At 41.0% G+C, this 57,671-nt stretch carries 55 protein-coding genes (1 of these 55 running past the window's edge); 20 read left to right on the forward strand and 35 right to left on the reverse strand.

Annotated elements, in window-relative coordinates; translation table 11 throughout:
• Positions 1–3,373, reverse strand: a 3,373-nt coding sequence (locus tag E4S40_RS04510) for a DUF7507 domain-containing protein (protein WP_135071629.1), incomplete at its 3' end; no start/stop codon positions are given.
• Between the two features lie 425 nt (positions 3,374–3,798).
• On the opposite strand from E4S40_RS04510, the gene E4S40_RS04515 reads away from it, so the two are divergent.
• Together E4S40_RS04515 and E4S40_RS04520 are read left to right on the forward strand one after the other, a co-directional pair.
• The gene (locus E4S40_RS04515; RefSeq protein WP_135071631.1) at positions 3,799–5,217 is read left to right on the forward strand and encodes an aldehyde dehydrogenase family protein; all 1,419 of its coding nucleotides are present in this window, start codon (positions 3,799–3,801) and stop codon (positions 5,215–5,217) included.
• Position 5,218: 1 nt separating this feature from the next.
• The gene (locus E4S40_RS04520; RefSeq protein WP_135071633.1) at positions 5,219–6,103 is read left to right on the forward strand and encodes an alpha/beta hydrolase; all 885 of its coding nucleotides are present in this window, start codon (positions 5,219–5,221) and stop codon (positions 6,101–6,103) included.
• Positions 6,104–6,143: 40 nt separating this feature from the next.
• On the opposite strand, the gene E4S40_RS04525 is transcribed toward E4S40_RS04520, so the two are convergent.
• Positions 6,144–6,377: a hypothetical protein gene (locus tag E4S40_RS04525; protein ID WP_135071634.1), complete on the reverse strand. Its 234-nt coding sequence runs from the start codon at positions 6,375–6,377 to the stop codon at positions 6,144–6,146.
• Entirely contained in the window at positions 6,352–6,954 is a 603-nt protein-coding gene (locus tag E4S40_RS04530; RefSeq protein ID WP_135071636.1) for an RNA polymerase sigma factor, read from the reverse strand. The genes E4S40_RS04525 and E4S40_RS04530 overlap by 26 nt, the downstream gene beginning before the upstream one ends.
• A 334-nt stretch (positions 6,955–7,288) precedes the next feature.
• Between E4S40_RS04530 and E4S40_RS04535 the strand changes: the two genes are divergently transcribed.
• Both E4S40_RS04535 and E4S40_RS04540 read left to right on the forward strand, forming a co-directional pair.
• Entirely contained in the window at positions 7,289–7,642 is a 354-nt protein-coding gene (locus tag E4S40_RS04535; RefSeq protein WP_135071638.1) for a DUF3127 domain-containing protein, read from the forward strand.
• A 16-nt stretch (positions 7,643–7,658) separates the two neighbouring features.
• Positions 7,659–8,120, forward strand: coding sequence for a hypothetical protein (locus E4S40_RS04540; RefSeq protein WP_135071640.1), 462 nt, complete (start codon positions 7,659–7,661; stop codon positions 8,118–8,120).
• On the opposite strand, the gene E4S40_RS17140 is transcribed toward E4S40_RS04540, so the two are convergent.
• Genes E4S40_RS17140 through E4S40_RS04555 form a run of 4 tightly spaced genes read right to left on the reverse strand, consistent with a single transcriptional unit; the run spans position 8,110 to position 11,762 of the window.
• Positions 8,110–8,265, reverse strand: a complete 156-nt coding sequence (locus E4S40_RS17140) for a hypothetical protein (protein ID WP_202615335.1) — start codon at positions 8,263–8,265, stop codon at positions 8,110–8,112. The genes E4S40_RS04540 and E4S40_RS17140 overlap by 11 nt on opposite strands.
• Before the next feature lie 27 nt (positions 8,266–8,292).
• Positions 8,293–8,808: a 5-(carboxyamino)imidazole ribonucleotide mutase gene (purE, locus tag E4S40_RS04545; RefSeq protein WP_135071642.1), complete on the reverse strand. Its 516-nt coding sequence runs from the start codon at positions 8,806–8,808 to the stop codon at positions 8,293–8,295.
• Entirely contained in the window at positions 8,805–9,938 is a 1,134-nt protein-coding gene (locus E4S40_RS04550) for a 5-(carboxyamino)imidazole ribonucleotide synthase (RefSeq protein WP_135071644.1), read from the reverse strand. The genes purE and E4S40_RS04550 overlap by 4 nt, the downstream gene beginning before the upstream one ends.
• A 45-nt stretch (positions 9,939–9,983) precedes the next feature.
• A complete protein-coding gene (locus E4S40_RS04555) occupies positions 9,984–11,762 on the reverse strand; it encodes a MutS-related protein (protein WP_135071646.1) in 1,779 nt (592 codons plus the stop codon).
• A gap of 76 nt (positions 11,763–11,838) precedes the next feature.
• Here E4S40_RS04555 and E4S40_RS17065 point away from each other — a divergent pair, with 76 nt between their 5' ends.
• The 3 genes from E4S40_RS17065 to E4S40_RS04565 are packed head-to-tail and all read left to right on the forward strand — an operon-like array spanning position 11,839 to position 13,612.
• Positions 11,839–12,021: a hypothetical protein gene (locus E4S40_RS17065; RefSeq protein WP_161971771.1), complete on the forward strand. Its 183-nt coding sequence runs from the start codon at positions 11,839–11,841 to the stop codon at positions 12,019–12,021.
• A gap of 25 nt (positions 12,022–12,046) precedes the next feature.
• The gene (locus E4S40_RS04560) at positions 12,047–12,877 is read left to right on the forward strand and encodes a hypothetical protein (protein ID WP_135071648.1); all 831 of its coding nucleotides are present in this window, start codon (positions 12,047–12,049) and stop codon (positions 12,875–12,877) included.
• Positions 12,878–12,934: 57 nt separating this feature from the next.
• Positions 12,935–13,612 carry a nitroreductase family protein gene (locus E4S40_RS04565; protein ID WP_135071650.1) on the forward strand — a complete coding sequence of 226 codons (678 nt, stop codon included), beginning with the start codon at positions 12,935–12,937 and terminating at the stop codon, positions 13,610–13,612.
• A 92-nt stretch (positions 13,613–13,704) separates the two neighbouring features.
• On the opposite strand, the gene E4S40_RS04570 is transcribed toward E4S40_RS04565, so the two are convergent.
• Entirely contained in the window at positions 13,705–15,261 is a 1,557-nt protein-coding gene (locus E4S40_RS04570; protein ID WP_135071652.1) for an arylsulfatase, read from the reverse strand.
• Positions 15,262–15,401: 140 nt separating this feature from the next.
• Here E4S40_RS04570 and E4S40_RS04575 point away from each other — a divergent pair, with 140 nt between their 5' ends.
• Entirely contained in the window at positions 15,402–16,790 is a 1,389-nt protein-coding gene (locus tag E4S40_RS04575) for a glycoside hydrolase family 30 protein (RefSeq protein ID WP_135071654.1), read from the forward strand.
• Positions 16,791–16,832: 42 nt separating this feature from the next.
• Here the strand turns inward: E4S40_RS04575 and E4S40_RS04580 are convergent, their stop codons facing one another.
• Genes E4S40_RS04580 through E4S40_RS04590 form a run of 3 tightly spaced genes read right to left on the reverse strand, consistent with a single transcriptional unit; the run spans position 16,833 to position 19,471 of the window.
• A complete protein-coding gene (locus E4S40_RS04580; RefSeq protein ID WP_135071656.1) occupies positions 16,833–17,660 on the reverse strand; it encodes a mechanosensitive ion channel family protein in 828 nt (275 codons plus the stop codon).
• A 33-nt stretch (positions 17,661–17,693) separates the two neighbouring features.
• Positions 17,694–18,398 carry a methyltransferase domain-containing protein gene (locus E4S40_RS04585; RefSeq protein WP_135071658.1) on the reverse strand — a complete coding sequence of 235 codons (705 nt, stop codon included), beginning with the start codon at positions 18,396–18,398 and terminating at the stop codon, positions 17,694–17,696.
• Entirely contained in the window at positions 18,395–19,471 is a 1,077-nt protein-coding gene (locus tag E4S40_RS04590; protein WP_135071660.1) for a type III polyketide synthase, read from the reverse strand. Before E4S40_RS04590 ends, E4S40_RS04585 begins: the two co-directional genes overlap by 4 nt.
• A gap of 78 nt (positions 19,472–19,549) precedes the next feature.
• Between E4S40_RS04590 and E4S40_RS04595 the strand changes: the two genes are divergently transcribed.
• Positions 19,550–20,449 (forward strand): UbiA family prenyltransferase, encoded by a 900-nt coding sequence (locus E4S40_RS04595; RefSeq protein WP_135071662.1) that lies wholly within the window; start codon positions 19,550–19,552, stop codon positions 20,447–20,449.
• Here the strand turns inward: E4S40_RS04595 and E4S40_RS04600 are convergent.
• Complete coding sequence (locus E4S40_RS04600) at positions 20,446–21,561, reverse strand: NAD(P)/FAD-dependent oxidoreductase (RefSeq protein ID WP_135071664.1); 1,116 nt, start codon at positions 21,559–21,561, stop codon at positions 20,446–20,448. The genes E4S40_RS04595 and E4S40_RS04600 overlap by 4 nt on opposite strands.
• A 107-nt stretch (positions 21,562–21,668) precedes the next feature.
• Between E4S40_RS04600 and E4S40_RS04605 the strand changes: the two genes are divergently transcribed.
• Both E4S40_RS04605 and E4S40_RS04610 read left to right on the forward strand, forming a co-directional pair.
• Positions 21,669–24,197: a zinc-dependent metalloprotease gene (locus E4S40_RS04605; protein WP_135071666.1), complete on the forward strand. Its 2,529-nt coding sequence runs from the start codon at positions 21,669–21,671 to the stop codon at positions 24,195–24,197.
• Between the two features lie 88 nt (positions 24,198–24,285).
• Complete coding sequence (locus tag E4S40_RS04610) at positions 24,286–24,696, forward strand: Fur family transcriptional regulator (protein ID WP_135071668.1); 411 nt, start codon at positions 24,286–24,288, stop codon at positions 24,694–24,696.
• Here E4S40_RS04610 and E4S40_RS04615 read toward each other — a convergent pair.
• Positions 24,693–24,920, reverse strand: coding sequence for a hypothetical protein (locus E4S40_RS04615; protein ID WP_135071670.1), 228 nt, complete (start codon positions 24,918–24,920; stop codon positions 24,693–24,695). The two genes, E4S40_RS04610 and E4S40_RS04615, sit on opposite strands and share 4 nt — an antisense overlap.
• A 150-nt stretch (positions 24,921–25,070) precedes the next feature.
• Here E4S40_RS04615 and E4S40_RS04620 point away from each other — a divergent pair, with 150 nt between their 5' ends.
• A complete protein-coding gene (locus E4S40_RS04620) occupies positions 25,071–25,541 on the forward strand; it encodes a YcxB family protein (RefSeq protein WP_135071672.1) in 471 nt (156 codons plus the stop codon).
• Between the two features lie 56 nt (positions 25,542–25,597).
• Here E4S40_RS04620 and E4S40_RS04625 read toward each other — a convergent pair whose 3' ends face one another.
• Positions 25,598–26,098, reverse strand: coding sequence for a fasciclin domain-containing protein (locus tag E4S40_RS04625; RefSeq protein ID WP_135071674.1), 501 nt, complete (start codon positions 26,096–26,098; stop codon positions 25,598–25,600).
• A gap of 119 nt (positions 26,099–26,217) precedes the next feature.
• On the opposite strand from E4S40_RS04625, the gene rlmH reads away from it, so the two are divergent.
• Both rlmH and E4S40_RS04635 read left to right on the forward strand, forming a co-directional pair.
• Positions 26,218–26,691, forward strand: coding sequence for a 23S rRNA (pseudouridine(1915)-N(3))-methyltransferase RlmH (rlmH, locus tag E4S40_RS04630; protein ID WP_135071676.1), 474 nt, complete (start codon positions 26,218–26,220; stop codon positions 26,689–26,691).
• Positions 26,692–26,888: 197 nt separating this feature from the next.
• Positions 26,889–27,725 carry a hypothetical protein gene (locus E4S40_RS04635; protein WP_135071678.1) on the forward strand — a complete coding sequence of 279 codons (837 nt, stop codon included), beginning with the start codon at positions 26,889–26,891 and terminating at the stop codon, positions 27,723–27,725.
• A gap of 243 nt (positions 27,726–27,968) precedes the next feature.
• Here E4S40_RS04635 and E4S40_RS04640 read toward each other — a convergent pair whose 3' ends face one another.
• Genes E4S40_RS04640 through E4S40_RS04650 form a run of 3 tightly spaced genes read right to left on the reverse strand, consistent with a single transcriptional unit; the run spans position 27,969 to position 30,852 of the window.
• On the reverse strand, positions 27,969–28,481 hold the full coding sequence (locus E4S40_RS04640; protein WP_135071680.1) for an FKBP-type peptidyl-prolyl cis-trans isomerase: 513 nt from the start codon (positions 28,479–28,481) through the stop codon (positions 27,969–27,971).
• Between the two features lie 5 nt (positions 28,482–28,486).
• Complete coding sequence (locus E4S40_RS04645; protein WP_161971772.1) at positions 28,487–30,181, reverse strand: capsule assembly Wzi family protein; 1,695 nt, start codon at positions 30,179–30,181, stop codon at positions 28,487–28,489.
• Positions 30,182–30,189: 8 nt separating this feature from the next.
• Positions 30,190–30,852: a hypothetical protein gene (locus E4S40_RS04650; RefSeq protein WP_135071682.1), complete on the reverse strand. Its 663-nt coding sequence runs from the start codon at positions 30,850–30,852 to the stop codon at positions 30,190–30,192.
• 129 nt (positions 30,853–30,981) lie between these two features.
• Here E4S40_RS04650 and wecB point away from each other — a divergent pair, with 129 nt between their 5' ends.
• Entirely contained in the window at positions 30,982–32,076 is a 1,095-nt protein-coding gene (gene wecB / locus E4S40_RS04655) for a non-hydrolyzing UDP-N-acetylglucosamine 2-epimerase (RefSeq protein ID WP_135071684.1), read from the forward strand.
• Positions 32,076–32,561: a cupin domain-containing protein gene (locus E4S40_RS04660; protein WP_135071685.1), complete on the forward strand. Its 486-nt coding sequence runs from the start codon at positions 32,076–32,078 to the stop codon at positions 32,559–32,561. The genes wecB and E4S40_RS04660 overlap by 1 nt, the downstream gene beginning before the upstream one ends.
• Before the next feature lie 4 nt (positions 32,562–32,565).
• On the opposite strand, the gene E4S40_RS04665 is transcribed toward E4S40_RS04660, so the two are convergent.
• The 5 genes from E4S40_RS04665 to E4S40_RS04685 form a co-directional block, all read right to left on the reverse strand.
• Positions 32,566–33,456 carry a cation diffusion facilitator family transporter gene (locus E4S40_RS04665; protein ID WP_135071687.1) on the reverse strand — a complete coding sequence of 297 codons (891 nt, stop codon included), beginning with the start codon at positions 33,454–33,456 and terminating at the stop codon, positions 32,566–32,568.
• Between the two features lie 154 nt (positions 33,457–33,610).
• Positions 33,611–36,514: a TonB-dependent receptor gene (locus E4S40_RS04670; RefSeq protein ID WP_135071689.1), complete on the reverse strand. Its 2,904-nt coding sequence runs from the start codon at positions 36,512–36,514 to the stop codon at positions 33,611–33,613.
• A 61-nt stretch (positions 36,515–36,575) separates the two neighbouring features.
• Positions 36,576–37,811, reverse strand: coding sequence for a hypothetical protein (locus tag E4S40_RS04675; RefSeq protein WP_237563132.1), 1,236 nt, complete (start codon positions 37,809–37,811; stop codon positions 36,576–36,578).
• A gap of 185 nt (positions 37,812–37,996) precedes the next feature.
• Positions 37,997–38,968 carry an AAA family ATPase gene (locus tag E4S40_RS04680; RefSeq protein ID WP_135071693.1) on the reverse strand — a complete coding sequence of 324 codons (972 nt, stop codon included), beginning with the start codon at positions 38,966–38,968 and terminating at the stop codon, positions 37,997–37,999.
• A 359-nt stretch (positions 38,969–39,327) separates the two neighbouring features.
• On the reverse strand, positions 39,328–39,480 hold the full coding sequence (locus E4S40_RS04685) for a hypothetical protein (RefSeq protein WP_394345395.1): 153 nt from the start codon (positions 39,478–39,480) through the stop codon (positions 39,328–39,330).
• 204 nt (positions 39,481–39,684) lie between these two features.
• On the opposite strand from E4S40_RS04685, the gene E4S40_RS04690 reads away from it, so the two are divergent.
• Positions 39,685–39,969, forward strand: a complete 285-nt coding sequence (locus tag E4S40_RS04690; protein ID WP_202615336.1) for a hypothetical protein — start codon at positions 39,685–39,687, stop codon at positions 39,967–39,969.
• A gap of 151 nt (positions 39,970–40,120) precedes the next feature.
• Here the strand turns inward: E4S40_RS04690 and E4S40_RS04695 are convergent, their stop codons facing one another.
• The 6 genes from E4S40_RS04695 to E4S40_RS17145 all read right to left on the reverse strand — a co-directional run bounded on the left by E4S40_RS04695 (position 40,121) and on the right by E4S40_RS17145 (position 43,822).
• A complete protein-coding gene (locus E4S40_RS04695) occupies positions 40,121–40,504 on the reverse strand; it encodes a hypothetical protein (protein WP_135071695.1) in 384 nt (127 codons plus the stop codon).
• A 199-nt stretch (positions 40,505–40,703) separates the two neighbouring features.
• A complete protein-coding gene (locus tag E4S40_RS04700; protein WP_135071697.1) occupies positions 40,704–41,078 on the reverse strand; it encodes a hypothetical protein in 375 nt (124 codons plus the stop codon).
• Positions 41,075–41,404, reverse strand: coding sequence for a hypothetical protein (locus E4S40_RS04705; RefSeq protein WP_135071699.1), 330 nt, complete (start codon positions 41,402–41,404; stop codon positions 41,075–41,077). Before E4S40_RS04705 ends, E4S40_RS04700 begins: the two co-directional genes overlap by 4 nt.
• A gap of 191 nt (positions 41,405–41,595) precedes the next feature.
• Positions 41,596–42,609 carry a hypothetical protein gene (locus E4S40_RS04710; protein WP_135071701.1) on the reverse strand — a complete coding sequence of 338 codons (1,014 nt, stop codon included), beginning with the start codon at positions 42,607–42,609 and terminating at the stop codon, positions 41,596–41,598.
• Between the two features lie 430 nt (positions 42,610–43,039).
• Positions 43,040–43,636, reverse strand: coding sequence for a pseudouridine synthase (locus tag E4S40_RS04715; protein WP_394345396.1), 597 nt, complete (start codon positions 43,634–43,636; stop codon positions 43,040–43,042).
• 9 nt (positions 43,637–43,645) lie between these two features.
• Positions 43,646–43,822: a hypothetical protein gene (locus E4S40_RS17145; protein WP_202615337.1), complete on the reverse strand. Its 177-nt coding sequence runs from the start codon at positions 43,820–43,822 to the stop codon at positions 43,646–43,648.
• A 567-nt stretch (positions 43,823–44,389) separates the two neighbouring features.
• On the opposite strand from E4S40_RS17145, the gene E4S40_RS04720 reads away from it, so the two are divergent.
• Entirely contained in the window at positions 44,390–45,517 is a 1,128-nt protein-coding gene (locus E4S40_RS04720; RefSeq protein ID WP_135071705.1) for an amidohydrolase, read from the forward strand.
• Positions 45,518–45,599: 82 nt separating this feature from the next.
• Here the strand turns inward: E4S40_RS04720 and E4S40_RS04725 are convergent, their stop codons facing one another.
• Positions 45,600–47,945 carry a M1 family metallopeptidase gene (locus E4S40_RS04725; protein WP_394345397.1) on the reverse strand — a complete coding sequence of 782 codons (2,346 nt, stop codon included), beginning with the start codon at positions 47,943–47,945 and terminating at the stop codon, positions 45,600–45,602.
• A 7-nt stretch (positions 47,946–47,952) separates the two neighbouring features.
• Positions 47,953–48,534, reverse strand: a complete 582-nt coding sequence (locus tag E4S40_RS04730; RefSeq protein ID WP_135071709.1) for a HupE/UreJ family protein — start codon at positions 48,532–48,534, stop codon at positions 47,953–47,955.
• 81 nt (positions 48,535–48,615) lie between these two features.
• On the opposite strand from E4S40_RS04730, the gene E4S40_RS04735 reads away from it, so the two are divergent.
• Positions 48,616–49,113: a DUF6702 family protein gene (locus E4S40_RS04735; protein WP_135071711.1), complete on the forward strand. Its 498-nt coding sequence runs from the start codon at positions 48,616–48,618 to the stop codon at positions 49,111–49,113.
• Between the two features lie 50 nt (positions 49,114–49,163).
• Here E4S40_RS04735 and E4S40_RS04740 read toward each other — a convergent pair whose 3' ends face one another.
• The 3 genes from E4S40_RS04740 to E4S40_RS04750 form a co-directional block, all read right to left on the reverse strand.
• Positions 49,164–50,654, reverse strand: coding sequence for a RagB/SusD family nutrient uptake outer membrane protein (locus tag E4S40_RS04740; protein ID WP_135071713.1), 1,491 nt, complete (start codon positions 50,652–50,654; stop codon positions 49,164–49,166).
• Between the two features lie 12 nt (positions 50,655–50,666).
• Positions 50,667–53,804, reverse strand: a complete 3,138-nt coding sequence (locus E4S40_RS04745) for a SusC/RagA family TonB-linked outer membrane protein (RefSeq protein WP_135071715.1) — start codon at positions 53,802–53,804, stop codon at positions 50,667–50,669.
• Positions 53,805–54,288: 484 nt separating this feature from the next.
• Entirely contained in the window at positions 54,289–54,837 is a 549-nt protein-coding gene (locus E4S40_RS04750; RefSeq protein ID WP_135071717.1) for a 2'-5' RNA ligase family protein, read from the reverse strand.
• 103 nt (positions 54,838–54,940) lie between these two features.
• Between E4S40_RS04750 and E4S40_RS04755 the strand changes: the two genes are divergently transcribed.
• A complete protein-coding gene (locus tag E4S40_RS04755) occupies positions 54,941–55,855 on the forward strand; it encodes a universal stress protein (RefSeq protein ID WP_135071719.1) in 915 nt (304 codons plus the stop codon).
• Here E4S40_RS04755 and E4S40_RS04760 read toward each other — a convergent pair.
• A complete protein-coding gene (locus E4S40_RS04760; RefSeq protein WP_135071721.1) occupies positions 55,852–56,769 on the reverse strand; it encodes a class I SAM-dependent methyltransferase in 918 nt (305 codons plus the stop codon). The two genes, E4S40_RS04755 and E4S40_RS04760, sit on opposite strands and share 4 nt — an antisense overlap.
• A 3-nt stretch (positions 56,770–56,772) precedes the next feature.
• On the reverse strand, positions 56,773–57,671 hold the 3' portion of the coding sequence (locus tag E4S40_RS04765; protein ID WP_135071723.1) for an exopolysaccharide biosynthesis polyprenyl glycosylphosphotransferase. The gene runs 472 nt beyond the window's last position; only the last 899 of its 1,371 coding nucleotides appear in the window; the start codon falls outside the window, past its right edge — the gene reads right to left on this strand; its stop codon occupies positions 56,773–56,775.

The following is a 57,671-nucleotide window of genomic DNA, read 5'->3' on the forward strand; positions in this document are numbered from 1 at the left end:
TTACATCCGTTCCAGTTAATGGATCAATTACTGTGACATTGGTTAAAGTGACGTTACCGTCATTTGTAACCACAATCTCGTAATCGATAACCTCATCGGCATTATTCAATATACCATCGCCTGCATCGTCTACAGCAACCGCTGTCTTGGTGATGCTTAATACAGGGTCATATACAAGATCAACCGCTTCACTGTCTTCTACCGGACCTGCCTGATCGGAATCCGCTGTAGCCGTGTTGTCAATGTCTCCATCGCCACCGCCACGGGTATCCAAGTCTTCCTGCGTGATCGCATAGGAAATGCTTTCCGTATGGCTCGCTCCAGGAGCAAGGTCTCCAATATTTACATCAGTACCCGTCAACGGATCCACAATCATAACATTAGTCAATGTCACATTGCCGTCGTTGGTCACCTCAATCTCGTAGTCAATAATATCTCCAGCCTCGTTCAATACTCCGTCTCCGGCCGCATCAACGCCAACCGCTGTCTTGGTGATGCTCAATACAGGATTCTGTGTCAACGGCACCTCCTCACTCGCTGTCTCTTCCCCGGTCTGGTCAGAATCCGCTGTAGCCGTGTTGTCAATGTCACCATCTCCACCGCCATTGGTATCCAAATCGTTTTGCGTAATCGCATAGGATGTGCTTTCCGTATGGCTAGCTCCAGGTGCAAGGTCTCCAATATTTACATCAGTACCTGTCAACGGATCCACAATCGTAACATTAGTCAACGTCACATTGCCGTCGTTGGTCACCTCAATCTCGTAGTCAATAAGATCTCCAGCCTCATTTAATACACCGTCTCCGGCTTCATCAATGCCAACCGCTGTCTTGGTGATGCTCAATACAGGAGTCTGTGTCAATGGCACCTCCTCACTCGCTGCCTCTTCCCCGGTCTGATCAGAATCAGCAGTGGCCGTGTTATAAATGAAGCCTGCCGGATCTCCGTTACCGTTATTGTCCAGATCATCCTGCGTGATTGCATAGCTTACGTTCACCGTCTCGCTGGCATTAGGAGCAAGGCTCACAATCGTGGTTAGAAGTCCTCCCGTAAGCGGATCGTTTACCGTCACGTTGGTCAATGTCACATTGCCGTCGTTGGTCACCTCAATCTCGTAGTCAATAAGATCTCCAGCCGCGTTCAACACACCATCGCCGGCTTCATCAACACCTACTGCTGTCTTGGTGATGTTCATTTGAGGAGCATATACAAGATCAACCGACTCACTGTCCTCTACCGGGCCTGCCTGATCGGAATCCGCTGTAGCCGTGTTGTCAATGTCGCCATCGCCGCCGCCACGGGTATTCAAGTCTTCCTGCGTGATCGCATAGGAAGTACTTTCCGTATGAGTCGCTCCAGGAGCAAGGTCCCCGATATTTTTATTGGTTCCCGTCAAAGGATCCACAATCGTCACATTGGTCAAGGTCACGTTGCCCGTGTTGGTCACCACAATCTCATACTCAATAAGATCTCCAGCTTCATCCAACAAACCATTTCCGGCCTCATCTACACCTACCACCTGCTTGTCGATGGAAAGAGATGGATTTTGTTGAATAGGCGTGCTTGCATTTGCAGTGACAGGACCAGGAACTTGATCAGAACTGAAATTAACTACATTAACTAGATTATCACCCAAGTTCATATCAGACTGGGAAACGGTATAGCTGAATAGGTAAGTCCAAGTTTCTCCGGGATTCAAAATACCATCTCCATTATCCCCTGAATCAAGAGTTAAGATTACTCCAACAGCATCACCTGGGGCGAAATCCCTTCCCACCACATTAGTGAGATTCAAATTTCCAGTGTTTTCTATTGTAATAGTGTAATCAATGGTTTGACTTGCTGCAGTCACAGGATTTGGACCGCCAGTTTGGTTCTTTGTTGCAACCATTCTGGCAACTTGTGTAAAGTTTTCAGTGTGAGAATCAGAATCATTTACTTCAACTCCTCCTCCTGTAGCAGTTACTGTCGCTGTATTGGTAAAAAAACCAGCCTCGATGTCGGCTTGGGTCAAAGTGTAAACTCCTGTATAGGATGTTGAGTTGATTTCACCTGGAGCCAAATCAAAGGATGTACCTGTCAAAACCGCATCCTGATCGTCTAAATCTACTCCAGTCAATGGGACATCTCCATCATTTGTAATAACGAAACTATAATTAATTCGGTCACCTGCGCTATTCAACCCATCTCCATTTGTATCTTCAAGTACACCTATTTTGACTAAGTTAATAGAAGGCACCTCTGCTGTAAGTGTTACCGGCACAAGCTTGATACAATTAAACTCATCTATTATTTGAGCTATGTACAATCCTGCCCCGAGACCTGTTCTTGTGTATGTTGTGATACTTGGGTCATCTTCCCAAGAAATAGTCTTATCTCCCGTGCCACCTTGTACATTAGAAATGGTGATAGATCCATTATTTAATACACCAGTAGGGTTGGTAAAAGCAACATCATAAGTAATCTCCCCAGGCTTGTTGAACGTAGTTTCAAAAAAGTTAGAAATATTCGCCGCATCAGTTACTTCCAATCTAGCAGTATAAGGTCCAGTTCCTGTAAAGGACACGGTTGGATTTTCTTCTGAAGATGATGAAGGCGTTGCATTTGGACTGAAGGTCCATGAATAAGTATATGGAGTAGTTCCTCCATTGGTATTGTTGAAAAAGGATGCTGTTGTAACATCATCAACCGTACAAGCTGCATAGGTGAACTGAACAGCTAAAGGCGCACTCACAACGGTATCCCCACCAAATTGACATTGTGCAGAAGGGTAATCATTACACTCATAATCTAATGAAAGATCTTGGGTGGCTGAGGTAGTCCATGCCAATAAGGGATTTAAAAATTGAACCTCCACCCCACAAGTCCACTGAAAAGGAATTCCTATGGTAATTACTTGTGGTTCTGCCTTCGCAGCAGGAATTTCACCGAAATAATAATTGAGGAAGATTGAATCTGCTTCTCCTGTTTGAGGATTAGTAAAGACTACATCCGCGAATAATCGACCATTATTGGTCGATGATCCAGAATTCGTTTCATAGAGGAATGATACATAAGCAGTTTGCGTAACCCCTGCCGTACATGTTGCAAATTGATCCGCCAACCGATTCCCATATTCATCACTCAAAAACACCTCCAGGATGTCATAATTTCCAGATGAACATGGGATGTTACAGGTTCTCAAGTCTAATAATTCAGGCTGATTCCCTAATTCTAGTACACTGATTTGCCCCTGAACGGTGGAAATGGAAAAGAAGGCTAAAAAAAACAAAAGCCATACGGCCTTCTGCTTTCTAAATATTTCCCGAAGAACCAAAAAAAATGTTCGCCCATTTGTGAGAGGCTTTTGCTGATAATTGGATGAACTCTCCATATCGTTAAGATTTAAATTTCTCTTTGGTAATTGTGTCGCTATACTCTCCTGATTTATGGTGATATGGATCTCGATTTAGGCTATTCAGATCACCCCCTTATGCTTACTATCTTGTTCGTTTTAGTCAAAAACCATGGTTTTTGCAAAACCAAGACATTTTTATGCAGTAAATGTACACTTTTTTGCAGTTTATCCAAACTTTTTGAAGCTTTATTTTTATATGAAATGCATTTTTTTATTTATGAAAGTATTTTTTATTGGTATTTTTTGCGGTTTTGTTTAATGTTTGAGAAATCTGGTTAAGCAGGTATGAATTACCTGTTATACCTGTTTTTGTAGAGGAGGATATTGGCCCAATTCAAAAAAATTCACTGAGGCTTTTCGGCTACTTTTTCTATCTTTCTTTTTGATAGAAAAATCAAAGCATGGAAATCTCAGAATTCACCGAAATCCAACTTAGCCTAGCCTTATTACAAAAGACTGCTGTCGCGTGGAGAAGCTCCACTGCATCAGAAAGGATAGATCGATTGAAAAAACTCAGAACCTGGATCAAAACCCATCAAAACGATATCCGGGAAGCACTTTGGGATGATTTTCGAAAATCTGAAGTAGAAACTGACCTGTCGGAAATCTTTCCTGTTACTTCCGAAATCAATCACACAATCAAGCATCTAAAATCCTGGATGACGCCTCTTTCCCTTTCGACTCCGATGCCGATGTTGGGAACAAAGGCCAAGATTTTGTACGAACCAAAGGGTGTCTCGCTGATTATTGCTCCTTGGAATTATCCCTTCAATTTGGCTATTGGGCCGTTGGTTTCGGCCATTGCAGCAGGTTGCCCGACAATAATTAAGCCTTCTGAACTGACTCCTGCCACCTCCTCATTGATTGCCAGAATGATTTCCGAGATTTTCTCGGAAGGAGAAGTACAGGTTTACCAAGGTGATGCTGAAGTAGCTCAAGCTCTGCTTTCACTTCCCTTCGACCATATTTTCTTTACCGGAAGTCCGCAAATTGGAAAAGTTGTCATGGAGTATGCTGCAAAACATCTCACATCGGTTACACTTGAATTGGGTGGAAAATCTCCCTGCATCATCACCGAATCGGCAGATATTAAGGACGCCGCGCAAAAAATCATCTATGGAAAATTGGTGAACTGCGGGCAAACCTGTGTTGCGCCAGATTATATTTTAGTCCATCAAGACAGAAAAGAATTGCTTTTAGCTGAACTTCAAGTAGCAATTCAAGAAATGTACGATCCCCAATTCAAAGGATTGGAACATTCAAATGATATGGCTCGAATCGTCAATGAAAGACATTTTTCGCGCCTAAAAACCTACTTAGATGATGCTGTAGAAAAGGGCGCAAAAATCGAATTTGGTGGAAAGACAATTCCACATCATCGATTTATTGAGCCTACGCTTCTCAGTGAAGTCAATGAGGATATGCTCGTTGCACAGGAAGAGATTTTTGGTCCCTTATTACCAATTTTAACTTATAAAACCCTTCAGGAAGCCGTTCAGTACATCAATAAAAAGCCCAAGCCATTAGCTCTTTACATCTTTGACAAAAGTAAAAGCTATGAATCGGTGCTTCAGCAAACAAGTTCGGGAAATGCTGTCATCAACGATTGTGTCCTTCACTTTTTGCACAATGAGATGCCTTTTGGCGGCGTGAATAACAGTGGTATTGGAAAAGCCCATGGACATTTTGGATTTTTAGCTTTCAGTAATGAAAAAGGAATCTTAAAACAACGAATAGGCCCTAATAACACCACTCTACTCAGACCACCTTATGGGATGAAGACCAAACAAATTATCAAGTCACTAATTAAATGGTTTTAATATGCAAAAAGTCGATTTTTCAACCTTATTTAAGCATTTAGCTGCTTCTACATTTTTCCTGGGGATTTTATTCTTATCAAGCTGTGGTTCTACAGATGATCCAATTCCAGATGGTCCCTTGCCCGCGCTTGAGTTATTTGATAGTTCATATGGTCAGGATGCACGACAGGTGATGGATATTTTTTTGCCCGCTGGAAGAACTTTGGAAAACACTCCGGTAATGATCTATATCCATGGTGGAGCCTGGATTGATGGTAGCAAGGATGAGTTTTTACAATTTAAAACTGCCTTTGAACAGGCTCTGCCTGACTTTGCCTTTGTAGCAATCAATTATCGTTTGTTTGATTTTATAACCAACGCCAATCGATTCCCTACTCAAGAGAATGATGTTATTGCAGCTATTCAGCATGTCTTGGAAAATCGGGTGAACTGGAACATAAGTGATGAACTTTATCTAGCCGGTGCAAGTGCAGGTGGGCATTTGGCTTTGTTACATGCTTATAAACATCAAGAAGTAGGAAATATTCAGGCGGTCTTGGCCTTGTTTCCTCCAACCGATCTGACTACGCTTTACGATTTTAATTTCCTTACTCAATCTGGATTGACGGCGCTATTGAATGGAAATCCTCAAAGCAATCCAGATGCTTATTTCCAATCCAGCCCTGTCAATTTTATCAATCCCAATTCTCCCCCAACTGCCTTTTTCCATGGAACAGTCGATACCGTTGTCCCGATTTCTCAAAGTGATTTGCTAGCTTCTAAACTGGAAGAAGCAGGCGTGCCTTACGAATATCAAATCATTGAAGGACAAGGACATGGGTTTACGCCTGCCACCTATGCGACTATTATTTCTCAAATCTCCGCTTTCATAGATACTCTTAATTGAAAAAAGAAAACCCCGCCGTGACGACAGGGTTACCGGATCTTTAGACTTTTTGAAGTCCCGTAGACTTGGCTTTCGATTTGATTGCCTTTACTACTTTTTCGGAAGGTAGGAGTCGGATTTGGTCCAGTTGCTCTATAGTGCTCAGCATTTCTAAGTATTCTTGCATCAGATGCTCATCATCGTGCAAGGCCTGCATTAAGAGTTCTTGTTCTACCTCCGGCATTTCCTGATAGATATATCTAATCAGGTCATTTGGGGTAAATGGTTTTATCATAGGCAAAATTTAGTTGTTTCATTTTTTTCCGCAGATGAATCAGCGCATACCTCATTCTACCAAGAGCCGTATTGATACTGACTCCGGTTTGATCGGCAATTTCTTGAAAGCTCATGTCCATATAGTGTCTCATGATCAATACCTGCTTTTGCGCCTCTGGTAATTCATCAATTAATCTTCTTATCAAGGCCACTTCTTCCTCTTTCACCTGATCATCCTCTACATTTCCTTCGGAAAATCGAAGAGAATTGAAAATATTGGAGCCATCTTCCATTATGATAACTGGATAGCGCCTGGATTTTCTGAAATGATCCACTGCCAGATTATGCGCGATTCGCATAATCCAAGGCTGGAACTTCCCTTCTTCATTGTATTTATCCGAATGAAGGGTATTGATCACCTTCACGAACACATCCTGAAGAAGATCTTCGGCAAGTTCCTGATCCTTCACGATCAGTAATATGGTAGTATAAACTTTGGTTTTGTATCGATCTACTAATAGATCAAATGCGGCTTCATTGCCATTTCTGTACTGAGCAATGAGCTCAGCATCTCTTGGTCCTATTCGCTTATTCATTGTTTATAGTTTATCAACAACGTAAAAGTCTAAGCCATAGTATAGGGGTTATCGAGATTTCAGATTTTTTTTAAAATTGGATACTAAAAGTAAACCTTTCGCCTATTCCTCACAAACCAGAACAGGGATTTTTTGAAAGTTTAAAATTCAACCAAATAATCATTGGTAAATTCAAAAATCCTTACTCTAGTATATGGGAAAAGGGAAAACCCTTTGTTCAATTAAAGTGCCAAAAAGAAAAATCGAAAGGCTTTTTCTGAGGGAATTCTTCTTTTTGGTTAAGGTCTTTCCCTAGCCATTCCTTAACTTCGAACATTGAAATTAAATATGCATTATGGAACTGAGCGGAAAAGTAATTCAGAAGTTGCAAGAGGTAAGCGGAAACTCAAAATCAGGAAATAACTGGAGAAAGCAGGAGTTCATTATTGAAACGCCGGGTAATTATCCGAAAAAAGTCTGCGTTGCCCTTTGGGGAGATAAAATCGACCAATTCCCTATTTCTGTAGGAGAGGAAGTCAAGTTAAGTATCGATGTGGAAAGCCGTGAATACAATGGTCGATGGTACACAGACATTAAAGCTTATCGAGTAGACAAAGCTTCGGACAGCAACTCAACTCCAACTTTTGAAAATGGTCCTTTGGATGTGGACACCTTCCACGCGGACGAAGAAGATCAATTACCTTTTTAATAGAATATTAATTCCTATGTGGGATGATTTTGATGATGAAGATCCGGACTTTGATGGGGATGAAGATTTTGATTTTCAAAAACAACAGGACCGGATCTATCAACACCCTTTAATGAAAAAAGCCAAGGAAATCGTTGGTTTAACACGTGCCTTGGTAGGAAGCCTAGATGAAGCCCGAAAAGAACTCTATGGTAGCATCATGATGGAAGATGCCATGGTGATGAGTGCCAAGTTTGCAGGAGCTGAATCCATTCCAGACTACGTAATAAAAATGGAAAAGGCTGTCCTAATGAAAATCCATGCAAAAAGTCTCAATTCCATGACCTATCAATTAGCCATGGAGGAAACACATGCAGAGGAGCATTTAGAACTCCTTCGAACTGCCATTGAAGAATATAGAACGCTATTTATTGAATGGATTAAAGGCTTTGATCCCAGTCAAAAATTTGATGATGGCTGGGGAATCTTTACGGATTGATTTGATTGGAGCCAAAACGGAATCCCATATAGGCTCCTCCTATCATAAGAATAAGGGTAATCAATGCCATTAATAGAAGTACGTGCAAAGGCACTTCCCATAATTCCCCTCCAACCTTAAACCGGATAACTCGTTTCCAATCCATTTATAAAATCCCTTTGTGGAAGGAAAATTATTTTTTCAGAATTGCCTTCCAGCCTTTTTCTTCAATTTCTTCAGCGGATTTTTCCACCTTTTCTTGAAGGCCTTTTTTGTAGGCGTCGACATTTTTCCCTACTTCTGCATCAAAGGCACCCACCATAGAGGCAGCTAAAATCCCGGCATTTTTTCCTCCATTCAACGCAACAGTGGCGACCGGAATTCCTCCCGGCATTTGCAAAATAGAAAGTATGCTATCCCAACCATCAATAGAATTCGAACTCTTCACAGGAACTCCGATTACCGGCAAACTAGTCATGGAAGCGACCATTCCCGGAAGGTGAGCGGCGCCACCAGCACCTGCTATAATTACTTTCAGGCCCCGTTCACGAGCTGAACGAGCGTATTCAACCATTCTATCTGGAGTTCGATGAGCTGACACCACGGTCAATTCATATTGGACACCAAGTTCTTCAAGCATTTGCGCGGCTTCAGCCATTACCGGAAGGTCTGACTGACTGCCCATGATAATTCCTACCTGTGGGTTCATGCTTTGATTTTGATTAAGTTCTTAATGTAATGGGCTCTTTTTTTCAAATTGTCCACGTCTTCATCGAGCACAGTGACATGGCCCATTTTTCGGAAAGGCTTGGTGAGCTTCTTCCCATATAAATGTATGTAAACGCCTTTTTCTGAAACTGCCTCTTCCATCCCCTCCACATAAGCTTCTCCTTGAAAACCTTCCTCTCCTAGCAAATTGATCATAGCTGCTGGACATCGAAGACCTGTATCCCCAAGTGGCCAATTCATCACAGAGCGAAGGTGTTGCTCAAATTGACTGGTATAATTGGCTTCAATCGTATGATGTCCACTGTTATGAGGACGTGGAGCAATTTCATTTACCAAAACCTCACCATCCTTGGTGACAAACATCTCGACTGCCAAAATCCCTACCATATCCAGCTTCAAAATAACCTCTCGAGCAATTTCCTGTGCTTTTTTCTCGATCTCGGGAGAAATACTCGCCGGAGCGAAAAGAAACTCCACCAAATTTGCCGTAGGATGAAAAGCACACTCCACGGCTGGATAGGCAACCAAATCACCTTTGGAATTCCGAGCAACTGTCACAGCGATTTCTTTGTCGAAATCGATCAGTTTCTCCAACAAGCCGGGGGCATCAAAAGCTTTTTCCAAATCAGACTCATTTCGAAGAATCTGAACACCTCGTCCATCGTATCCTTCCCGACCGAGCTTATTCACTGCTGGTAGAAAATCAAAATTTTCCTTTACTTCCGCTTTATCAGCTGTCAAGACAAATTCAGCAGTTGGGATTCCATGATCATCGTAAAACTGCTTCTGTTCCCGTTTATCTTGTATCAACCGGATGATTTCAGGTTGCGGAAAAACACGCTTTCCTTCCTTCTGAAGCTGCTCCAATGCTTCCGTATTGACATTCTCGATCTCAATAGTAATCACATCGCAATCCTTCCCAAATTGATAGACAGTGTCAAATTCCCGGAGTGATCCAGTGACAAATTTCTGTGCTAAATCCTTACATGGTGCATTGGGATCCGGATCCAAAATGTGAATATCCTGATTGTAATTGATGGCGGACTGAATCAGCATCCGACCTAATTGCCCTCCACCGAGGACTCCGAGAATTTGATTTTTTTGGCTCATGATCTTTTCGTCCCCAAAAATACACCTTTCAGTCCGAAGGAAAAATTAGGATTTTTCTCCAAAACGGATTCCCATCAATTCCATGAGTTTGTGGGCATTAAAACTCGGACAAGGGCCGGGCTTGATGAGGTAATCAAAATCAATTGTGTTTTCATGTATTTGGGAATGAAAACTGAAATTCCGCAGGTAGGAAATCTTGCTTTCCAATCGGCTTAACTCAATATCATGGGTACTAATAATTCCCAAGAATTCCCTTACAGCCAATTGACGAATCAATGCTTCACTTCCAGCAATCCGGTCTTCGGTATTGGTGCCTTTTAGTATTTCATCCAAAAGAAAAAACAACCGCTCACCATTTTCCAAGCAGTCAATCATTCCCTTAATCCTGCTCAATTCGGCATAAAAAGAACTAATACTTTGGCCTAGATTATCGGAATTTCGCATACTGGTATAGAGTTTAAAAACCCCAACCCGAAGGAACTTTGCAAAAGGAGATAATCCCAAATTGAGCAAGACTAAATTTATCCCAAGCGTGCGCATGAAAGTGGTTTTACCGCTCATATTGGCCCCTGTAAGTAGAACGAGCTTTCCGGATTGATCCATGGAAAAATCATTGGACACAGCAATTTTTGGTAGAAGCAATGGATGGAAAATCCCTTTGACTTCCAATTCCATCTGATCCGAAACTTCCCAACTCCCTGATTGCCCTTCTTCTCGCTCAAAAATTGCCAAAGAGATCAATACCTCCCAGGAAGCCAATTCCTCAGGTAAGCCAGCTATTTCCTTTCCCCAACTATTTTTCCATTTTGCCCAGCGGTGATAAATCAACAAGTCCGTCCAAAAAAACAAATTCAAAGGAATGTAAAGCAGGTTCATCCGATTTTGAATCCAAAGTGAAAGACGGTCCAATTCTTCTAGAAGTTTTGAAGTGCTTGGACCTTCAGGAAGCATCAATTTATTCTTATGATTTTGAAGGATGGTATGTTCAAATTTCTCCTGCTCTAGAAGAAGTAGCCAATGACGATAGGTTTTTAAAACTGTTTGCGAAGGAATTCGATCACCTGCCTCTTTCAATTCCTTGAAAACCATACCTAAAAATGGAAGCCCTAGTAGAATCCAAACTCCCAGAAATACTGAAGGAATTTGTCCCAAATAGGCTAAAGTAGCTCCAATCAATCCTCCGATTAAACCAATCCATCCAAGCGCTGTAGGAAAAGACCTGAATTGAACAGGCTGACTCATCCAAGTACTCCAATCCGCCTTTTGTTCTTTTTCATTAAAAAACGCCTTTCCTATCGCCTCAAAAGCCCGCAAAAGATCTTCTTTTTCGGCTAATTCACGAATTGCTCCATGAAGCCTATATCCATTTTCAACATTTAATTGGGCCTTGAGCCGAGATGCGAGAAGCTGTCTTGCAGAACTAGAATGTGTATGATTTACTAGTTGAAAAAGGGAATGCTCTCCAAAAAGATCCAAGTCATTACAAAATGGATGGTCTTTATCAAGAAATTCTGATCCGGAATCCAAGTCCCTCAAATATCGACTTGACCGCTGTTCCCTTTCCTGTTCAATCTTTGAGAGTGAGCGAAATATTTGAATTTGATCCTTTAGAAAATGATGCTGTTGTATAGCCCAAACAAAAGTCCAAAGGGCCAATGAAGCAGGGAAAATCCAATAAAAAGCATCCGAAAAGAAAAGAACAACAAAAGCGCCCAGACCAACAAATAGAACTAATCTAAAAAGAGAAAAGACTCCTATTCTCCTTTGAATATCCTGTTCCTTTTGCTGAATACCTTCCGGATGAAAATCAATAATCCTATTCATATTCAAATATGGGGAAAGCTTCCCGAAAATTTTATTGAGCTTTGAACGTTATCAATCCTACTACGTTCCAAGAATCATGGGCAAAAAGAAATCTTCCAAACCAAAGGTATCCCAAGAAACTGATTGGGATTACTCTGATTTTTCAGAAAACATGGGAATTTTTCCAGCGGATGTCCCTTTCGGCAGGAATATTGGATGTGGAGGGAAGAGGCATAAAAAAGAAAATCAAACCTCAGAAAACCAGAAAAATAAAAACTAACTTCACTAAATAAATTTTAGAAATCATGAAATCTACCTCATCTATTTTTCGAATCTTTTTATTTCTAGCTACCCTGTCTTTTTTAGGATCATGTGACAAAGATTCTGATACACCTATCACGGAGCCAGATTTGTCTGCGATCGAAGAAAGCCTAGAAGTCATGCAAATCACCGAGGACATGGATTATTTCACCTTGACAATCCTGCAGTCTATAGGAATCAACGGGCGCCTCATGGATGATCCTTTCGAAAAAATCTGTGCTGGGGTCTCTGTGGATGTAAACAGTGATCAAAAAACAATCACTATTGATTTTGGTGATGGCTGTACATCTCCTTCAGGCATAGTCCGAAAAGGAAAAATTACTATCACTTACACCCAAAACTTCCTGCTCCCTGGGGCCACTGTAACTACCAATTTTATTGGATATGAAGTGAATGGCTTAAAAATCACCGGCGTGCGCACTTTGGTTAACCAAGCAATTGACCTAATAAACAATCAAGTGACACTCAAAGTAACCATGGAAAATGGTCAGGTTACTTGGCCGGACAATACCTTCGTTACCTTTAATACTGATCAAATAAGAGTAGTGAAATTAGGAGCAACAGGCTATGAAATTTCAATTACTGGAACGGCAAATGGTCAAAGCAGAGAGGGAGCCCCTTATTCTTCAAATGTAACTTCGGCTTTGGTGGTGAAGCAAGATTGTGTGGAATCTGGGGTTTTAATACCTACTTCAGGCGTCATGGATTTCACATATGAAGGGTTTCAGCTAGCTATTGACTATGGACAAGGCAATTGTGATAAGACGATTCTTATAAGCTATCCGGGCGGAACCAAAGAAATCACGGTAGATTAAGGTTTCCCCAATTAAAGAATAAAGGGCTATCTTCGAGGATAGCCCTTTTTGATTTTTATGGAAAAGAAAATTACTGGAGGTTTTGAGCATATACGCTTTCCTTACCATCCTATTCCTGAAGAAGAAGTAATCAAGCGGTCTGAAGAGTTTTACCAAAACATGGATCAGCGGCGAACAATTCGTGAATTTGATACTAAACCTGTTCCTCTTTCCGTAATGGAAAATATAATCCGAACGGCAGGAACTGCTCCTTCTGGAGCACACAAACAACCCTGGACCTTTTGCTTGATTTCAGATCCCCAAATCAAAAAACAGATTCGGGAAGCTGCCGAAGAAGAAGAACGAATCAGCTATTCTTCCAGAATGTCAGAAACCTGGAAAAATGACCTTAAACCAATCGGAACGGATTGGGAAAAACCTTTTTTAGAAGACGCTCCCTATCTCATCGTCGTTTTCAAGCAATCCTACGGCATGGAAAATGGAGAAAAAATCCAACATTATTATGTCAATGAATCCGTAGGAATTGCCTGTGGTTTTTTAATCGCTGCAATTCATCAGGCAGGATTAGTCACCGTCACCCATACACCAAGTCCCATGAATTTTCTCAGTGAGATTCTTCAAAGGCCAAAGCATGAAAAACCCTATTTACTACTTCCAGTGGGCTATCCGAAAGAAGAAACCTATGTCCCAAACCTAAAAAGGAAAACCCTAGAGGATATTTTGATTCGGTTTTAAACTCAAATAACAGACAGGCAAGAAAACAAAAGGCCAACCGAGTATTTCGGTTGGCCTTTATTCAATTTATTAAGGAATACTTTTTGAATAATTTATTGTCTAGCCCCTGACATCATGATTTTTTCTATGGCTTTGTTGATATCCAAGGAGGCAGCAGCTTGACGTGGAGGGAAATCCTGGAATGTCATGAGATGTTCATTCAATATGCCTATAGCAGGCTGCATTACCCATGACTTTTCCATAATTAGATGGAAACCCGTAATATCATCATATTTTTCAAAGGGATCCTTTCTCAAATTGAATAATTGAGGCATTGTATGAAAAACCATATCATCAAAGTATCGCTCTTTGGTGGCAAAATGCATTTTCCAAGGACCCACACGAAGGGCGGTTAGATTGGATTCATAATAGTAGAAAAAGTGATTTCTAGCGGATTTATCCGTTTTCCCTGTCCAATAATCGAGGTTATTATACCCATCGATATGCACTTTATAAGTCATATCTCCGATCTTCTTCCCCTCCTTTAGCTCATCTATGATATTTGGATTCCCAACTGCAGCTATCAAGGTAGGTAAAACATCTTCATGGGAAGAAATTCCATTTCTAACTAATCCAGCTGGAATTTTACCCGGCCATCTAACCAAAAAAGGTGATCTCAGTCCACCTTCGTAGGTAGTCATTTTTTCTCCTCTAAACATAGTCACGCCTGCATGAGGAAAGGTACTTTGTTCCGGTCCATTATCCGTAGTGTAAATCACGATGGTATTGTCAGAAATACCCAACTCATCCATGTAATCCAAAATTTGGCCGACATGTCCATCATGTTCCATTAATCCTGACCCAAATAGGTCCATATCTGTGCTAATATTCGTAGCTAGATTTCTTGACTCTTCTTTTAAATGCGTGTAAACGTGCATTCGGCTTGTGGCATGCCAGATAAAAAATGGTTTATCCGCATCTTTTGCTCTCTTCATGAAATCCTTGGTCTTCGCAACCAATTCCTCATCAAAAGTCTTCATCCGCTCCGAGGTCAAAGGACCAATATCTTTAACTTTTTGTTTTCCGATTACTCCAAATCTTGGATCTTCCGTATTATCGAAAGTCTCACTGGCAAAAGATTCTATGATCCCACGGGGACCATATTTTTCAGCGAACTCCTTTGTTTTTGGATAATCTGCTTGTTCGGGTTCTTCAGAGACATTTAGGTGATATAAATTCCCGAAAAATTCATCAAATCCATGAACAGTCGGAAGATGTTCGTTTCGATCTCCTAAATGGTTCTTTCCATATTGAGCTGTCATATAGCCCATTGGTTTCAAAAGCTCTGCAATGGTAGGATCTTCAGGTTTTAATCCAAGCGGATTCCCAGGTTGACCAACCGTAGTAAGCCCTGTTCTCACCGGCACCTGACCGGTAATAAAAGCCGCTCTACCAGCTGTACAACTTGGTTGTGAATAATGGTCTGTGAAGATCACCCCTTCTTTGGCAATTCGGTCAATATTCGGAGTGGGATACTGCATCCCTAAAGAATAGGCGCTTATAGAATTAGGAGCTACATCATCTACCATAATCACCAAGATATTTGGTTTTTCTTGGGCAAGGGCAATTTGAAAAAGCCCTGCAAAAAGAAGTATTATGAGTTTTTTCATAAATCAAAATGGATTAAGAAGGAAAATTGAATTTAATTAAATACCTAACTTCAGGAATCTTCATAAGTTAAAAATATCTGATTTTTATCACTAATTCACTATTCCATTAATTTGGAACTAACTTGAAAAAAATTGACACAATGAAATTAAGAATCGTCCTATTCCTTTTCTATTTGCTGATTTCAGGGTGTAAAAACACCCCTCAGTTACCGGAATTTTGGTTGACCGATCCAAAATCAGATATCCTCTTTCAACAAACTGAGCAAGCTATATCAAGTAGCGAAGCCAACCTGAGAATTCAGATCGATCCCAACCAATCCTTCCAAACCATGGATGGATTTGGTTTTACCTTATCCCAAGGCTCGGCACAGCACCTTCTTGCTATGTCTGAAGAGTCACGGCAAACCTTACTTCAAGAACTGTTCGGTTCGGGAGAAAATGATGTACGAATTTCTTATTTGAGGCTTTCAGTAGCTGCTTCTGATTTGAATGAATTCCCTTTTTCTTACGATGATTTAAAGGATTCAACCGCTATTGATCCGGATTTGGAACATTTCAGTTTGAGCTATGATACCTTGGATGTGATACCGGTATTACAGGAAATTTTAAAAATAAATCCTGAGATCAAACTCATGGCCTCACCTTGGTCTCCTCCAGCCTGGATGAAGGACAATAAGGATACTCGAGGCGGATCTTTATTAGAAAAATTTGAACCTGCCTACGCTCAATATTTAGTTCGATACATCCAAGAAATGTCTGAGCATGGCATCAGAATCGATGCTTTGACCATTCAAAATGAACCTTTTCATCCTGGAAATAACCCTTCTTTACTTATGCTTCCGGAACAGCAGGCACGATTCATCGGAAGGTATTTAGGCCCTGCATTTCAGGATGCTGGTATTGATACCAAAATCGTGGTTTATGATCACAATGCCGATCGACCTGATTATCCCATTACGGTCATGCAGGATTCTTTAGCCAATCCATTTATTGATGGTTCGGCTTTTCATTTATATGGAGGGACGATTGATGCCCTTTCAGAACTGCATGAAGCTTTCCCAGACAAAAACCTCTATTTCACCGAGCAATGGGTGGGAGCTCCCGGAAATATGGAGGGAGATATTCCATGGCATGTCAAGAACTTATTGATTGGCGCACCGCGAAATTGGGCGAAGACTGTTTTGGAATGGAACCTAAGCTCAAACCCAAGTTTGACCCCGCATACCGATCGGGGAGGTTGTGATCGATGCTTGGGGGCAATTACTATCGATGGGGATGAAGTCACTCGAAATCCAGCCTACTATGTAATTGCTCATGGAAGTAAGTTTGTCGATCCCGGATCAAAACGTATTTCCTCGACAGAATTAGTAGAAATACCAAACGTAGCCTATTTAACTCCAGAAGGAAAAATTGTCTTGATCGCTCATAATGACACCGATTCCCCAATTGATTTTCTAATCGAATCTGGCGGGTTGACTTTCTCGGCATCTTTAAATTCCAAAGCTACGGGAACTTGGATTTGGGAATAAAAAAAGGACCTCGAAAGGTCCTTTTTTGCTAAATACGAATTGTTAAGCTTTGGCCTGGTGAACGACCCGTTGAGGAAATGGGATTTCGATTCCTTGCTCGGCAAAAGCTACATTAATTGCTTCCATAGAATCAAAGTAAACCGGCCACAAATTAGGAGCTTCTGTCCATGCTCGAATAACCAAATCCAGTGAGCTGTCTCCAAAATTATTCAAAAAGACTACCGGCTCAGGTTCCTGCAAAACTCGCTCATCATTTTTGAAAATATTCAAAATGGTTTCTCGAGCCTGCTTGATATTGGTACCATAAGCTACTCCCACAGTCAAATCCACTCGTCTGGTTGGTTGAGTACTCATATTAACCACATCAGAATTTGCCAAGCCACCATTTGGAATGATGATTTCTTTATTATCAAAAGTAGTCATGCGGGTGTAAATGATCCCAATCTCTCTAACTGTACCCGTATGGCCTTGAGCAATAATTACATCATCAACTTTAAAAGGCTTAAATAGAAGAATCAAGACTCCTCCTGCAAAATTTGAGAGCGATCCCTGCAAAGCCAAACCGATTGCTAAACCTGCAGCACCCAAAACAGCCACAAAGGAAGTTAGCGGCACACCCAAGATCGTGGCAATTCCTATAATCAAGGACACGTAAAGCAATGCCTTGATTACTCCGATTAAGAAATTATTGAGTGAAGGGTTTGATTCCCGTTTTTCGAGTAGGACTGAAAAAGATTTTACCAATTTTCTAACTATCCATCGACCAATAAAGTAGAAGATGGCAGCATAAGCCAGTTTTGGCAAGATGGTATACGCTAGATCTAAACCTTTTTGAATTAATTCTTCAGCTAGTTCAGGTGAAATTTCCATGATAATTAAACTTGTTTTGTTGAAAACTTAAAATTAAACATAAATCAAAAGCTGCCAGCGAAATGCCCAAAACCACCTCAAAGAGTAATTTTTAATTCCGGCTTTTTCTAGAATTCGCTGCCAATCTTTCTTTGAAAAACTCCGCAAAACAGAAAGAGGCGCATCGTTCCTGACCATCTTTGATTTGCTAAATATTTTGGTCAAAGTTTGAATGCTGTAATAAGCGAAGGGGTGCCGATGCAAATCGTTTATGACAATACCCAAGCTTACTTTTTCCTTGAATACCCGAAGTAATTCCACCAATTCCTCATCAGTAAAATGATGGGTAAACAAAGTACAGGTAGCGATGTCCGCTCTATCCTTTTTGAATTCCTCGTCGAATACATTCTGAACAGACAAAACTATAGATGGTTTATCGCTTAACCTAGTTTTTGCCAGTTGAATCGTGTTTGGATTAGCATCAACCCCCTCTAATTCTATGGAGATTTGATTCATTTCGGCCCAGTCTGTGATGACTCGAAGCATATCTCCTCCACCACAGCCAATGTCCACAATTTTATAGCTTTCTTGACCTTTTTCTTTGATCAGCTCTTGAATCCCCTTTGTAGTCACATGATTTCCTCCTAGCCATCGATTGATGGTTTTCAATTCTCGAAGTGTCTGATTCAGTTCTTCACCAGAGCATTCCAAATCATCCATCAACTCTTTTTGAGTACTTCTTTGGCTAAAAGAAATCATGTCTTTTGTAGCATTAATGTCTCCAAAGTAAGGCCCGGGCCAAAGCCCATCGCCAAAATTTCTCCTGAAATAGAATCATCCTTCATCATTGCCTGGAGCACAAATAGAATAGTGGCAGATGACATATTTCCAAAATTTCGAAGCACCTCCATAGCCTGTCGATTACAATCTTCAGAGAAACCAAAGGCCTCTTGTACTTTTTGGAGGATTTGTTTCCCTCCTGGATGAATGGCAAAGTTGGAAATTTGAGAGAGCTTGAATTTGCTTTCAAAAGCGTCTTTAAACTTTCCAATCCCATCTTGAAGCAATTGGGGAACATACTTACTTAGCGCCATTTCAAATCCAAAATCTCCAATAGACCAAGCCATATCCGGGGCTCCTTCGGAAATTAAATGGCTTGTGTAATCCTGAATAGCAAAGCCTTCAGACCGATTGGATAACAAAGCTGCCGCTGCACCGTCCCCGAAGAGGGAATTCGCCAAAAGATTGTCTTCATTATACACCTTTTGAAAATGAAGGGTACATAATTCAACTGAAACCAGCAATACTTGAGCTTTTGGCTCTGCCCGGAGAATTTTATCCGCTAATTTAATCCCCGAAAAGGCCGCATAACATCCCATAAAATGAATGCAATACCGCTCTACCTGAGGATTTATACCCAGTTTATTCATCAAAGTCAATTCAACTCCAGGAGCGAGCATTCCCGTACAAGAAACTAGAATCAAATGGGTTAATTCAGATGGAGAAATGGGACCTTTGGCTAGACATTCTCTGACCGCTCTTTCCGCCAAATCAGGAGCTTCTTTTGCAAAAACTTCCATTCGTTCTTTCGTGCCTGGAAATGGCTCCAAATCATCTGTTTTTGGAAAAAAGGAATAATCCTCAATTTGCTCTTTATCAAAATCCCTCAAAACGCTGTAGCGAGTATCAATTCCTGATTTACGATACAAAAAGTCAAGCTTTCTCCCTTCATACTCATCCAACCCATGAGCCTTTCTCATAAATCGAGCAATTTCCTGTTGGTAAATAGGAGTTCCGGGATTGGCCAGACCGATCTGATTCAAAAATGTCATGCAAGTAAGTTAGCGGAATATCTTTACATTAGAAGTACGACAAGTTAAACCTAAAAGCCTGTTAAAGGTTATCGATCCATGATTACCCGTTCAAGTATTCTTCATCTCCGAATTCCCTTTTCGCTGTTCCTTTTACCAGTCTTTCTTTTCGCCTTGGGATTAACACCTAACCTGAACGAAAGCAGGCTTTTACTGGTCTTTTTAGCTTTGCACCTTTTCCTGTATCCATCATCCAATGGTTACAATAGCTATTATGATCGAGATACCGATAGCATTGGCGGACTGAAGCGACCACCTCAAGTAACCAAAGATTTACTGAGCTTATCTTTAGGCTTTTTTGGCATTGCACTCCTTTTGGCTTGGCAAATCAATATCGCATTTACAAGTATGGTATTGATATATGGCTTGGTGAGTATGGCTTACTCTCACCCGAGCACTCGACTCAAGCGACTTCCTTGGATAGGATGGTTAATTGCTGGATTATTTCAAGGTTATTTCACCTTTGCAATGGCTTATGCAGGGTTGAGCGATTTTGGATGGGATATTTTCCTAAAACCTCACGTCCTTATTCCAGGAATGCTGACTTCCTTGATGCTTTGGGGTAATTATCCTCTAACTCAAGTTTATCAACACGAAGAAGATGCTCGCCGTGGCGATATGACCTTAAGCAGAAAGCTAGGGATCATCGGGACCTTTTCATTCTCTGCCTTATTCTTCACCTTAGCCGGGGCAGGTTTTACTTGGTTTTTTCTGGATAAGGGTCTGGATCGTTTTCTCTGGGTTTTCCTTTCTGCCATGGCACCCATAGTCTTGTATTTCCTAGTCTGGTTTGCTTTTGTAAGGCGTCAACCTGAACGCTACGCTAATTATTCTTGGGCCATGGGAATGAATTGGATTTCAGCCATTGCGCTGAATGCCTTCTTTATTTACTTCTTTTTGGAATATACCCAAATTCTCCAAGTCTTTGGATTTCTTTAAAAGGGCTTTCCGTGGGTATTTCGAATGATTTGCTGCGAAATCCAGGAGGAATTTGCCAATAGCATTCTTGCAAAAGCCGAACTGGTGTCCGCACCAAAAAGCTTTTGAATCCATCTTCCAAAAATCAATCGATTCTTAAAGTGAAGATTCCATTGCTTGCCATACTGACTTTCGATTTGGTTTCTTCCCGTATAATTTTCAAAAATATCAGCCAGCAAAAATGCCCCACGTATAGCCATAGCCATCCCATTTCCATTTAAGGGAGTGATCAAGCCCGCCGCATCTCCCACCATCAATAGGTGATTTTCCACAGGAGATTTCTTTTCAAAACTGATTTCATTAATCACCTCCGGCTTCTCAAAAAGGAATTCAGCCTCTTTAAAAATCTCCTTGAGCTTGGGGTTTTTCCACAGCAGCTTTTGTTCCATTTCAGGAATAGACCCAAATTCACGTAAATCTTCCCTTCGACCCAAGTAACATAAATTGAATTTTCCGCCTTCTACGGCATTCATGCCACAGTATCCTCTTGGGAAATTGTGTAAAGCCACCACATCGTCAGGTCTATCGATCTGAATGTGGTATTTAACTCCAATAAACGGCGAGCGTTTTTGAGTAAAGGATCGATTTAAAAATGAATCCACGCGGGACCGCTTGCCAAAAGCTCCAATCACATAATCGGATTCCAGAACTTTCCCGCCTTCCAAGTTTACTCGAAAGCGATTTAGATCTTTCAAAAAATTAACCTCAAGAACTTGGGAACCTGTCTGAATCTCTGCTCCCGCTTCTTGCGCACGAATGGCTAAATAATGATCCAATAAATGCCTGCTGATACCTATTCCTCCTAAGTCCAAAGGCGTTTGAACTGATTTCCCCTGTATGTCTGAAAATTCAAACTGATTGATTTGGGGGAATTCATAATCGGGGGGCAAAAGTTTTTCACGATTCAGGAAATCAACTACTTCATTGGACAAATACTCCCCACAGACCCGATGAAAAGGGTAGGTCTTCTTTTCGATCAAATGAATAAAATGACCGTTTTTAGCTAGCAAATAAGCAGAAACTAATCCTGCCAAGCCTCCGCCGATGACGATAATATCTTTCCTTTTTCCCAAGCTTTTGCCTTTAATTCTATCATTTAACCGCCTATCAAAAATTAAGTTCAGAGAAAGGCAGAAGCGCTTCTTAACGAGTTATTTTTAGCAAAAATAAAATGCTTACTATGAAAAACACAGTACCCAATTTTCTGAGGAGATTTACGCTTCTTCTAGGAATCTTAGGTGTCATGTTCTATTCTGAGGACTCCTTTGCTCAGAGAAAAAAGAAAAAAGACGCCAAGGATGCCCCTGCCGCACCTGCACCACGGCCACAAAATAATGGTGCTAACAAAAAAGGACCGAAACCATACAAAGATGTCATCACCAAAGATGCCAAGAGTATGGATGGTCTTTTCAAAGTTCACCAAATCGATGACAAATACTTCTACGAAATCCAAGATTCTCTTCTAGGAAGAGACATGTTGATGGTGACAACCATCGCTAAAACAGCTGAGGGAATCGGCTACGGAGGTGAACGAACCAACACCATGATGCTTCGATGGGAAAGAGAAGGAGATATGATTCTCTTAAAGGTTGTATCTGTAAACAACTATGCTGCAGATTCCCTTCCTATTGCTCAGGCGGTGAAAAACTCCAATTTGGAGCCAATTCTTCAAAAATTTGAAGTGAAATCAAATGCTACCGATTCCACCGGGGTGGTTATCGAAGCTACCGATTTGTTTGCCAAGGATGTGCAAGCTTTGGGTTTGCCAAGAAACAGAAGAACTCAATATAGAGTACAGCGATTGGATTCTGATCGCTCTTATATCAAGCACATTCATACCTACCCTATCAATGTCGAGGCTCGCTATGTGATGACCTATGCAGCTCAAAGCCCGCCTTCTAACAGCGCAACTGGGTTGATTACTTTGGAAATGAACTCTTCCATGGTATTGCTTCCAAAGGAGCCGATGATGCAGCGTTTGGCAGATCAGCGTGTGGGTTGGTTTAGCCGATCTTATGTAGACTACGGAGCTGACGCTCAAAAAGCACAATCCCGTCGATTCCTTGACCGATGGAGACTTGAAGTCAAGCCGGAGGACATGGAGAAATTCAAGCGAGGAGAATTGGTAGAGCCAGTTAAGCCTATTGTTTACTACATCGATCCTGCTACGCCTAAAAAATGGGTGCCATATCTTAAGCAAGGGGTTGAGGACTGGCAAAGGGCTTTCGAAGCTGCAGGTTTTAAAAATGCGATCATCGCTAAGGAAGCTCCAACAGCTGAAGAAGACCCAACTTGGAGCCCTGAAGATGCGAGATACTCAGTTATCCGTTATTTCGCTTCTGATATTCAAAATGCCTACGGCCCTCACGTGTCTGATCCAAGATCCGGTGAAATCATCGAATCTGATATCGGATGGTATCACAACGTGATGAATCTTTTGAGAAACTGGTATTTCATCCAAACTGCCGCTGTGAACCCTCAGGCTCGTAGTGTACAGTTTGATGATGAGGTAATGGGAAGATTGATTCGATTTGTATCTGCTCACGAAGTTGGACATACCCTAGGTCTTCCACACAACTTTGCTTCATCTAATGCATATCCAGTAGAAAAGCTCCGTGACCCTGAGTTTACCAAAGCTATGGGAACAGCTCCATCCATCATGGACTATGCTCGATTCAACTACGTAGCACAGCCAGAAGATGAAGGTGTTAACCTATTGCCTGATGTAGGTCCATATGACAAATATGCTATCATGTGGGGTTATAGACCGATTCCTGAAGCCAGCTCACCAGAAGAAGAGCAGCCTATCTTGGATCAATGGATCATGGAAAAACAAGGTGACCCTGTTTATCGATATGGTCGTCAGGGTAACCGTTATGACCCTACCACTCAAAGTGAAGATTTGGGTGACAACTCCATGCTCGCTTCTGAGTACGGTATCAAAAACTTGAAGCGCATCATGCCTAACTTGATGGAATGGACCAAGGAAGAAGACAAGCCATTCAAAGACTTCAGTGATTTGGAAGAAATGTATGGTCAGGTAATTGGTCAGTTTAACAGATATATGGGACATGTTCGTACCCATATCGGTGGTGTAATGGAAGTTTACAGAGCTTCTGGTCAGGATGTGCCTGTCTACACGCACAACTCTAAGGAAATGCAGAAATCTGCAGTAGCTTTCCTTAACGAGCATTTGTTTAAAACTCCATCTTGGTTGATGAACGAAGAAATCATCGCTCGAACTGGTGATTTTGGAGCATTGGAAAGAATCCGAAGTCTACAAGAGGGAACATTGAACAATATCCTAGAATGGGGTCGCTTGGGTAGAGTGATTGAAAACGAAGCGATCAATGGTGATGAAGCTTACAAAATCACCGAACTATTTGAAGACCTTCGTAAAGGAATCTGGACCGAACTTAGCCGTGGTGCTACGATTGATGTTCATAGAAGATCCTTGCAAAGAGCTCACATCGAGCGTTTGGAATTGTTGTTAACTGAGGATGAACCTGAAGTTTCTGCACAGTTCAGAAGATTCGTTGGACCTCAGATCGACGCTTCTCAGTCAGATATTCGACCTATGGCTCGTGGCGAATTGAAAACACTTCAAAGACAAATCCGAGCAGCAATCCCAAGAACTTCAGACCGCATGTCCAAAATGCACCTTGAAGATTTGGATGCTCGAATTGATATGATCTTGGATGCTGAATAAAATCCCAAGATAAACCTACAAAAAGGGCATCCGAATGGGTGCCCTTTTTTCATCTTCTGTCAAATTTGTATTTTGCGCTATTCAAATTATGATCACTCCCCGCTCCATATTAAAAAGCCATAAGCTCCGAATCACGGATTGTCGCTTGGACATTATTCAGGAGTTTTTGGACCGGCAAGTAGCTTTGGCACATAGTGATTTGGAGGAAAAACTTCAAAATCAATTTGATCGAGTCACCATCTACCGAACTTTAAATACTTTTTTGGAGCAGGACATTATTCACAAGGTTTTGGATGATAGTGGTGCAACCAAATATGCCCTTTGTTCATTCGAAGATGATCATGACCATGACCACGAACACGTGCATTTTAAGTGTGAAGTTTGTGGAGAAACCACCTGTTTGGATGAAGTGCATTTACCCGCTATCAAGCTTCCTCAAGGCTATAAAAAAAGGGATATGAGCCTTTTGGTGTTGGGCACCTGTCCTAAGTGTAGTTAATAATCTACAGGTTCAGGTTTGGTTTTTTTAGGGGAATCTCCCGGCCAAATCACTCCCGGAGGCAAATCAATTTGAGGAGGATTTTTATCTTCAATTCCACCATCTCCATCATCTCTACCATCTTTTCCTTTTTTCAGGGAGTTTTTGGTCATCATTGCCACAAAATAAATGATGATGACATAAGCAAAGCCAGCAAGAAAAAGATTGATCATCAAGCTACTCATCCCCTAATAATTTGTCTTAAGATAGTCGAAACCAAAATCTAAATCAACGTCCTGCCGGATTTGTTTGTCTTATTGAAGGGAAGAAGGTCTAAAGCTGACTTGCTTTATCCCCCGGATACTTGGATATTTGCGCACTGAAAATTAAAAGTGATGATTATCAAGACTAAAAAATACCAACTTCCAACCGGAACATATATTAAAATGGGACTCGTCAACGTGTTGAAGGAACAGTGGTGGGTAATCCCAATTGCCTTGGCGATTTGCTGTGGATATTTTTGGATCCCTTCCCTCTGGTGGATTTTCGGTGGCTTGTTGGGATATGGATTGTATGTACTCTTTTGGGCAATTCAATTTACCGGGGTAACCCAAATGGAACAAAATAAAGTCATCTTCGAGAAATTGGCTTATGAAATCGACTCCCGTCAAATTTTGATGAAGATAAATACCAAGCAAGGGATGCCAGTACAATGGAACATGATCAAAAAGGCTGAAATGGGAAAAGACGCTTTCATCCTATACATTTCAAAAGCCCAATTTATTCATCTTCCTTTCAAGATTTTTAATTCGGATAATGAGCGAAAGTTTTTAGAAACAATTTTGAAAAGAAAAGAATTGATCTAATCAAAAAAGCCTGTCTACATAATGTAGACAGGCTTTTTAATTAGAATTTTTTGTTTTTACATCGTTGGCAAAATCACCTTGTCAATCACGTGTACGACACCATTATCTGCTTCGATATCAGCAGCCGTTACAGTCGCATCATTGATCATTGCTTTTCCGTCTTTCAATGTTACAGTGATCTCTCCACCTTGAACGGTTTTCGCTTTTTGACCATTTTTTAGATCAGATGACATAACTTTACCAGGAACCACGTGGTAAGTCAGGATAGAAACCAGTTTATCTTTATTTTCTGGCTTCAATAAACTTTCCAAAGTTCCAGCAGGCAAAGCAGCAAAAGCATCATTGGTAGGTGCAAAAACAGTAAATGGTCCATCCCCTTTCAAAACATCTACTAAGTCACCTGCTTTGACAGCAGCAACAAGCGTAGAAAGGAAATCAGTACTTACCGCCAAGTCCACAATGTCAGCTTCTACTTCGTGTACTGAATTGGTTTTTGGTGCAAAGGCAGAGGCAACAAAGAAAAGTGCCATGCTCAGAATTAAAACAGTTTTTTTCATGATAGTTAATTTTGGTTTACTTCATGACAACAGACTGTTTGTCAGATTGTTTGTCATTTAGTTGTATATACATAAATAATTTTGAGCAGCGGTTTTCTTGCTTGATAAACCTAAAGATTATGCAAATCAAAATCATTGCAATTGGAAAAACAGACCATCCGGCCATTCTCCAACTACAGGAAATCTATACTGATCGGCTGAGTCATTATATTAGAGTGGAATGGGAAATTATCCCCGATTTAAAAAACACCAAATCCCTTAATCAGGTCCAACAAAAATCCAAAGAGGGAGAGTTGATACTAAAAAAAATTAGTACCCCAGATTTTGTATTGCTACTAGATGAGAAGGGAAAAAGCTACACTTCGATTGAATTTGCTGATTTCTTACAAGGCAAAATGAATAGTGGAATCAAGCAACTCGTCTTGGTAATCGGAGGCCCCTATGGTTTTTCCGAAGAAGTATATCTTCGAGCCAATTCAAAGATCTCTCTCTCCAAAATGACTTTTTCGCACCAAATGATCCGTCCTTTTTTAGCTGAGCAACTATACCGAGCAATGACCATTCTACGCGGTGAACCCTATCATCATGAGTAAATAATTATCCCAATGTTAACAAGCATAACATTGGATTTATAATTTCTAAACCCCTAAAACCCCCTCAAAAACAGGGAAATAGAGCTATTTTCCTGAAAATCAATGTTTTTTTTGAATTCTAGAGCCCAATTACTTGCATCCAATGTTACCAAATTGTTAACTTTAAATTAACATTCTTAACATTAGGATAGAATTAAATGCAAAAGTGGGTTTTATTATTTGGTTTGATCAGCCTGTTATCACTTTCTGTGATAGCGCAGGAAGGGTCTATCCAAACTGAAAAACTTCCTTTTGAATCTCCGACCGAACAAGAATTTTGGAAGAAGGGTATTTCTGAAAATGACCAACTTTCTCTTTTAATGGCTGTCAGACCATCCGGTGAAGAACCTCTTGCAAAGTGGGAAGAGTTCTTGGCCAAATTGGATCAAAAATTCGAAAAGAAAGGAAAATCCTTGGCCTTTCTTCGCTATGCATTCCAAACTTCCCATCAGAAACTTTTCAAAAAATACGAGCAACACGCTACTTTCAATCAAATGCTAAGTGAAGGAAAGTTTGATTGTGTGAGTGGAACTGCTGTGTTGGGACTACTATTGAATCGGTATGGATTTGACCATGAAATTATAGAGACCGATTACCATGTTTTCAGCATCGTCAAGCTAGAAGAGAAACCAATCATCTTGGAAAGCACATTGAAAGTAGGAGGCATGATTACCCGCCCATCGGAAGTCAAAAATTACCTCAATGCTTACAAACCAGAAGAAAGTGCTACCTACCTTTCTCTCAATCAGCGCATTGGTTCTTTGGATATTGATTACAGTGACAAGACTATTTTTAGGTCCATTAATCTTCGGGAATTAGCAGGTCTCCAATATTACAATGATGCCATTTTTCATTTCAACAGACAGGCTTATCGAATTTCGGAGCAGCAGTTGGTAAAAGCCTATCAGCTTTATCCATCAGAGCGAATCGATGGCTTACGGGAATTGACTATAGACCAAGCCTACAAAACTTTGGGTATTGACTTGAGGAAATAAAAAAGGCACCAATATTAATTAGTGCCGATAAGACTGGATTTAATCACCCCCATAATTTTCCAGCCTGCTTGCCCTTGATTTAGAAAAATTTCCTTTACAACAAGAACACCAAGATAAAGAGTAATAGGGCTACTAGCCGAATAATGGTTAAAATACGATCCATAGTCATGGTGAACGAACCGCCAAGGTAATTTACCATCCCAAAATGGTCCATACGGCAAATGCCCTATTTTCTAACAGTGCTTAGTGGTGATGGCCTCCTGGACCATGCGCATGCCCATGTTCCAGTTCCTCAGGATCAGCATCTCGCACTCCTTCTATTTTACCTTCAAAATGTAAATCATATCCCGCAAGAGGGGGATTGAAATCCATGTGTACGCCTAAGTAATCAACCTTGATAATCTCCCCGCGCATTTGATTCCCCTGATCATCTTGCATGGGAATGACATTTCCAACTTTTAAAAGGTCGCGGTTTTTCTTTCCTTCTTCTTTGAAGTTTGACTTTGGAATGATCACTCTCTTTTCCTCAAAATAATCTCCATACCCATTTTCAAAGTCAATGAAAACCGAAAAAGAATCTCCGGCTTCCTTGCCAACAAGGGCTTCTTCCAATTTGGGAAGAATATGTTGATGCCCCATCAAAAAGGCGAAAGGTTGGTCCGAAGCTACCTCTTCATAAAATTCCATCCCGGTTTCTCCGTCATCTACCATCAATCGATAGCTGATGGTGACTACTTTATCTTTTTCTGCTTTCATATTGATTATCTGAACAAATAAGTCAAGCCGATCTGAGCAACGAAATTTTTCCGGTCATAGCCTGGAACAAAATATTGATCCGGTTGATTTTCCAAAAACCACTTGTAATTCAGCGTATTTACATATTGGAATCGACCATTGACCAATAGATTACCAACTCGCCAGTCAGCTACTAAAGAAGGAACTAAATCCACATATTTGTTCCGGAAATCTTTGGAAGCTTCATAGCGGTAGTAATAAAAATCATTGTTGTAAACGATTCGCTCCATTTGGAATCCAATGCGGTTCATTCCTCTTACCCAAGCGAATTCTACAAAGAGCTGATTACTTGCTGGACCATTCCCTACTCCCAAAACCTGCCCTTGATGCGTGTATCCATGTCGCACATGATCATGAATATACCAAGTTCGGAGCTGACGGATTTCTTCTCGGATAGTCTGCCCAGTTTGGGTCATTTCAGAACTGATCTGAAAATAATTCCCTGGTTTCCCCATGGCCATCAAATGAGAAAAACCAAAGGTAAAAGCTCTTCCTTTCTCTGGAGTGATTAGGAAATCATTGAATCGCCGGCTATTCCCCCTTGTTCCGTATTCTCCATAGAATTCAAAATGCCCCTCAGGGCTCAACCATCTGAAAAAGCCAGAAGAAAATTGCTGTCGTTTATCACGGATAGGATCATGAACATTCTCAGGACCTTTTCGACCATTGAAAATGGGTAAAATATCTCCCATCACTTTGACTTCATCCCTGTAGAGGTGGTTCGTGGCTCCATATCCCAAAAATAGCCCAGGAACCCATTTAGGCTGATATGTCAAAACTATACCGGATAAATAGCGATCTCCATTTTCCCGCTTCGGAATATAGACGGGGTTTTCCTGAATAGAATAATCTGAATGAGGAGGAAGAAACTCGGTTGATTTTAGAAAACCACTAATGATTTGGCCTTCAAAGGATCCGATTTTGCTTTGGACTGGCTTTCTAGTATTGACCGTGAAATGAAAGAATCCCGGCGCATTATTTCCCAAAAGCAAGGAGTTTCTTCTTCCGGGACCCCACCACAGATTTTCTGTTGAGAATCCGATGGAAAATTCCTCCACATTGAACCTTAAACTGGACTGCCCTAGGTAAAATCGGTTAAATGCTTTGTCTCCAAAACGCTCGGGGGAGTCGATACGATTTAGGTATTCATAATAAAATAAAACCGTGGCCTGATGTTCAATCGGAAAACCAATGTAGTCCTTGTTTTGAGCAACAAGAATTTCGGGCTGAAGTTGTAGAGTCCATTTTCCGAACTCGGCATATCCACCTAGGGATAATATTTGTTGCAATCCTCTGTTTGGAATAAAAGCCCCATCATTCACTCCAAAGGCGTAGGTAGAATTGTATTGGGCTCGATAGATTGCCGGCATCAAAAGAAACTTTCCTTTTCCTTCCGGACCAAAATTTCGATGAAAGCGGGATTGATCAAAATCTACGACCGAACTATCCAAATCGAAACCATGCTTGACACCAAAAGCTTCTGTGGGATATATCGGTCGCACCATCCAACTGGAACTTGAATCTACTCTTCCTAATAATTGGGCTCTACGCAGGTAATCATCCAAAACCGGCGTGCCTAGAGGAATGGTTTGAAGTAAAGCCTCTTCTGAAAAACCGAAAAGAAGCAAAAACAACAAGAAAAGTATTCGTCTTTGTAGCATGTTCTTTATCAGTTTACAACCAAAGCTTCGACTGTTACCCGAGCTAATGACCAAGATTCGTCACAGACTGGGTCTGGATTTTCTTCTTGTCTAAGTTCGCTGTTCCAGAATATTTTCACCTCATTATTCGTGTGGGGAATAATCTCCTCAATTCTATAGCGGGTAGTGTAATTGGAAAAAGCGCCAAATAGGCACAAGCCAGGTAAATTGGTCTGAATGGCCCCGCTTTTCGGTATATTTTGTCTAAAAAAACTATTGGGAAAAGATTGGTACAAACAGAAAAGGGACTCACAAGGTGAATTGGAGAATGTAGTCCGAAAGATCTCCGTATTGTCCAATCCAAAAAACCAATAATCGGGACCCGAAATCCCATCATCAGGATTTCCATCCCAGCTGTCATGGACCAAAATTTCAGTGGTCACCTTCAGCATATTATGGGTAGGAAGATTTTCAAGTCGAACGGAGACTTCATCATTATGATAAAATCCTGCTACAGTATCCCTTTGAAAAATAAAGAGCTTGCCATTTTCGAATCCGGCCAGATCCAATGTGGAAAAGTTATTATCATACACCACTTCCGAACGTTCCAAGGTATCCGTACAGGCAGTCATTACGACGAATATTCCTAATACAAAAACCCGGGAAGTTCTTCTCCAAAAAGCTGAAATCATGAATAAGAATCAAATCTATGAATGACAAAGAAACAAAAAAGCAGCCAAAATTAGGGAAGGAATTCAGCGCAAATTATCGGGTAGCCTCTACTTAATTTTTTACTTTTGAGGCAAAATTTGATCTGACATATGCCCACTTTTACAATTGTAGCCGGTGCTCGACCTAATTTTATGAAAATCGCACCAATCATACATCAGCTCCAAAAGCAAAAAGAGAAGAATCCCGCTATCAATTTTAGGCTTATCCATACCGGACAGCATTATGATAAGAAAATGTCCGGGGACTTTTTTGATCAGTTGAATATCCCAGAACCAGATGCCAATTTGGGCGGAGGGGGCGGAACCCAAGCGGAACAAACTGCTGCTATCATGGTGGCTTTTGAAAAGGAATTGATGGAAAATCCAAGCGACTTAGTATTGGTGGTGGGAGATGTTACCAGCACCTTGGCTTGCTCTATTGCTGCCAAAAAGCTCTGTGTGGATGTTGCTCATGTGGAAGGTGGAATTCGCTCTGGAGACTTGACCATGCCGGAAGAAATCAATCGGATGGTGACCGACTCCATCACTGATCATTTTTTTACAACTTCAGAGATCGCAAATCAAAACCTACGGAAGAGTGGATTTCCAGAAGAAAAAATTCATTTCGTAGGAAACACCATGATCGATACCCTTTTGGCACAAATGCCAAGATTTGAAAAGCCAGAGGGAGAAATCTTTTCCGATTTGCAAGCGGGAGAATATTTTGTAATGACCATGCACCGCCCTGCTAATGTGGATCAGGAGCAAAAGCTTAAAGCCATGATTGATGCAATCTTGGAAGGAACGGCAGGCTTACCAATCATTTTCCCTGTTCATCCTAGAACGGCAAAAAATCTCCAAGCCATTGGGATCGCTGCTCCAAATCTTTTCATGTGTGAACCGCTCGGATACTTACAGTTTAATTACTTGGTCAAAAACGCAAAAGGAGTTATTACTGATTCGGGAGGAATTACGGAGGAAGCATCTGTAATGAATGTTCCTTGTATTACGCTCCGGGACAATACAGAAAGACCGGAAACCATCACCCTAGGAACAAACGAATTGGTAGGCACAGACCCAAGCAAACTCAAGCCCTATCTAGAAAAGATCATGGCTGGTCAGTGGAAAAAATATCAGGGAATTCCATTGTGGGATGGAAAAACTGCTGAACGAATCGTAGACATTCTAATCAAGGAATACGCGTAATGAATAAACCTGATCGTATCGCTTATTTGGTAGACAAACTCGGGATGCTGCCCCATCCGGAGGGAGGATTTTATGCAGAAACCTTTCGACACGAAATCAATATTCAAACGGATTCAGGTGAGCGGAACTTAAGTACGGTAATTTACTTTTTGCTGACTTCAGAAAATGTATCCAAATTTCACCGAATTAAGAGCGATGAACATTGGTTTTGGCATGAGGGAAGTCCGCTTAATGTTCACCTGTTGAACGCCCGAGGTCATCAAATTTTGCGACTTGGGCCTGTGGATAATCAGGATTGCCAACCTCAGCAACTCGTGCCAGCAAAAACCATTTTTGGAAGTTCAGTAGAAGAATCGGACTCTTATGCTTTGGTTTCTTGTGTGGTGGCTCCTGGATTTGACTTTCGCGATTTTGAGCTTTTCTCAGAAGATGAACTTCTGCAGGAATTTCCGAATGAGTCAGAGATTATCCGAAGACTAACATAGTCAGTTACTCTCCCTCTTCGGAAAATTCACAACATTCCTCAGCTGTCTCGAGCTCGATTGTCAGATGTTCAAAATGATATTTTTTTAAGCAGGCTTTAACCTGATTTTTCACCTCAATCAATTCATCCAAGCCTTCTATTTCCTTCAGCTTAATATGAGCGCTAAACACATGATGTTCTCCATCAAGGGACCAAATATGCATGTGATGAATGGATTGAATTTGCTTAAAGGACAGTAACTCCTCCTCTATTTTCTCGCGATCCACATCCTCAGGATGACCTTGCAAAAAGACCATTAGGGTTTCCCGTAATCTCAACACCACATTGGAAAGGATAAACATGCCGAAGCCTAAGGATAATGCCGGGTCGAGATAAGGGATGTCCCAGAAATTCAAAATCACTGAGGCTACCAAAATGGCAAACCACCCCAAAACATCCTCCAACAAGTGCCAGGAAACTACCCGTTCATTTAAGGATTTGCCATGGCTCATTTTCCATGCAGCAAAACCGTTCACCCCAACCCCGATAATCGCAAAAAGCAACATCCCCTGAGGATTGACCGCTTCCGGTTCGATAATTCTACCGATTGCTTCAATGATCACGTAGATCGACCCTACAATCAGGATTAGACTATTGAACAATGCCCCTAATAGAGAAAAGCGTCTATAGCCAAAACTGAATGTACGCGTGGGTTTTTTCTTGGATTTAGCATCCAAATACCAAGCTGTCCCTAAGGAAATACTATCCCCCAAATCATGGATGGCATCGGAAACAATTGCCACAGAATTCACATAAAATCCCCCAATCAACTCAAAAATGGTAAAGCCCAAGTTCAGAAAAAATGCAGTCTTGAGGTTTTTACCCGATGAATGGTGATGATGTGAATGGTCTGCCATAAATCAAAAATGCTAAACAATCCCTTCTTTTATGAATTTGGACAATTCTAGGGAAACAAACCAATGATGTGCTGAAAAACAAAAAGTTAAACCATAAATAAAAAAGCCGACCCAATTTCTTGAGTCGGCTTACTTTATACCTATGAGCAATCAATTAAAAAGAATAAGAAAAGCTGAAGGAAATTCGAGTTCCAGGGGCCAAGTTGGTGAACAACTGATCCTGAGCACCGAATGATCTAAATACCTGCTGTCTCTTATCATTCAGGATATTGGAAACACCCAAGCTAGTTTGAACTCTTTCGTCAGCTCCAAAAGACTTATTCAAGTTGAAATTCAAACTATGGAAAGGTACTGTGTAAGTATCCGTACGGTTTCCAAAACCTACATAGTTCAAAGTAGAACCTTGTACGTTGTAGAATAAACCTGCTTCAATTCCGCTATTGAAATCCAAGAAGCTCAATCCAGTATTAATAATGAATGGTGCCTGACCTGCCATGTCTCGAGTATCTTTAACATTTTCCCCTTCACGAGCAGTTAAAGATCTTGAACGGAATTCTGATTCAGACATCTTGATTTGAGACTCAGTCACAGTCACGTTGGTATTCCAGCTAAACTTCTCCAAAGCTGGAGAAATGAAAGAAAGCTCTTTTCTGAACTCAAACTCCAAACCTGCAACAGTACCATTTCCTACGTTTCGTGGCTGGAATGCTCCCGGGTCAGAAAGGAACTGAACCATTTCAATTGGCTTATCGAAGGTCTTGTAGAAAGCACTTACGGATAGCATCTGTCCTCTTTCCTGGAAGGCTTCCCATCTCAAGTCAAAGTTGTTGATTCGTGTAGGTGTTAGGTTACCATCCCACAATACTTCCGAACCTCCATTAGTTGTTTCAGGGTAAAGACCTCCTACGAAAGTTCGACCAGTAATTGGGTCCAAAATTTCAGCATAAGACAATTCCTTAAAGGAAGGTCTTGCAATAGTTCTGGACGCTGAGAATCTCAAGTTTTGATTTTGCTTCAGGTTGTAAATCAAATTTACAGATGGGAAGAAATCAAAATCATCTAACATCTCCACCAAATCGAATACGATGGTTCCGGTTTGGTTAGTACCAGTATAAAACTGATTGTATTTCTCTACACGAAGTCCCATGATTGCCTTCAATCGATCTGATGGACTAGCTTCCAAAGAACCATATCCTGCTACGTTGGTAAGGATAGACTGGTATTCATTTGGATTGATTGGAATAAAATCCGCGTTGTATCGAACACCATTTCTATTCTCAGCTGAGAACAAGTTTTCAGAATCTAGAATTGCATTAGGATCTCCTGTAAACTGAGTGTTTCCTGTTGCAAACTGGAAGCTCTGAATATTAAAGTCTCGGTACTTGATGACATAATTTCCACCAAATTTCAATTTGGAATCACGCTGGAATAGGTTTAGCTGACGAGTTACATCTAGTTTACCATTGAGGTTATATTCTTCCAAAGATCTCCAAATACGAGTTGGAAGACCCACTTCTGTAGAAATGGTATTATTTGGTAGTCTGAATCGAGTGAATCGGATATCTGGATCTTGGATAGTAGAAACTGTTGGAGCGAGTTTCCAATTGATTTCCCAATCTCTTCCATTCAAATAGTGAGTTCCATTTAAAAGAACGCTAGTCAAACTTCTTTGAGAATACTCCAAGTTGTATTGCTTTGCCTCAAAATTTGCACCTAGGTTCGTATTAACGAAGTCAAACTCACCTGCCTTTGATTCACCATTTTGAAGGTGCATCAAATTCAATTTATACTTCGAATTGTCAGTCTTCATGGCAATTCCTGCCAATCCACCTACCAACACATTGTTGACTCCATAATCACCTTTTTGTCTCTCCAAAGCTTCCAACTCAAGTTGAGAAGATTCACGAGGCTTTGCATACAAATTGAACTCAGCATCTTGGTAGAACTCAGTTTCATTCTTATAAGTCAAAGCAAGGTTATATCCCCATGTTACTTTAGGTCTCACCAGTTGATTTCCTAGAGAAAAGCTAAGCCCCAAATCCATTGGTGAGCTAGTTCTGTAACCTCCCAAAGTTTTGTTGAAGTCATTTAGTATTTGCTGATACTCTAATCCTTTCGCAGAGTTAGGATTTCCTACTACATCCCCATACTGAGGAATATCTGTTCTTCCACCAGTTGGGATAGCTCTAGTTCCATCATCAAAACCTAACCAGTCGGTTTTTCCTCCATCATACTTTAGGTAATTGCTATTGAAATGCATGGATGGATTATATCCACCAGAAATTCCAATTCTAGCAACTTTTTCTTCAGGAAAATCTTTGGTCTCGATATCAACCACACCTCCAGTAAAGTCAGCAGGAAGTTCAGCTGTGAAAGACTTAGATACAATGATGTTATCAATTACGTTGGTTGGGAAGATATCCATCTGAATGGTGTTTCGATCCGGATCCAAACCTGGCACGTCTACTCCATTCAATACGGTTTTTGTGTATCGGTCTCCCAAACCTCGAACGTAAACATATTTACCTCCTTCAATAGAAACACCCGTAACACGCTTTACTGCAGATGCAGCATCTCCATCACCGATTTTTCGGAATGTACTGGCTGAAATACCATCCATTAAGTTGGCAGCATTTCTTTTTACAGACATCAAAGCAGATTCGGTAGTTCGGATAGCAGAAGCAGCAATCGTAACCGTTTCCAATTCTGAAGCTTCTTCAGCCATCAAAATATCGTCCAATACAGTCACTTCACCAGCAGTTACTGATACTGCAGTTAATTCTACCGTAGTGTAAGACAAATAAGAAATCTGAAGGGTGTAGGTCCCAGGAGCTACTTGAACTTCAAATTTTCCATCGAAATCAGAGATGGCTCCGGTACCGGTTTCCCGAACCAAAACAGAAACCCCAAAAAGAGGCTCTCCTGTTGCTTCCTCATAAATGGTACCTCGAATAGTCCCATTTTGAGCAAATACATATCCTACCAAAAACTGGGTCAGGATAATGACAATTAGGGTGAAAATGCTTTTAGTAAGCGATTTTGAATTGTACTTTTTCATACAGCAATTAGTAATGAGAAATGTGACGGAGACCTTGCAAGCTCCGTCACATTCTTTTTTCTTATTGAATTGTTAGAATACCTGCTTCACTTGCCCAAGACCAACCTTGGAAAGCATCCAAGTCAGCTCCAACAGTATTTGAACCCAGGTCCACAGAAGTAGCAAAAGCATCTGTTCCACCTTTGAATACTTGGCTTAAGGTCACTCCCTGAGCTAGGGTTACTTGAAGATTTGAGAAGGTCAATACACCATCAGCAAAATTTGCGATAGTCTTATCTCCTGAAAGAGAAAGATCTCCTCTTCCGTTTGTATCATCAGGGTTAGAGAAATTGTAGAAATAAATGTTCTCAAAGCTTCCTCTTGCGCCGTCACGGAAATCACCGAATTCAGCAACGTCATTTCCTTTGACAGTTCCGTTCTTTAGAGTATGAGCAGCATTGTAAGAACCTTCCGGTCCATCAATTTCCAAAGCGTGATCTGTCTCTCCACCAGTGATTACTACGAAATTGTCTAGCGTTCCAGCCCAAGCTTGGTCAGTATCCAAAGCATCGTCTCCAGCATTCCAAACGATGGCGTTTTTCACGGAAACTGTTCCACCGAACCACTCGATACCATCATCTTGATTTCCGATGATTTCTACATTTTCGATTACTGTTCCGGATCCCACTCCACCAAGAGTCAATCCGTTGATCTCGTTTCCTTCACCGATGTTTGCACCACCGTGACGGATAGACACATATCTTAATACCCCAGAGTTGTCCGCATCATTGTCTCCACCGTAAAGACCATTCGTGTCTGATGGTGGAATACCTTCGATTTGAACTTCTGAAATATCTCCAGCAAAAGATCCTCTAGCATTACCCAAAATCAAAAGACCTCCCCACAAGCCAGATAAATCTGGATCAAGGTTAGGAGAAATAATTTGTCCTGGTTCAATTTCGTCTGCGATTGTGGTGAAGATGATTGGACTGCTTGCAGTTCCCAATGCATTAATTTTTGCTCCACGAGCTATGATCAAAGCCGAAGCATTTGATCCAGTTCCTACTTCTCCTTTTACAACAACACCTTCTTGAATAGTCAAGGTGTTACCAGCTGTCACAGAAATTCTTCCTGAAAGAACATAAGTCTTTCCGGTTTCCCATGTAGTACTGGAGGTGATGTTTGAATCAACTACCAATACATTTCCAGAACCATCATTTCCTGGATCAATGATAGGCTTCTCATTTCCTTCAATACAGGAATAAAAAATGAAGAGTGACCCAAGTAAGAGGTTGGTTAATAGGGTTGTTTTTTTCATGATTATCGTCGTTTTCTTGTTTTTTTCAGTTTCGACGATACAAAAGTGCCTCAATTTGAGATCACAAGAGAATTTTTTGAATTATGCTTTTTTTAAAAATGAATACAGAATTTAATATTGGATTAACAGGAAAAGCATAAAAAAAGGCTTTCCTCTCAGAAAGCCTCTATTTCGGGGTTTTTGTGTTATTTCAATGTTACCGACTTATTAATCGGCACCTTTTCGAGCAGAATCTTTACCAGGTCTCGCGTATTGATTCCATCTGCTTCCGCTTCATAATTTAGGATTATTCGGTGATTAAGCACATCCTCAGCTACTTCCTTAATATCCTCCGGAAGCACATAATCTCTTCCGTCAAAATAAGCTACGGCCTTGGAAGCAAGGTTCAAATTGATACTAGCTCGAGGGGAAACTCCAAACTGAATATACTTCGCCTCATTCTTCAAACCATATTGCTCAGGGAAGCGCGTTGCGAAAACTAGCTCAATGATGTATTGCTCCAATGGTTCCGCAATTTTGATCCCATTGATCTCATTTCGAATATCAAAGATATCCTGCTTGGAAAGCACGGCATTCACCTCAGAAGTAAATGACATATTAGCCATCCGGCGCATAACTTCCATTTCATCGGATTTGCTCGGATAGTCGATATGAACTTTCATCATAAATCGATCGACCTGTGCCTCAGGCAATGGATAGGTTCCTTCCTGATCTACTGGGTTTTGCGTCGCCAATACTAAGAAAGGTCGGTCCAATTGAAAGGTAGTCTCTCCAATAGTCACTTGCTTTTCCTGCATGGCTTCCAAAAGCGCCGATTGTACTTTTGCAGGAGATCTGTTGACCTCATCTGCCAAAATCAAATTAGCGAAGATAGGTCCCTTTTTTACTTCAAAATCCCCCGTCTGCTGATTGTAAATCATGGTCCCAATCAGATCGGAAGGTAATAGGTCCGGGGTAAACTGAATCCGATTGAAATCCAAATGCAATACCTTCGCCAAGGTATTTACAGTCAAGGTCTTGGCCAGTCCCGGCACCCCTTCCAACAAAATATGACCGTTGGTAAAGAGTCCAATCAATAGTCTATTCACCATTTTATCCTGTCCGACAACTACTTTGCGAACTTCCTCTATGACAGCTTGGATTTTATCCTGATACATTTGCCTAGCTATTTTCTTTGAAACGTATAAAAATAGAACAATTTGTCCCAAGCGCAATCTTAATTCTTTGGAGCGGTAATCTCAGCGGGGTAAAGGGATTTTTAGGAATTTTTAAGAGGGAATACCTCGCGCAAAGACGCTACGACGCAAAGGTTTTTTTGGGATTGAAAGGATAATCCTTCCTAGGTTTTTAAAGAATTTTCTGTTTTCTAAAACTAGGATAAGACCAATCCCTTGGAGGGTTTTATCAAGACTTTTCCTGCTTTTCTAAAATCAGGATAAAAAATCCCTTTGTCTCTTCCTTCTTTGCGGGAGAAAAAATCGTCGGGTGACTTCTTAGTAGCGAACTTGTCTACTTTTTATTTCCTCCGAAATCCACTCAATCCCAAAGCCCGATAAATCTCCTCTTTTTCAATTTCCCGGACTTCACCCACCTGAAAGCCTTCGATGGTCAATTTCTCCACCGACCAGCGAACCAAACGCAAGGTAGGAAAACCCACTGCGGCTGTCACCGCTGGGTCGTGGCGAGCTTTAATCCCCCATCTGAGCGTAGATTATACTCAGTATCTCTGAAGTTCAGTTTGGGCTGGGGCGAATTTGCAATTCGACCCTAATTTCTAACCAATTTGCAATTGGTTTTTCCCTACCCTTTCCCGAGCTCCCCATGGCTTATTTAAATCTGGAACTGAGCGGATTTTACCCCACCCTGCACCTAATTGAACTTCAAAGGTAAAAAGAAGAAACTTTGCCGAGAGGAGGGAGGATTCGGCTACGAAACCCAACTCGTCAAATTCAAAAACGGCAAGGAAATCCGCTGTATCGTCAACTCCAAAACCGAAAACGACCTGATCGTAAAACTGGTCGGCAGCAGCGAGCAAACCCTCTACAAACTTGCCGACATCGCCTCAATCACCCAACTCTCCGAATCCCTGATGCTCACCTTCCCGCTGACCGAACAGGAATTGGTGGATTTGGTGAGTTATTTGGAGGGGTTGAGTTAAAAGATTTAAAAAAATTGGTAGATGAAAAGGAAATAAGATCAATGAAAAACCCAATTAAAAATTGGCAAGGATATTAGGATAGGACAAGGCGTAAAGAAATCATTCGGAGAATGATTTTAGCCTTGTGCAGGCTTGTAAGGTGGGCAAATTTCTACCCAGTCCAAACCATAATTTGACTACGACCAGCAGAGCAATTTTTTTCAATAAGACCTGCTTCTTCTAACTCTTTCTTTAGACCAAAATAGGCTCGTAATTTACCTTCGATTACTAAATCAGTAAGTTTAATATCATTTTCCTTAATTGGTGGAGTGGGACTTGAAAAGTCTGAATCCTTAATAACAAATTGATCATCTATACTAAGATCTTCGGATATCCAAGTTATGCTTCTGGATTTGGCCTTGTCCGTACCTCCAATATGCAGGTGGATTTCGTCCTTATTTTGATTTTTTACCCTTGAAAAAATTATTGTGGTATTCCCTTCTTCCACGTCTACTAAAATTTTTTTGTCAACATTTTTTAATTCAAACCCTATCATGTCTTATTTGTTATGGTTAAGTGCACAATTATCGAAATCCCAGTATCCTTGTGTATTACAATATTGGAGGCAAGTAGAACAAGGAAGATTTTTATATGCAAAATCATCAACACATTGCTCAAATAATAGGCGGCAGTGTTCCTTTATTCCAACATCTTTTTGTTATTCTGCTTCTTAGAAAGCAGGATAAGAGAAACTGCTAGATCAATCCTTTGCTCTTAAGCTTTTTCTCCAAATATTTAAACTGCTTAAATTTCATAGCCAAAATTTCTTCCTCGCTCATTTTTGCCAATACTTCTGCGTAGGGGAGCGGTTTCTCTTTGACTCTGTAAGGACTGATGCTATCAGTTTCTTTTACTTTGATGATAAACTCATCCCCAATCTTGATATTTTTATTCAACCATTCTACGGATTCATCTGACTCAAGATTTAGACCTGTTATACTCACGTTTAGTTCACTTTCAATTCCTTCCTCATCCTTTGTGAAAATAATACTCAAGGAAACCTTGTGGAAGCCAGCAATAATGTAGCTTTCGTTGTCAATAAATTCAAAGCCTAATTTGGTGTTACTCATAGTAGATCAGCGGTTTCTAATTCTTTCTTAAGAGAAAGGAAGGTTTCGATTTCTTTCTTTATCTGGTCTTCGGAATCCTTTTCAGTTTTGCTCTCCACAGGATTTGAAACTTCTTTCACTTCGATAACCGTTATTCGAAACTCATCTTCAGTTTCCAATTTCCATGAACCCCAATTTATACGCTGTTCTGAGTAATTGTTTGAGCCTCGAATATCTAAACTAATCTCTTCCCGATCAGAACTTTTCAACAGGCCAAAAATTAATAAAATCTTATCTGCACCTACCTCAAGGTCCAAACCGCAACCTACTATTTTAAATCCCAACATGATCTTATCAATTTTTAATTAACTCTATTTCTACAATGGGCACCTATCATTTGGCCATATTCCTTGAGCCCTGCAATTTTCAAGACAAAAAGAACAATCCAACTGTGGGTAATACTTCCTTTGTGCATCACATTCTACGAACTTCTGAATACAAATTTCCAAAGACCTTGATTCATCCCGCTCCCGAGTCATCACCTCATACATACTATAGAGCCAAGATTAAAGGCAATAGTCCCAATGATCACCTGACCGATGGGAGACCTTTTGACTGTTGTAGTCAGCGTAAAAGTCATCGCTGTCACCACTCCCCCATCAAAATCCGGATTGCCAAAAAAATTGGCGATAAAACCCTGCTCCTCCATGACCACTACCTCCGGCATCAGCCAAGCATCTACCTGAGCGTCATAAGTATAGATCGTACCGTCTGTACTCACAGCCTGCATTCCATCGTAGGGATTGTTTAGGTCATCCTGAGGGTTCAAAGGCCTCAGCCAGTAGGCAATATCCTCAGGATCCAACATTCCGGGGCTGCCCAGATCATCAGACCCCGTTGAGCCCCCAGCCGAACTCCCACCGCCAGATCCGCCGGAGCCTGGAGGAAGATCCCCTCCCGGATTGCTTTCCCAGGTTTCTACCTCTGCATACCTTACCTCTGAAATAATACAGTCTCCATTTACACAAGCTGTTGTAAATCCAGTGACAACAATTTCGGTAGTACACCCACTTATCCTACTGTTGGTATTTTCTGTTTGAATGGCTACCCCGTGAAGATACTGGGATTCACTGAAAACTTCCCCGTCCAGTCTAAGTAATTGAATCGTCCCTGAAAAATTCCCAAAGCCTTGTCTTCGTTCCTTCGTCTCCATCCATTCTTTTTCCGGGAGGTACTTGATCAAGTAAGAATTAGTCTCACTGCTTTTCTTAACTACAATCAAATTGGTAAATGCCTCTACATCCTCGATGATCAATGGAATAGTATAAGTGACCTCACCCTTTACTAAGTCCTCATGACGAAAAGCTTTACTCGGATTGGCCTTATCGAAATATTGATTATCGCCTTCAGCTATTCGGAAACCAAAGGATGAGGGGTTTGACTCTTCCCGAAAGGTTTTTAAAAATTTATCCTTTTGAATGGATGTAAAGGTTCTTTTAACATGGTTCTGTTGTAGTTTTGTCTGAGCATTATTTAGGGAGGTATCCTCCACACAAGAAGAAAATATGAAGGCAATCAATAGTAAAAATAAGGTGTTGCGAAATAACCGCTTCGAATAAGAAGCAAGTTTCAACTCCCTGAGTATCGGGTCAAAAATGAAACCTAAAGATTTGGAATGTGTGTGTGTGTGTTCAAAGGAAAAAGAGTCTTTAATACAACCATTTTTTAAATCATCACTACTAACCTAGTAAGAAAATTAAATTTTTTAAAGACTTTTTTAAAAAATGTGATTTAAGTTTTAGTTTTTGTTATTTAATTATGTTTCAACTCCCCTATCAATACAATCAGTCTAGCTCTAAAGGCAACCAAATGACAGGGGTGACGACTGAAAACCGAACAACTTAAAAAACCTTCGCATCTTCCCCCTTTTCTAAAAGAAAAAATCCTGGCACCGCTGCGTCGTAGTAAGCATAAATCAAAACTTAGCTCCTACGAAAACCAGTCAAGCCTAGGGCTTTGTATATTTCTTCCTTACCCATTTCCCGGACTTCACCCACCTGAAAGCCCTCAATCGTCAACTTCTCTACTGACCAGCGAACTAATCTCAAGGTAGGAAAGCCTACTGCTGCAGTCATCTTGCGTACTTGTCGGTTTTTTCCCTCGATCAAGGTCAAGGCTATCCAAGTATCGGGCACGTTTTTACGATAGCGAATAGGAGGATTTCGCTCGGGCAATTCAGGAATCTCTTGAGGAATTTTTGCGATAGCAGGCTTGGTTCGATAGGTTCTCCCATCCACATTAATTTCCACACCTTTCTCCAGCTGACGCAAAGCTTCTTGATCGGGGATTCCCTCCACCTGAGCAAGGTATGTTCGCTGATGGGCAAATCGTGGATTCAGCAGTTGGTGATTGAGCTGCTTGTCATCGGTGATAATAAGCAGTCCCTCGCTGTCCTTATCGAGACGACCGACTGGATAGACTGTTTTGGGGAAATGAAAAAGAGAGGCCAGTGTCTGCCCCTCTCCGCTAAATTGGCTCAAAACCCCAAAGGGCTTGTAAATAATGAAATATCGCGCCAAGGTGATGGATTAACTACCGCAACCGATACAATCAATACTGGAATCCATGGGCTTGACACCCTTCAGTTTCATCTCGAGATTGTGGATCTGATCCCGAATTTCCATGTCGGCAAACATATCACCGGTAAGTTGACTTTTCAATTCGGCAATCTGTGCTTCGAGTTCTTTCAGTTGTAATTCGCTCATAAAAGTTGTGGTTAAAGGTTGATTGATGGGTTAAAATAGCAAGAATGAAACGTAAGTTCCCGATTGCTAGTAAAAAAACTGGGGCAAAAATGATTCCAATTGAAAATCAGGCAGAAAAAATTTGACACCTTGATTATTTCTTCCGCAAAACTTAGAAGAGGTAAAGTCTGAGCGTCACTGCGAGCGTAGTTTACGGAGCGCGGCAGTCTCAAAGTTTTTCAAAAGGATACGGGGCTTGGCAATTTCTCTCCCGCAAAGTTTAGAAGAAGCAAAGGATTCTAGAGATCAAAACCACAAGCAATAATATGCTATGTCCTCACGGGACTGAAAAGAGTATTTTGAATGGGTTGATGGTAGCCAACACATCCTGAATATTAGCAGTGATGAATCGCTGTGGACTAATTTGGAATAAGTGTTCATAAACCCCTTCCCTATTTGGCGAAAAAAAGACAAAAACCAAAGGCTAAAATGCGATCAATCTCTTTAAATCTTCGGTAGCTCAAGTTATTATGGATTTTAAAAATCAAATGATTTGCAAAGTAATTCGGGAAACCCCACATTAACAGCATGAACCCACTCATCCAACTTCGACACAGCCTTCATCAACATCCAGAAATCGCAGGAGAAGAGCGTCAAACCGCCCAGCGAATTCTGGATTTTTTCAAGCCTTTAAAGCCAGATGAGACAATAGAAGAATTGGGTGGAACAGGCCTAGCTTTCATTTTCAAAGGAAAAAAACCCGGTAAACGCCTGCTTTTCCGATGTGAACTGGACGCCTTACCCATACAGGAAAAAGGCAATCCTAGCTACCAAAGCACTGTCTCTGGAAAGGCTCACCTCTGCGGTCACGATGGACACATGGCTATTATCTGTGGCTTGGGAGAAAAACTATCCCAAAACCGTCCCGAATCCGGGGAAGTGGTCTTGCTTTTCCAACCGGCCGAAGAGACCGGCGAGGGAGCCAAACGCGTCTTGGAAGATCCAACCTTTGATAAAATCCGACCGGATTTTGCTTTTGCACTGCACAACTTACCGGGCTTTCCACTTCATCAGGTCATATTCCGAAAAGGAACCTTTGCTGCAGGAAGCACAGGAATGACAATTCATTTCTCGGGAAAAACCTCCCACGCTGCTCATCCTGAAGACGGGCACAATCCCGCAGAAGCCATTTCAAAATTAATTTTAGCATTGCCTGAAATCCGGAACTCTTTCCCCGGTTTTACTTTGGCAACCGTGATTCATGTCGAGCTTGGAAGTTTGGCTTTTGGAACAAGTGCTGGAAAAGGAAGTCTGAGTCTTACCTTGCGGGCATTTGATCAAGGAAACCTAGAACTACTGATTCAAAAAGTAGAGGAAAAGGCCCAAGAGCTTGCTGCGGAAGATCAGCTTGAATTAGAAATCGAATTTCTGGAAAGTTTTGCTGTGTCCAAAAATGACCCTCATGCCGCAAACCTGGCAGAACTAGCTTTTGAGGATTTAGGTTTAGACGTAATTGAAAATGCCGAACCTTTTCGCTGGTCAGAGGATTTTGGACTATTTAGTCAAAGCTGTCCCTCTTACCTATTTGGTTTAGGTGCCGGGGAAAACTGCCCCCAACTTCATGAACCGACCTATGATTTCCCGGATGAATTGATTGAGACGGGGGTGAGGGTTTTTGAAAGGATAATTCAAAAAGAAACCCTCCAAGGAGATTGAATTCCTTGAAGGGTTTCAATAGACATCTTATGCCGTTGCGAGTTGCCTGTCCGCCTTAGGCGGATCCCACTCACAAATAAAATTACTTCTTCTTACTCTGAGCTCGCTTCATCGGGTTGTCACCGAAAGAAGCTCCTCGAGCTCCACCTCTTCCTTTGAAAAGCTCAAAACGAGATGGCTGATATTGTCTAGGCCAGTAATTGCTGCTTTCGTCGATATCGGCAGTTTCCCGATACGGATCAAGCACAAACTGAACCACCTCTTTTTTCTTAGCAAATACCTTGGTGACTTCGGTTTCATTCAGTTTCCAGATTTCAGCTGGAATCCGTTCTATTTCCGAAGTGCCATCGGCATATTGGAATTCGATAATCAACGGCATCACCAAACCACCCACATTTTCGAAGGTAAGCTCGTAGAAGTTCATGTCTGAATTCAACAACTCCTTCTCTTTCGGAGAAAGGCTCGCCATAAATCGCTTGTATTCCTCCTCATCCTCAGGCATAATTTCAAATCGATCGTAGCTATTGTAGAAATCACGAGTTGCTGGATTTGCTTCTACCACGGTCTGAGGAACATCATTTCGGTTAAATTCCTTCGTGATGTAGCTTTCTTCACGCTCGAATTCAGCCTTTTCAGCAGCCTTCTTCTCGGCAGGAGTCCGATTATCCAATTTGAACCATTTCACATCCTGAATCGCAATATCCACAGGCTCAGTACCGAAGAACCATCCTCTCCAGAACCAATCCAAATCAACTGCAGAGGCATCTTCCAAGGTTCTGAACAAATCTTCAGGAGTTGGATGCTTAAACATCCATCGTCTTGCATACTCTTTGAAAGCAAAGTCAAAAAGTTCTCTACCCATGACAGTTTCCCGAAGGATATTCAATGCAGTAGCGGGCTTTGCATAGGCATTTGGACCAAACTGAATAATATTTTCCGAGTTGGTCATGATTGGCTCCAAAAGATGCTTCTCGCTTCTCATGTAAGGCACAATCTTATGAGCAGGACCTCGGCGGGAAGGATAATTTCTATCCCATTCCTGCTCAGCCATAAACTGCATAAAGGTATTCAAGCCTTCATCCATCCAAGTCCACTGACGCTCGTCAGAATTGACAATCATGGGAAAGAAGTTGTGTCCCACTTCATGGATAATCACCGAAATCATCCCGTATTTAACTGCTTCAGAGTAGGTTCCATCCTTATCCGGACGACCATAATTGAAGCAAATCATCGGGTATTCCATCCCATTGCTTGCCTCCACAGAGATAGCGGTTGGATATGGGTAATCGAACGTATGGGCAGAATAGGATTTGATGGTATGCGCTACCACTCTTGTTGAATACTGCTCCCAAAGTGGATTAGCTTCTTTGGCGTAGTAAGACATAGCCATCACATCTTTTCCACCTTGCTTGACAGCCATGGCATCCCAGATGAATTTTCGAGAAGAGGTCCAGGCAAAATCACGGACATTCTCCGCTTTGAAAATCCAGGTTTTCTTTTGATTAGATTTTCCTTTTTCCAATTTCTCAGCTTCCGCTTGGGTACGGATAATTACCGGATTGTCATATGACTGCTTAGCTCTATTCCATCTTTCTAACTCAGTAGAAGAAAGTACTTCCTCTGGATTTTGAAGTACACCGGTAGCTCCCACCATATGGTCAGCCGGCACGGTGATTCGTACTTCATAGTTTCCAAATGTTAAAGCAAATTCTCCTCTTCCGAAGAACTGTTTGTTTTGCCAGCCTTCGAAATCCGAATAGACTGCCATTCTAGGGAACCACTCTGCCATGGTGTAGAGGTAGTTTCCATCTTCAGGAAAATATTCATATCCTGGTCGACCGGAGATATAACTCATGCGATCAGTGATATTGAAAGACCAGTCCACAGAGAAACTGAAGCTTTCTCCAGCCTTCAAAGGCTGAGGAAGGTCAATTCGCATCATAGTTTTGTTAACAGCAACCGGTAGTGGATTTCCGTCCGTGTCCTTTACATTCAAGACCTTGTATCCGAATTCCTCATTTTCCCATAGAATTCCCTCTAATGTTCTCAAAGTCATTCGGGAGTTGATGGAGCTTTCAGCTACTTTAGGTGCATCAGATTCAGGACCTCGCTGATTTTCCTCCAGCTGCACCCAGAGATAGGTCAAGACATCAGGTGAATTGTTGATATAGGTGACTGTCTCCGAGCCTTTGATGGATTGATTGTCATCATTCAGTTCCACGTCAATCACATAGTTGGCTTGCTGCTGCCAGTACATATGTCCAGGAGCACCGGAAGCGGTACGATAGACATTAGGTGAGCGGAGCATGGTACCTAGCTGTTCAAAGCGCTCGGCATGGTTTTGCTCTGATCTACGAGCCTGAGCCCAAGTTTCCACTGAAACAAGTACCAAGACTACAAGAGCTAATCCTATTTTTCTCATAATCATTTATTTATTACCAAAATTTCGTTCCTAACATAAGCGTCAATGCAATTCCAAATACACTGGAGGCAATGACTAAGGTCCAATCCCTTCTATTTACTCCGGCTATCCCTACCAAAATTCCTGTAACAGTCAAGAAAATGGCTACGACAATCAACTGGCCAACTTCCAATCCAATATTAAATGCCAATAAAGGTTTCCATATAATCGCTTCTTTTCCCAATAATTCTCTGAGATAATTAGAGAATCCAAGTCCATGGATTAATCCAAAGAACAAAGCAAGCACATAATTCAACTGGATATTTTTACCAGTAGAAGGCTTTGGTTTAAGAATGGTTAAAAAAGCGGTGATAGCTATAGTAACCGGGATCAAAAACTCGATAATATCCGTTCTAACCTGTATGACTTTAAATGTAGCCAAAGCAAGGGTCAGCGAATGTCCAATGGTAAAAGCAGTCACTAAAATCACAATCTTGCGCCAGTCACGGGGAATGTACAGGGCACATAAAGCCAAGACAAAAAGAATGTGATCGTAACCCTGAATATCTAGAATATGCTGAATCCCAATACGGAAATAAAGCTCAAATGAATTCATATCTGAATAAATACCTCAATTGAAGTAAATTGCGGCAATAATACAGGTTTATTCCCACAAATAGTACCCATAATCTTCCAAATGCTACAGTTTTACACATCGATACTGACAATAGGATGGATGGTTTTAAGCCACCCATTTTTCATTTCCTTGACTGAAATAAGACAAAACCCCAACTCCAAAAGATTGGAGATAGCTACCAAAATCTTTTGGGATGATCTGGAGGTTGGCTTAGGCAGTTTTCATGATGTAAAAATCGATTTTCTCAATCCGGAAAATCCCGAAAAACTTGAAAAACAAATCGATGCCTACTTCCATCAAAAAATTCAATTTTGGGTGGAAGGGAAAGAAGTGAATTGGAGTCTTCTTGGATATGAAATTGAAGAAGATGCAGCTTGGTTTTACTTGGAATCTGAACCCGTCCAATTTTCCGGAATGTTTAAGGTAAAAAACTCACTCCTTATTGAAGATTTTTCCACCCAACAAAATATTGTTCATATCTACGAGGGAAACAGTAGAAGCCCAAGAAGTATGCTTTTAACCAAGGGAAATGAATCAAATGAAATGCGATTGAAATAAAGAAAGCCCGATGAAATTCATCGGGCTTTCAATTTGAATCAATCTAAACCTTATGAAGGGTTTTGAACCATATTTTCGTTTGCGTTCAATTCAGAGATAGGAATTTTGAACTGCCAGTTGTTGGTACCTGCAGGCTCATCAAACTTAGAGTTGATAACCGTAGCAACATGGTTTGCACCATTTCTGTCCAAAGGCAAGTTCAAACGCTTCAAATCGTAGAATCTGAAACCTTCACCCCAAAGCTCGATTCGACGCTGAATCATGATCTCTTCGATCAAAGCCTCGCCTGTATTGGAAGTCAAAGTGTATTCAGGGTCACGCTGAGAAGCAAACTCAAACAATACTTGAGCAGCTTGAGAATCATTACCAGATCTAGCCAAAGCTTCTGCTTCCACTAAATACATCTCAGCAGCTCTCATGTAAGGTACATCACCTACAGAAGAAGCATTACCTTGAGCAACAAACTTACGGTTCATGTAGTCACGCTTCGCAAAAGAGCTCAAAGTCACCTCATCGATGAATGGATCTCTCAAAGCGGGATCAGATGCATTTGGATCCCAAAGACCTTTTCTGTAATCCGTATCAGAGATCATATCGTACAATTTGCTGCTAATTGCTTTCGGATTACCCCGAATATTCGTTGAACTGAAGTTCAAGGATACATAAGCAAAGTAAGAAGCAAAGAATGTCTGCTGATCGTCAATTTGACGGCTTCCCCAGATCCACTCTTGATTGTCAACATTATTGAAACCTTCATAAAGCTGAGTTTCAGACATCAAATCATATCCTTCTCTAGCCAATTTAGCTTGAGCAGCTGCTACTGAATAGTTACCTTGAGTCAAAGCAACACGAGCTTTAATACCTCTAGCAACATTGATGTTGATGTGAGACTTCGCATTTCTGCTTTCGTCCAACAAAGCAATCGCAGCATCCAAATCCGCATTGATTTGAGTATAAACCTCTTCTACAGTGTTTCTAGCACCACCTTCAGTGATTGGTTCCAATACGATTGGTACACCCAATTGGCTATTGCCTCCGCCAGCATTGTAACGCTGAGCGAACAATTGAACCAAGTTGAAGTGAGCCCAAGCACGATAAGCCAAAGCCTGACCTTTGATCTCATCTTTTTCAGTCTGAGGTCCTTCTGCATTGTCGATATTGGCAATGATCATGTTAGCATTACCAATGATCTTGTAGTAGAATCTCCATACAAAACGTACGTCACCACTGTTTTCATTGATGTGGTTTAACCATCTGGAGATAGATACAAACCATCCATTAGCGATACCTGTCATAACGTAGTCATCGCCTAATGCTTCTCTCATAATCATCACACCACCTTCACCCGGCTGACCTTGAGAGTCATAGCGGATAAACATGGATCTGTGAATACCATTCAATGCAGTCATTGCATTTTGCGTAGTTGTAAAGACCGCATTCTCTGATACCGCATCCGTAGGAAGGGTATCCAAATAGTCCTCAGCGCAACCAAAACTTAGGATTGCTCCGAGCAAGAATATTTTACTTAATAATTTCTTCATGGTTTTGGTAGATTACAGTTGGACATTAACACCTAGCGTGAAAGTTCTTGCCGGCGTAAAGGTGTTGGAAGTCGTACCGCTGAACGTACCAGAAACGTACATTCCACTTCTTGAAGACAACCATCCTAGGTTTTCACCTGCCAAATAAACCGTAGCACCTCTCATTTTCCATCTCTCCAATAGGGTTCGAGGGAAGGTATAAGAAAGGTTTACAGACCTCAAGTTCAAATAGGAAGCATCCGTCAACCATCTGTCAGAAGCAACGTTAGTCTGTGCAGCACCAGTTACGTCCATTTTAGGAACTTCAGTGATGTCGCCAGGCTGCTGCCATCTATTCAAGATATCCACGTGGGCAGCTCCACCATCAGGATCAGCAGCCATTAAGCCTGCATAGATTCCATCATAAATATCACCACCAACTGCAAAGCTGACCAACACGTTCAAAGAGAATCCTTTGTAAGACAAGGTATTGGACAAACCTCCGAAGAAGTCAGGGATTGCATTTCCAGCAAAGTGGAAACGTGCATTTTGGAAGCTAGTAGTCAAGGTGTCCTGACCAACGATTCGGGTAGTTGCATCATCCTCATCATATTCTGCAGCACGGTACAATCCTTCACCAGTTTCTGGATCCACACCATACCAGTCTCTCAACCAGAAGTCATAGATGGAACGACCAACCACATATTTCTTAGTACCTACGATTTGCTCATCGAAAGGCAATTCTTTGAACTCGTTTTTGAAGGTAGACACGTTCAAGTTGGCATTCCATCGGAAGTCGCCTGAACGAACCAAATCACCACCAATGTTGAATTCAATACCAGTATTTGCCATAGTACCGATGTTTTGGAATCGGCTGTTAAGACCTGTAGTCAAAGACAAAGGAACTTCAAATAGCAAGTTGCTAGACTCTCTGTTGAAGTATTCGATTGTACCGGAGAATCTGTTTCCGAATGCAAAATCCAAACCTAAGTCATAGGTATTGTTGGATTCCCACTGCAAGTCCAAAGCAGAAAGGGAAGCTTGCAAAATACCAGGCTCAGAAGCGTTGTTAAAGCCTAGGTCATACAATGCTTGCCAAGGATAGAATCCACCGACGTTGTTGTTACCAACTTCACCATAAGAAGCTCTCAATTTCAACAATTGGAAGAAGTTAGAATTGAAGAAGTCTTCCTGATCAATAGACCAAGCAGCACCTACTGAGAAGAAAGTACCCCATCTTACATCTTGAAAGAATCTAGAAGATCCATCTGTTCTCCAAGAAGCAGAGAAAGAGTATTTATCATCATACACATAGTTCACTCGAGAAAGGTAAGACTCGATACGATCTCTGTCTAGACGACCTGTTGCAGAGTTGATGGTTACGAAGTTGTCAGGCTCGATATTTCCAGCCAAGATTTGATCCTGCTTGGAGATGAACTGACGATTTACTTGGTAATCATAATTCTCATGACCTGCCAATACTTCTACAAAGTGCTTCTCATTGAAGGTATTAGAGTAAGTCAACAACTGGTTGAAAGTCAAAGAGTTGATTCTAATGTTTTCTCTTCGAGTTCGACCTGCTGGCGCACCATCACCTACGATAGTATTGTCATATCCAATATTCAATAGAGATGTGATATCTGTAGCGATATTGGTTCTGAAAGTGAAGTTCTTCAAGAATTTAGCCTCTACATAAGCACGGGAAGAAATCACGTCTCTGTCGAATCGATCAATGTTCAACAATGTCTCTTGTACTACGTGACGGCCAGGATAAGCACCTGCACCTCTTCTTGGAAGACCTAGTTCTTCCAAATCACCCAAGTCAAAGATTTTGTTTCCGAACTCATCCAAGATAAATCCACCTGTTTGCATATTCTGAGCATAAACAGGGTAGATAGGTCCCATAGAACGAGCGGTAAAGAATGGGTTCACAAAGGAGTTACTTCCACCATCTCTTGCATTGTTTCCTTCACTCATGGTTGCAGAAAGGTTGATACCTGTCTTTAACCAGTCAGTAGCCTGCGTATTCACATTCAATCGACCTGTGAATCTTTCGATGTCAGACTGAATGATAAAACCTTTCTCATTCAAATAGTTGAAAGAGGTATAGAAGTCCGTCTTACCAGCTCCACCTGAGTAGGTCAAGTTGTATTCTTTACGGTCACCCATACGCTGCAATTCATCAAACCAGTCAAGACCTTGGAAATTGTTTACTGCATTTGGATTCAAAGTACCATCCAATCCTACGATTTGATCATTAGGAACATTGTACACATTGTATCCAAGGATGTCGATCAAATTGTTTGAAGCAAAAGCTGCAGCATCAGCAGGACTAGCACCGTTTCCAAGTTGAGAGTTTTTCAAAGATTCCCAAACCAATGGATAATACTGATCAGCATTCACACGGTCGTATTCTGGAAGTGCACGACCAGAAACACCCTGCTGCAATCTCAAATTGAAAGTAGGCTTGTTTTTGTTACCAGTCTTAGTAGTAATCATTACTACACCGTTGGCAGCACGAGAACCGTAAAGAGCCGCAGAAGAGGCATCTTTCAAGATCGTCATGTCTTCAATATCCTCTGGGTTCAAGTTGGAAAGGTCTCCGTCATAAGGAACACCATCTACTACATAAAGAGGAGCAGAAGATGAGTTAACAGAACCGATACCACGGATACGTACAGCAGGAGTAGAACCTGGCTGACCGGATGCAGAAGTAGTGATAACACCAGGGGCTTGACCCTCGATAGCATTCACTACGTTGTTGATAGGACGATTAGCGATTTGATCACCTTTCAATGCTACAGCAGAACCGGTAAAGTTTCCTTTATCTACTGTACCACCATAAGCAGTGATGATCACTTCTTCCAAGTTTTGGGAATCTTCCTGCATCACCACATTGATTTCGCTGCGGTTGCCGATCAATTCCTCTACACTTCTGTAACCGATATAGCTGAAGACCAACGTGGTAGCACCTTCAGGTACTAGCAAGGAGTATCTTCCATCTAAATCCGTCACGACCCCGATGGTCGTTCCCTTTACAAGGACATTCACACCGATCAAACCATCTGGTTCCTCGGGTGCTGTCACTCTACCTGTGATGGTTCTGTTTTGCGCCATGACAGAGATTCCTGTCAAAAAGAGCAATACAAAACCTAGTAAAATTTTCTTCATAGGTTTAGTTTTAAATAGATGATTTATTTTTCGTCAGGATAAATCACGAGCTAAAATCGAAAAAGAGCAAATTTTGCCACTAGACGTCATTTTGCTAAAAATTGAAATAAAATTTCATGATTTTTAAAAAAGCAAAATTATCAATCGTTAACTAAGTGCCCAAACACTGTCCGAACACTGTCCACCTCATTCTTTTTGCCTTTTTGAATATTTTTTCAATATAAAATTTCGAAAAGGGTCAATTATTATAATTTTTATTTCTATTCTTGGAAAAATTCAATTAATAGAATTATGATTCTTTAGATTTAGAAAAAAAATATTATACTGAATTTTACCGAAAAATAGATTTATTCGAAATAAAATTCTTATCCTGTCCGATATTGAAAAAATGATATGCAAAATTTATTAGTTCCTTTAATGATTTTATCAAAATTTAATTTTTTTTAGAATTTTTAATAAAAGGATAAAAATTGATTTAATAGGCTCACTTTTTTAGCAAAATCTCAATTTTTGGCTCCCAAATCCCATTTTGGTGCTTTAGCAGAAAGAAGCTTTTGACCACAAAATTTGCTGCCAAATCCTGCTTTCTAACAAAATCAAAAACAGCTTGGAATTGATGCTTTTTGATATCCCGAAAGGCTACCGTCATATGCGGATGAAAGCTCAAATCACTCAGCTCATCCTTAAGGTTAAGGTTTCGCTTACAAAATATCCGTAAGGCTTTTTGCATCTGGAATAAATCATCCCCTGCAAGGATATCCAAAAAAATCACACGTCCTCGAAATTGATCTGTCCCCTTTACTTGAAGTGAAAAAGGGGAATAGTCTTTGGCAAAAGAATTTATTAAACCGACCATCCGCTCTTCTTTCAGCTCATTATATAAATAAGGCATCCGAAGAGTGATATGCGGGGGAGATTTTAAGGCGTACTTAATACCAAACTCTTCCCGGATTTTTAACTTCAATTCATGAACCTGCTGAAGGAAATCCGAAGGAGGTAAGATCGCTAGAAAATATTTTTGCAATTGAGTCATCTGATCAATTATCCAATTAGCCCCACTTTAGGGCAAAATCGTAAAAACTGTTTAATAAACTCAATCATTATTTTAAATTAAGACTCTCAAACGACATTGCGCTATGAAATTTTTCCAAAAAATTATGATTGGTTTGGATTTGACTGAGATGGATGACATCCTGATCGAAAAAACCAAAGTATTCTTGAAGTTTTTAGGAGTTGAGAAGTGCTATTTTGTCCACGTTTCCCAAAACTTGGCTATCCCGGATGAAGTTCTTCGCCAATATCCAGACTTGTTAGCACCTGGGGATGAATCCATCGAAGCCCTCATCGAGGATAAAGTTCAACAACACAACTTCCCTAAAAATATCGAAATCGAAATTTTTGCTGAAGAGGGAGACCATCCTCTGGAAACCTTTCTTCGATGGGCTAGAATCAAGAATGTTGATTTGATTGTGATGGGACGAAAGGAAACCTTGGCAGGGAATGGAGTTCTTGCAAACGGAGTGGCCAAAAAAGCTCCTTGTTCAGTTATGTTGCTCCAAGAAAGAAGGCCGCCAGGACTTCCAAAACGCATCATGGTTCCTACGGATTTCTCCAATCACAATCATTTGATTTATGACTTTGGAGAAAGAATAGCCGATGAATTGGGGGCAGAACTTATTCCAGTTCACATGTATCATGTTCCGGCAGGCTATTCCAAAACAGGTAAATCATTTGAGGAATTTGCTGAAATCATGAAGAATAATGCAGAACATGATTTTGAGAAATTTGTATCACATCACAATCATCCTGAACTCAAGTGTGATTTTGTGTTAAATGACGGGGAGAATCCGGGAGATCTCATTATGAATGAAGCTCACAAGCTGGATGTAGATATGCTGATAATGGGTTCTAGAGGCCGGTCCAAATCAGCAGCCGTTCTACTTGGAAGTACGGCAGAAAAAATGATCGAAGCCAACAATTCCCTTCCAATGATCATTTTCAAGAAAAAGGGAGAAACTTTAGGCTTTTTTGAGGCCTTGCTTCGAATTTAATCGACACGCTCTAAGAAGAAACAAACCTGATCACCTTTGCCCTCCTGATTGTATTGGAGGGCTTTTTTATTGAATCCGTCTAGTTCCTTTTTGGAAAAATGATCTGCTAAGTTCTGCCCAGCCAATTTGAATCCTTTCTCATAAAGCCTAGATCCCCAAAACTGGAAGCCTGTTGAATCGAAAAACACCTCCTTCAACCGAAACCCACTTTTGGAAACCAAGGATTGAAATCCCTTTAAACTTGGAATAATCAAATGACGAGGGGCATCTAGCTGAACCCAATTTTCTCCAAATTCCCTCCAAGCCTCACAATTTGCCAACGGTGTACGGATTAATAATCTACCTCCTGGATTAAGCGAATTATAGCACCGCTTCAATTCTTCTTCCGGATTTTCCAGGTGTTCAAAGGAATGATGCATCATGATTACATCAAACTTCTGATCAACCTCTTCCAGTTTGCTCTTAACGAGTTTAAATCCCGGGGCTATTTGTGAAGACTCTGATAAAAAAGGATCTATTCCAGTCAAATTTCTAAATCCTCCCGCATGCAATTCATAGAGCAACTGCCCATTCCCACAACCCACATCAGCAATGGCGTCCTCAAACTTCCTGTGAATTCGCTTTAGCCAATAGCCATAAGAGGGACTTTTCCAGGAAATTCCCAAATCTAAAAACATACGCATGCGAAGCTTTTTAAGAAAAAGCCTCAAGGAACCCGACTTAACAAGGGGAATAAAAGAATAATACCCTTCTGAGGGATAATAGGGGCTTAGGTCTTTTGGAACTTCTTTTATTTGTAAAGATTGACAGGATAGGCACTCTTGGTAAACAAAAGATTCACCTAAGCCGAGCATTTTTTCCTGAGCAATAAATTCCCGAAGATCTTCCCCTCCACAAAATTTACAGGATGCCATGGATTAATAGGCATTTTCACGGTTAAAGAGCAATTCATGAATTGTCTTAACCATAATTCCCATATCCAATAAAAATGACCAATTATTGATGTAAAAAGAATCCAGGCGAACCCGGGATCGGATTTGATGAGGGTTTTCAATTTCTCCTCGAAAACCTCTGACTTGAGCCAAACCAGTAATTCCTGGGCGGATTTTATGTCGGGAATTATACCGGTCTATTTGCTTCTTGAAGGTTTGGTTCATTGGGATGGTATGCGGACGTGGGCCCACGATGGACATATCCCCTAACAACACATTGATAAATTGAGGCATTTCATCCAAAGAGGTAGTCCGTAGAAATGATCCTATGCGCGTCACACGCGGGTCACCTTTGACTGCCTGAACGGTATCTGCGTAGTCATTCGGCGTCATCGATCTAAACTTCAAACAGTTAAAGACGCGATTGTTGACACCGTTTCTTTTTTGAATAAAGAAAATAGGACCTCTGGATTCAATCTTGATTAGCAATCCCACCAAAGGGATCAACCAAGAAAGAATGAATACAATAACCAAGCTGGCAAAAACCACATCAAAAGCCCGTTTGGCAAAACTATTAAAGGCATTATCAAGCGGGATTTCATTGACATTGATGACGAAGAAATCACCATAACGGGAGAAGGAAAGATTTTTCTCCAACTGCAAGGATCCTCCAGGAATCATCTTGACTTTGATGTAATTCTCATCCGCAAAATCAATCACTTTGCGTACAAGTCCTGGCTCAAGCTGCTCATGGATGTAAATCAGATCCAAATCTAAATTCGGCGCTTGCTCAAAAAAATCATGGATATCTCCACGGGTCTGCTTGCAATCAGAGAGGTTATCGAAATAGCCAAGGAAGTTGATTCCAAAATCCTTTCGAATCC

It is taken from the genome of Algoriphagus kandeliae (assembly GCF_004571135.1).
GTDB classification, from domain to species: domain Bacteria; phylum Bacteroidota; class Bacteroidia; order Cytophagales; family Cyclobacteriaceae; genus Algoriphagus; species Algoriphagus kandeliae.

Bases quoted from the DNA above. Each gene is read 5' to 3' on its own strand.
- E4S40_RS04700 (WP_135071697.1), bottom strand. From the start codon at position 41,078: ATGAGTAACACCAAATTAGGCTTTGAATTTATTGACAACGAAAGCTAC.
- E4S40_RS04705 (WP_135071699.1), bottom strand. From the start codon at position 41,404: ATGTTGGGATTTAAAATAGTAGGTTGCGGTTTGGACCTTGAGGTAGGT.
- E4S40_RS04575 (WP_135071654.1), top strand. From the start codon at position 15,402: ATGAAATTAAGAATCGTCCTATTCCTTTTCTATTTGCTGATTTCAGGG.
- E4S40_RS04730 (WP_135071709.1), bottom strand. From the start codon at position 48,534: ATGAATTCATTTGAGCTTTATTTCCGTATTGGGATTCAGCATATTCTA.
- E4S40_RS04680 (WP_135071693.1), bottom strand. From the start codon at position 38,968: ATGTATCAGGATAAAATCCAAGCTGTCATAGAGGAAGTTCGCAAAGTA.
- E4S40_RS04540 (WP_135071640.1), top strand. From the start codon at position 7,659: ATGTGGGATGATTTTGATGATGAAGATCCGGACTTTGATGGGGATGAA.
- E4S40_RS04520 (WP_135071633.1), top strand. From the start codon at position 5,219: ATGCAAAAAGTCGATTTTTCAACCTTATTTAAGCATTTAGCTGCTTCT.
- E4S40_RS04670 (WP_135071689.1), bottom strand. From the start codon at position 36,514: ATGAAAAAGTACAATTCAAAATCGCTTACTAAAAGCATTTTCACCCTA.
- E4S40_RS04750 (WP_135071717.1), bottom strand. From the start codon at position 54,837: ATGACTCAATTGCAAAAATATTTTCTAGCGATCTTACCTCCTTCGGAT.
- E4S40_RS04605 (WP_135071666.1), top strand. From the start codon at position 21,669: ATGAAAAACACAGTACCCAATTTTCTGAGGAGATTTACGCTTCTTCTA.
- E4S40_RS04555 (WP_135071646.1), bottom strand. From the start codon at position 11,762: ATGAATAGGATTATTGATTTTCATCCGGAAGGTATTCAGCAAAAGGAA.
- E4S40_RS17065 (WP_161971771.1), top strand. From the start codon at position 11,839: ATGGGCAAAAAGAAATCTTCCAAACCAAAGGTATCCCAAGAAACTGAT.
- E4S40_RS04570 (WP_135071652.1), bottom strand. From the start codon at position 15,261: ATGAAAAAACTCATAATACTTCTTTTTGCAGGGCTTTTTCAAATTGCC.
- E4S40_RS04580 (WP_135071656.1), bottom strand. From the start codon at position 17,660: ATGGAAATTTCACCTGAACTAGCTGAAGAATTAATTCAAAAAGGTTTA.
- E4S40_RS04625 (WP_135071674.1), bottom strand. From the start codon at position 26,098: ATGAAAAAAACTGTTTTAATTCTGAGCATGGCACTTTTCTTTGTTGCC.
- E4S40_RS04735 (WP_135071711.1), top strand. From the start codon at position 48,616: ATGCTACAGTTTTACACATCGATACTGACAATAGGATGGATGGTTTTA.
- E4S40_RS04530 (WP_135071636.1), bottom strand. From the start codon at position 6,954: ATGAATAAGCGAATAGGACCAAGAGATGCTGAGCTCATTGCTCAGTAC.
- E4S40_RS04665 (WP_135071687.1), bottom strand. From the start codon at position 33,456: ATGGCAGACCATTCACATCATCACCATTCATCGGGTAAAAACCTCAAG.
- E4S40_RS04635 (WP_135071678.1), top strand. From the start codon at position 26,889: ATGCAAAAGTGGGTTTTATTATTTGGTTTGATCAGCCTGTTATCACTT.
- E4S40_RS04755 (WP_135071719.1), top strand. From the start codon at position 54,941: ATGAAATTTTTCCAAAAAATTATGATTGGTTTGGATTTGACTGAGATG.
- E4S40_RS17140 (WP_202615335.1), bottom strand. From the start codon at position 8,265: ATGGATTGGAAACGAGTTATCCGGTTTAAGGTTGGAGGGGAATTATGG.
- E4S40_RS04645 (WP_161971772.1), bottom strand. From the start codon at position 30,181: ATGCTACAAAGACGAATACTTTTCTTGTTGTTTTTGCTTCTTTTCGGT.
- E4S40_RS04615 (WP_135071670.1), bottom strand. From the start codon at position 24,920: ATGAGTAGCTTGATGATCAATCTTTTTCTTGCTGGCTTTGCTTATGTC.
- E4S40_RS04620 (WP_135071672.1), top strand. From the start codon at position 25,071: ATGATTATCAAGACTAAAAAATACCAACTTCCAACCGGAACATATATT.
- E4S40_RS04720 (WP_135071705.1), top strand. From the start codon at position 44,390: ATGAACCCACTCATCCAACTTCGACACAGCCTTCATCAACATCCAGAA.
- purE (WP_135071642.1), bottom strand. From the start codon at position 8,808: ATGAACCCACAGGTAGGAATTATCATGGGCAGTCAGTCAGACCTTCCG.
- E4S40_RS04640 (WP_135071680.1), bottom strand. From the start codon at position 28,481: ATGAAAGCAGAAAAAGATAAAGTAGTCACCATCAGCTATCGATTGATG.
- E4S40_RS04560 (WP_135071648.1), top strand. From the start codon at position 12,047: ATGAAATCTACCTCATCTATTTTTCGAATCTTTTTATTTCTAGCTACC.
- wecB (WP_135071684.1), top strand. From the start codon at position 30,982: ATGCCCACTTTTACAATTGTAGCCGGTGCTCGACCTAATTTTATGAAA.
- E4S40_RS04565 (WP_135071650.1), top strand. From the start codon at position 12,935: ATGGAAAAGAAAATTACTGGAGGTTTTGAGCATATACGCTTTCCTTAC.
- E4S40_RS04760 (WP_135071721.1), bottom strand. From the start codon at position 56,769: ATGGCATCCTGTAAATTTTGTGGAGGGGAAGATCTTCGGGAATTTATT.
- E4S40_RS04550 (WP_135071644.1), bottom strand. From the start codon at position 9,938: ATGAGCCAAAAAAATCAAATTCTCGGAGTCCTCGGTGGAGGGCAATTA.
- E4S40_RS04595 (WP_135071662.1), top strand. From the start codon at position 19,550: ATGATTACCCGTTCAAGTATTCTTCATCTCCGAATTCCCTTTTCGCTG.
- E4S40_RS04660 (WP_135071685.1), top strand. From the start codon at position 32,076: ATGAATAAACCTGATCGTATCGCTTATTTGGTAGACAAACTCGGGATG.
- E4S40_RS04610 (WP_135071668.1), top strand. From the start codon at position 24,286: ATGATCACTCCCCGCTCCATATTAAAAAGCCATAAGCTCCGAATCACG.
- E4S40_RS04745 (WP_135071715.1), bottom strand. From the start codon at position 53,804: ATGAAGAAAATTTTACTAGGTTTTGTATTGCTCTTTTTGACAGGAATC.
- E4S40_RS04725 (WP_394345397.1), bottom strand. From the start codon at position 47,945: ATGATTATGAGAAAAATAGGATTAGCTCTTGTAGTCTTGGTACTTGTT.
- E4S40_RS04740 (WP_135071713.1), bottom strand. From the start codon at position 50,654: ATGAAGAAATTATTAAGTAAAATATTCTTGCTCGGAGCAATCCTAAGT.
- E4S40_RS04650 (WP_135071682.1), bottom strand. From the start codon at position 30,852: ATGATTTCAGCTTTTTGGAGAAGAACTTCCCGGGTTTTTGTATTAGGA.
- E4S40_RS04525 (WP_135071634.1), bottom strand. From the start codon at position 6,377: ATGATAAAACCATTTACCCCAAATGACCTGATTAGATATATCTATCAG.
- E4S40_RS17145 (WP_202615337.1), bottom strand. From the start codon at position 43,822: ATGAGCGAATTACAACTGAAAGAACTCGAAGCACAGATTGCCGAATTG.
- E4S40_RS04675 (WP_237563132.1), bottom strand. From the start codon at position 37,811: ATGAAAAAAACAACCCTATTAACCAACCTCTTACTTGGGTCACTCTTC.
- E4S40_RS04695 (WP_135071695.1), bottom strand. From the start codon at position 40,504: ATGATAGGGTTTGAATTAAAAAATGTTGACAAAAAAATTTTAGTAGAC.
- E4S40_RS04515 (WP_135071631.1), top strand. From the start codon at position 3,799: ATGGAAATCTCAGAATTCACCGAAATCCAACTTAGCCTAGCCTTATTA.
- E4S40_RS04535 (WP_135071638.1), top strand. From the start codon at position 7,289: ATGGAACTGAGCGGAAAAGTAATTCAGAAGTTGCAAGAGGTAAGCGGA.
- E4S40_RS04585 (WP_135071658.1), bottom strand. From the start codon at position 18,398: ATGATTTCTTTTAGCCAAAGAAGTACTCAAAAAGAGTTGATGGATGAT.
- E4S40_RS04590 (WP_135071660.1), bottom strand. From the start codon at position 19,471: ATGACATTTTTGAATCAGATCGGTCTGGCCAATCCCGGAACTCCTATT.
- rlmH (WP_135071676.1), top strand. From the start codon at position 26,218: ATGCAAATCAAAATCATTGCAATTGGAAAAACAGACCATCCGGCCATT.